This window comes from Pantoea sp. EKM10T, assembly GCF_011800685.1.
GTDB classification, from domain to species: Bacteria; Pseudomonadota; Gammaproteobacteria; order Enterobacterales; family Enterobacteriaceae; genus Pantoea; species Pantoea agglomerans.
The window spans coordinates 343,533-400,204 of record NZ_JAALEU010000003.1 but is presented as its reverse complement, the minus strand read 5'-3'; the positions used below and the strand labels follow the sequence as shown (position 1 = coordinate 400,204).

56 protein-coding genes and 2 pseudogenes (2 of these 58 cut by a window edge) are annotated in these 56,672 nt (G+C 51.7%); 31 read left to right on the top strand and 27 right to left on the bottom strand.

The annotated features are described in order from the left end of the window. The 3 genes from HFD95_RS08360 to HFD95_RS08350 form a co-directional block, all read right to left on the bottom strand. Positions 1 to 457, bottom strand: partial view of a hypothetical protein gene (locus HFD95_RS08360; RefSeq protein WP_167430101.1) — the 5' portion only. Its footprint begins 233 nt before the window's first position; 457 of the gene's 690 nt are visible here — the first part of the coding sequence; its start codon is at positions 455 to 457; its stop codon lies beyond the left edge, outside the window. Positions 458 to 550: 93 nt separating this feature from the next. Next, on the bottom strand, positions 551 to 712 hold the full coding sequence (locus HFD95_RS08355; RefSeq protein WP_236571063.1) for a hypothetical protein: 162 nt from the start codon (positions 710 to 712) through the stop codon (positions 551 to 553). An 83-nt stretch (positions 713 to 795) separates the two neighbouring features. Continuing rightward, positions 796 to 1,020: a hypothetical protein gene (locus HFD95_RS08350; RefSeq protein ID WP_010670434.1), complete on the bottom strand. Its 225-nt coding sequence runs from the start codon at positions 1,018 to 1,020 to the stop codon at positions 796 to 798. Between the two features lie 230 nt (positions 1,021 to 1,250). Between HFD95_RS08350 and HFD95_RS08345 the strand changes: the two genes are divergently transcribed. Beyond that, a complete protein-coding gene (locus HFD95_RS08345) occupies positions 1,251 to 1,559 on the top strand; it encodes a hypothetical protein (RefSeq protein WP_010247001.1) in 309 nt (102 codons plus the stop codon). A gap of 202 nt (positions 1,560 to 1,761) precedes the next feature. Next, positions 1,762 to 2,856 (top strand): diguanylate cyclase, encoded by a 1,095-nt coding sequence (locus HFD95_RS08340; RefSeq protein ID WP_022624410.1) that lies wholly within the window; start codon positions 1,762 to 1,764, stop codon positions 2,854 to 2,856. A gap of 36 nt (positions 2,857 to 2,892) precedes the next feature. Here HFD95_RS08340 and map read toward each other — a convergent pair whose 3' ends face one another. Both map and HFD95_RS08330 read right to left on the bottom strand, forming a co-directional pair. Then, entirely contained in the window at positions 2,893 to 3,678 is a 786-nt protein-coding gene (map, locus tag HFD95_RS08335) for a type I methionyl aminopeptidase (RefSeq protein WP_010247003.1), read from the bottom strand. Further along, positions 3,675 to 3,920 carry a ParD-like family protein gene (locus tag HFD95_RS08330; RefSeq protein WP_010247005.1) on the bottom strand — a complete coding sequence of 82 codons (246 nt, stop codon included), beginning with the start codon at positions 3,918 to 3,920 and terminating at the stop codon, positions 3,675 to 3,677. Before HFD95_RS08330 ends, map begins: the two co-directional genes overlap by 4 nt. Before the next feature lie 337 nt (positions 3,921 to 4,257). Between HFD95_RS08330 and HFD95_RS08325 the strand changes: the two genes are divergently transcribed. After that, positions 4,258 to 4,674: a cell envelope integrity TolA C-terminal domain-containing protein gene (locus HFD95_RS08325; protein ID WP_033743904.1), complete on the top strand. Its 417-nt coding sequence runs from the start codon at positions 4,258 to 4,260 to the stop codon at positions 4,672 to 4,674. A 525-nt stretch (positions 4,675 to 5,199) separates the two neighbouring features. On the opposite strand, the gene HFD95_RS08320 is transcribed toward HFD95_RS08325, so the two are convergent. Then, on the bottom strand, positions 5,200 to 5,634 hold the full coding sequence (locus tag HFD95_RS08320; RefSeq protein ID WP_122459766.1) for a hypothetical protein: 435 nt from the start codon (positions 5,632 to 5,634) through the stop codon (positions 5,200 to 5,202). Between the two features lie 133 nt (positions 5,635 to 5,767). Here HFD95_RS08320 and HFD95_RS08315 point away from each other — a divergent pair, with 133 nt between their 5' ends. After that, a complete protein-coding gene (locus tag HFD95_RS08315; RefSeq protein WP_010247008.1) occupies positions 5,768 to 6,442 on the top strand; it encodes an SOS response-associated peptidase family protein in 675 nt (224 codons plus the stop codon). Between the two features lie 109 nt (positions 6,443 to 6,551). Beyond that, positions 6,552 to 7,073: a GNAT family N-acetyltransferase gene (locus HFD95_RS08310; RefSeq protein ID WP_033780317.1), complete on the top strand. Its 522-nt coding sequence runs from the start codon at positions 6,552 to 6,554 to the stop codon at positions 7,071 to 7,073. 28 nt (positions 7,074 to 7,101) lie between these two features. Here the strand turns inward: HFD95_RS08310 and HFD95_RS08305 are convergent. Beyond that, positions 7,102 to 7,380, bottom strand: a pseudogene (locus tag HFD95_RS08305) (GrpB family protein); the annotation flags it as partial. 299 nt (positions 7,381 to 7,679) lie between these two features. Here HFD95_RS08305 and HFD95_RS08300 point away from each other — a divergent pair. From HFD95_RS08300 to HFD95_RS08275, 6 genes are all read left to right on the top strand, one after another. Further along, a complete protein-coding gene (locus tag HFD95_RS08300; RefSeq protein WP_167430098.1) occupies positions 7,680 to 9,254 on the top strand; it encodes a methyl-accepting chemotaxis protein in 1,575 nt (524 codons plus the stop codon). 330 nt (positions 9,255 to 9,584) lie between these two features. After that, positions 9,585 to 10,145: a fasciclin domain-containing protein gene (locus HFD95_RS08295; RefSeq protein ID WP_060679269.1), complete on the top strand. Its 561-nt coding sequence runs from the start codon at positions 9,585 to 9,587 to the stop codon at positions 10,143 to 10,145. A 61-nt stretch (positions 10,146 to 10,206) separates the two neighbouring features. Then, a complete protein-coding gene (locus HFD95_RS08290) occupies positions 10,207 to 10,755 on the top strand; it encodes a sigma-70 family RNA polymerase sigma factor (RefSeq protein WP_167430097.1) in 549 nt (182 codons plus the stop codon). Next, positions 10,752 to 11,429 carry an anti-sigma factor domain-containing protein gene (locus HFD95_RS08285; protein WP_167430096.1) on the top strand — a complete coding sequence of 226 codons (678 nt, stop codon included), beginning with the start codon at positions 10,752 to 10,754 and terminating at the stop codon, positions 11,427 to 11,429. Before HFD95_RS08290 ends, HFD95_RS08285 begins: the two co-directional genes overlap by 4 nt. A gap of 46 nt (positions 11,430 to 11,475) precedes the next feature. Continuing rightward, on the top strand, positions 11,476 to 11,985 hold the full coding sequence (locus HFD95_RS08280) for a GNAT family N-acetyltransferase (protein WP_243208625.1): 510 nt from the start codon (positions 11,476 to 11,478) through the stop codon (positions 11,983 to 11,985). 453 nt (positions 11,986 to 12,438) lie between these two features. Further along, the gene (locus tag HFD95_RS08275; RefSeq protein ID WP_167430095.1) at positions 12,439 to 13,863 is read left to right on the top strand and encodes a trehalose-6-phosphate synthase; all 1,425 of its coding nucleotides are present in this window, start codon (positions 12,439 to 12,441) and stop codon (positions 13,861 to 13,863) included. A 197-nt stretch (positions 13,864 to 14,060) separates the two neighbouring features. Here the strand turns inward: HFD95_RS08275 and HFD95_RS08270 are convergent, their stop codons facing one another. Then, positions 14,061 to 14,987: a LysR family transcriptional regulator gene (locus HFD95_RS08270; RefSeq protein WP_060679400.1), complete on the bottom strand. Its 927-nt coding sequence runs from the start codon at positions 14,985 to 14,987 to the stop codon at positions 14,061 to 14,063. 81 nt (positions 14,988 to 15,068) lie between these two features. Between HFD95_RS08270 and HFD95_RS08265 the strand changes: the two genes are divergently transcribed. The 3 genes from HFD95_RS08265 (at position 15,069) to HFD95_RS08255 (ending at position 17,647) form a co-directional block, all read left to right on the top strand. Continuing rightward, positions 15,069 to 16,022 carry an MBL fold metallo-hydrolase gene (locus HFD95_RS08265; protein WP_167430094.1) on the top strand — a complete coding sequence of 318 codons (954 nt, stop codon included), beginning with the start codon at positions 15,069 to 15,071 and terminating at the stop codon, positions 16,020 to 16,022. 187 nt (positions 16,023 to 16,209) lie between these two features. Beyond that, on the top strand, positions 16,210 to 16,674 hold the full coding sequence (locus HFD95_RS08260) for a cytochrome P450 (protein WP_229518700.1): 465 nt from the start codon (positions 16,210 to 16,212) through the stop codon (positions 16,672 to 16,674). Then, positions 16,655 to 17,647, top strand: coding sequence for an MFS transporter (locus HFD95_RS08255; protein WP_167430093.1), 993 nt, complete (start codon positions 16,655 to 16,657; stop codon positions 17,645 to 17,647). The genes HFD95_RS08260 and HFD95_RS08255 overlap by 20 nt, the downstream gene beginning before the upstream one ends. 106 nt (positions 17,648 to 17,753) lie before the next feature. Here the strand turns inward: HFD95_RS08255 and HFD95_RS08250 are convergent, their stop codons facing one another. Next, entirely contained in the window at positions 17,754 to 18,962 is a 1,209-nt protein-coding gene (locus HFD95_RS08250; protein ID WP_052271364.1) for an MFS transporter, read from the bottom strand. A 173-nt stretch (positions 18,963 to 19,135) separates the two neighbouring features. Here HFD95_RS08250 and HFD95_RS08245 point away from each other — a divergent pair, with 173 nt between their 5' ends. Together HFD95_RS08245 and HFD95_RS22100 are read left to right on the top strand one after the other, a co-directional pair. Further along, positions 19,136 to 19,756: a TetR/AcrR family transcriptional regulator gene (locus tag HFD95_RS08245; RefSeq protein ID WP_052271365.1), complete on the top strand. Its 621-nt coding sequence runs from the start codon at positions 19,136 to 19,138 to the stop codon at positions 19,754 to 19,756. 223 nt (positions 19,757 to 19,979) lie between these two features. Beyond that, complete coding sequence (locus HFD95_RS22100) at positions 19,980 to 20,132, top strand: DUF1232 domain-containing protein (RefSeq protein ID WP_306278135.1); 153 nt, start codon at positions 19,980 to 19,982, stop codon at positions 20,130 to 20,132. Between the two features lie 161 nt (positions 20,133 to 20,293). Here HFD95_RS22100 and HFD95_RS08235 read toward each other — a convergent pair whose 3' ends face one another. Then, the gene (locus HFD95_RS08235) at positions 20,294 to 21,220 is read right to left on the bottom strand and encodes a LysR family transcriptional regulator (protein WP_129063333.1); all 927 of its coding nucleotides are present in this window, start codon (positions 21,218 to 21,220) and stop codon (positions 20,294 to 20,296) included. A gap of 192 nt (positions 21,221 to 21,412) precedes the next feature. Between HFD95_RS08235 and HFD95_RS08230 the strand changes: the two genes are divergently transcribed. After that, entirely contained in the window at positions 21,413 to 22,576 is a 1,164-nt protein-coding gene (locus HFD95_RS08230; protein ID WP_039389824.1) for a mandelate racemase/muconate lactonizing enzyme family protein, read from the top strand. Between the two features lie 483 nt (positions 22,577 to 23,059). Continuing rightward, positions 23,060 to 24,403: an MFS transporter gene (locus tag HFD95_RS08225; protein WP_039389826.1), complete on the top strand. Its 1,344-nt coding sequence runs from the start codon at positions 23,060 to 23,062 to the stop codon at positions 24,401 to 24,403. A 162-nt stretch (positions 24,404 to 24,565) separates the two neighbouring features. Here HFD95_RS08225 and HFD95_RS08220 read toward each other — a convergent pair whose 3' ends face one another. After that, positions 24,566 to 24,913 (bottom strand): hypothetical protein, encoded by a 348-nt coding sequence (locus HFD95_RS08220; protein ID WP_031591685.1) that lies wholly within the window; start codon positions 24,911 to 24,913, stop codon positions 24,566 to 24,568. A 441-nt stretch (positions 24,914 to 25,354) separates the two neighbouring features. On the opposite strand from HFD95_RS08220, the pseudogene HFD95_RS22095 reads away from it, so the two are divergent. Beyond that, positions 25,355 to 25,543: pseudogene (locus HFD95_RS22095) on the top strand (LysR substrate-binding domain-containing protein); the annotation flags it as partial. A 288-nt stretch (positions 25,544 to 25,831) separates the two neighbouring features. Here the strand turns inward: HFD95_RS22095 and HFD95_RS08215 are convergent. After that, positions 25,832 to 26,434, bottom strand: a complete 603-nt coding sequence (locus HFD95_RS08215) for a glutathione S-transferase (protein WP_167430092.1) — start codon at positions 26,432 to 26,434, stop codon at positions 25,832 to 25,834. Between the two features lie 4 nt (positions 26,435 to 26,438). Continuing rightward, positions 26,439 to 27,290, bottom strand: coding sequence for an alpha/beta fold hydrolase (locus HFD95_RS08210; RefSeq protein WP_181955258.1), 852 nt, complete (start codon positions 27,288 to 27,290; stop codon positions 26,439 to 26,441). A gap of 101 nt (positions 27,291 to 27,391) precedes the next feature. On the opposite strand from HFD95_RS08210, the gene HFD95_RS08205 reads away from it, so the two are divergent. After that, positions 27,392 to 28,255, top strand: a complete 864-nt coding sequence (locus HFD95_RS08205; RefSeq protein ID WP_033760582.1) for a LysR family transcriptional regulator — start codon at positions 27,392 to 27,394, stop codon at positions 28,253 to 28,255. 167 nt (positions 28,256 to 28,422) lie between these two features. Here HFD95_RS08205 and HFD95_RS08200 read toward each other — a convergent pair whose 3' ends face one another. Next, entirely contained in the window at positions 28,423 to 29,595 is a 1,173-nt protein-coding gene (locus HFD95_RS08200) for an EAL domain-containing protein (RefSeq protein ID WP_167430091.1), read from the bottom strand. 814 nt (positions 29,596 to 30,409) lie between these two features. Between HFD95_RS08200 and HFD95_RS22270 the strand changes: the two genes are divergently transcribed. Beyond that, positions 30,410 to 31,588 carry a PAS domain-containing protein gene (locus HFD95_RS22270; protein WP_167430090.1) on the top strand — a complete coding sequence of 393 codons (1,179 nt, stop codon included), beginning with the start codon at positions 30,410 to 30,412 and terminating at the stop codon, positions 31,586 to 31,588. Positions 31,589 to 32,089: 501 nt separating this feature from the next. Here the strand turns inward: HFD95_RS22270 and HFD95_RS08190 are convergent. Beyond that, the gene (locus tag HFD95_RS08190; RefSeq protein ID WP_022624377.1) at positions 32,090 to 32,689 is read right to left on the bottom strand and encodes a hypothetical protein; all 600 of its coding nucleotides are present in this window, start codon (positions 32,687 to 32,689) and stop codon (positions 32,090 to 32,092) included. Between the two features lie 304 nt (positions 32,690 to 32,993). On the opposite strand from HFD95_RS08190, the gene HFD95_RS08185 reads away from it, so the two are divergent. From HFD95_RS08185 to fetB, 4 genes are all read left to right on the top strand, one after another. Next, complete coding sequence (locus HFD95_RS08185; protein ID WP_167430089.1) at positions 32,994 to 34,352, top strand: esterase-like activity of phytase family protein; 1,359 nt, start codon at positions 32,994 to 32,996, stop codon at positions 34,350 to 34,352. A 430-nt stretch (positions 34,353 to 34,782) separates the two neighbouring features. Next, a complete protein-coding gene (locus HFD95_RS08180; RefSeq protein WP_167430088.1) occupies positions 34,783 to 35,271 on the top strand; it encodes a hypothetical protein in 489 nt (162 codons plus the stop codon). A 303-nt stretch (positions 35,272 to 35,574) separates the two neighbouring features. Continuing rightward, the gene (fetA, locus tag HFD95_RS08175) at positions 35,575 to 36,243 is read left to right on the top strand and encodes an iron ABC transporter ATP-binding protein FetA (RefSeq protein WP_167430087.1); all 669 of its coding nucleotides are present in this window, start codon (positions 35,575 to 35,577) and stop codon (positions 36,241 to 36,243) included. Further along, positions 36,230 to 37,009: an iron export ABC transporter permease subunit FetB gene (fetB, locus tag HFD95_RS08170; RefSeq protein WP_010247036.1), complete on the top strand. Its 780-nt coding sequence runs from the start codon at positions 36,230 to 36,232 to the stop codon at positions 37,007 to 37,009. Before fetA ends, fetB begins: the two co-directional genes overlap by 14 nt. A 207-nt stretch (positions 37,010 to 37,216) precedes the next feature. Here the strand turns inward: fetB and HFD95_RS08165 are convergent, their stop codons facing one another. Further along, the gene (locus tag HFD95_RS08165) at positions 37,217 to 37,618 is read right to left on the bottom strand and encodes a VOC family protein (protein WP_010247037.1); all 402 of its coding nucleotides are present in this window, start codon (positions 37,616 to 37,618) and stop codon (positions 37,217 to 37,219) included. A gap of 175 nt (positions 37,619 to 37,793) precedes the next feature. On the opposite strand from HFD95_RS08165, the gene HFD95_RS08160 reads away from it, so the two are divergent. The 4 genes from HFD95_RS08160 to HFD95_RS08145 all read left to right on the top strand — a co-directional run bounded on the left by HFD95_RS08160 (position 37,794) and on the right by HFD95_RS08145 (position 40,072). Continuing rightward, on the top strand, positions 37,794 to 38,660 hold the full coding sequence (locus HFD95_RS08160; RefSeq protein WP_167430086.1) for an alpha/beta fold hydrolase: 867 nt from the start codon (positions 37,794 to 37,796) through the stop codon (positions 38,658 to 38,660). Between the two features lie 111 nt (positions 38,661 to 38,771). Then, positions 38,772 to 39,083, top strand: coding sequence for an antibiotic biosynthesis monooxygenase (locus tag HFD95_RS08155; RefSeq protein ID WP_052270719.1), 312 nt, complete (start codon positions 38,772 to 38,774; stop codon positions 39,081 to 39,083). Positions 39,084 to 39,254: 171 nt separating this feature from the next. Continuing rightward, the gene (locus HFD95_RS08150) at positions 39,255 to 39,893 is read left to right on the top strand and encodes a TetR/AcrR family transcriptional regulator (protein ID WP_163763424.1); all 639 of its coding nucleotides are present in this window, start codon (positions 39,255 to 39,257) and stop codon (positions 39,891 to 39,893) included. Then, a complete protein-coding gene (locus HFD95_RS08145; protein WP_122889400.1) occupies positions 39,890 to 40,072 on the top strand; it encodes a hypothetical protein in 183 nt (60 codons plus the stop codon). Before HFD95_RS08150 ends, HFD95_RS08145 begins: the two co-directional genes overlap by 4 nt. 175 nt (positions 40,073 to 40,247) lie before the next feature. Here the strand turns inward: HFD95_RS08145 and HFD95_RS08140 are convergent, their stop codons facing one another. Both HFD95_RS08140 and HFD95_RS08135 read right to left on the bottom strand, forming a co-directional pair. Next, the gene (locus HFD95_RS08140; RefSeq protein ID WP_010247042.1) at positions 40,248 to 40,469 is read right to left on the bottom strand and encodes a hypothetical protein; all 222 of its coding nucleotides are present in this window, start codon (positions 40,467 to 40,469) and stop codon (positions 40,248 to 40,250) included. A 294-nt stretch (positions 40,470 to 40,763) separates the two neighbouring features. Next, the gene (locus HFD95_RS08135) at positions 40,764 to 42,938 is read right to left on the bottom strand and encodes a TonB-dependent siderophore receptor (protein ID WP_163763507.1); all 2,175 of its coding nucleotides are present in this window, start codon (positions 42,936 to 42,938) and stop codon (positions 40,764 to 40,766) included. Between the two features lie 306 nt (positions 42,939 to 43,244). On the opposite strand from HFD95_RS08135, the gene HFD95_RS08130 reads away from it, so the two are divergent. Continuing rightward, on the top strand, positions 43,245 to 44,351 hold the full coding sequence (locus tag HFD95_RS08130; RefSeq protein WP_163763423.1) for a site-specific integrase: 1,107 nt from the start codon (positions 43,245 to 43,247) through the stop codon (positions 44,349 to 44,351). A gap of 18 nt (positions 44,352 to 44,369) precedes the next feature. On the opposite strand, the gene pagP is transcribed toward HFD95_RS08130, so the two are convergent. Next, complete coding sequence (gene pagP / locus HFD95_RS08125) at positions 44,370 to 44,939, bottom strand: lipid IV(A) palmitoyltransferase PagP (protein WP_033768928.1); 570 nt, start codon at positions 44,937 to 44,939, stop codon at positions 44,370 to 44,372. A 444-nt stretch (positions 44,940 to 45,383) separates the two neighbouring features. Between pagP and fhuE the strand changes: the two genes are divergently transcribed. Further along, positions 45,384 to 47,606 (top strand): ferric-rhodotorulic acid/ferric-coprogen receptor FhuE, encoded by a 2,223-nt coding sequence (gene fhuE / locus HFD95_RS08120; protein WP_163763421.1) that lies wholly within the window; start codon positions 45,384 to 45,386, stop codon positions 47,604 to 47,606. Between the two features lie 70 nt (positions 47,607 to 47,676). On the opposite strand, the gene HFD95_RS08115 is transcribed toward fhuE, so the two are convergent. The 8 genes in view from HFD95_RS08115 to HFD95_RS08080 are tightly spaced (at most 20 nt apart) and all read right to left on the bottom strand, a layout consistent with a single transcriptional unit that may run on beyond the window. Next, positions 47,677 to 48,522, bottom strand: a complete 846-nt coding sequence (locus tag HFD95_RS08115) for a VOC family protein (protein ID WP_167430085.1) — start codon at positions 48,520 to 48,522, stop codon at positions 47,677 to 47,679. Positions 48,523 to 48,542: 20 nt separating this feature from the next. Further along, positions 48,543 to 49,682, bottom strand: a complete 1,140-nt coding sequence (locus HFD95_RS08110) for an amidohydrolase (RefSeq protein ID WP_022624362.1) — start codon at positions 49,680 to 49,682, stop codon at positions 48,543 to 48,545. A gap of 2 nt (positions 49,683 to 49,684) precedes the next feature. Continuing rightward, positions 49,685 to 50,785 carry an alkylhydroperoxidase domain protein gene (locus tag HFD95_RS08105; protein ID WP_167430084.1) on the bottom strand — a complete coding sequence of 367 codons (1,101 nt, stop codon included), beginning with the start codon at positions 50,783 to 50,785 and terminating at the stop codon, positions 49,685 to 49,687. Beyond that, positions 50,782 to 51,789 carry a putative FMN-dependent luciferase-like monooxygenase gene (locus tag HFD95_RS08100; RefSeq protein WP_167430083.1) on the bottom strand — a complete coding sequence of 336 codons (1,008 nt, stop codon included), beginning with the start codon at positions 51,787 to 51,789 and terminating at the stop codon, positions 50,782 to 50,784. Before HFD95_RS08100 ends, HFD95_RS08105 begins: the two co-directional genes overlap by 4 nt. After that, complete coding sequence (locus tag HFD95_RS08095) at positions 51,786 to 53,405, bottom strand: ABC transporter ATP-binding protein (protein WP_167430082.1); 1,620 nt, start codon at positions 53,403 to 53,405, stop codon at positions 51,786 to 51,788. Before HFD95_RS08095 ends, HFD95_RS08100 begins: the two co-directional genes overlap by 4 nt. After that, a complete protein-coding gene (locus tag HFD95_RS08090) occupies positions 53,402 to 54,253 on the bottom strand; it encodes an ABC transporter permease (protein WP_167430081.1) in 852 nt (283 codons plus the stop codon). Before HFD95_RS08090 ends, HFD95_RS08095 begins: the two co-directional genes overlap by 4 nt. Next, positions 54,250 to 55,191 carry an ABC transporter permease gene (locus HFD95_RS08085; protein ID WP_167430080.1) on the bottom strand — a complete coding sequence of 314 codons (942 nt, stop codon included), beginning with the start codon at positions 55,189 to 55,191 and terminating at the stop codon, positions 54,250 to 54,252. Before HFD95_RS08085 ends, HFD95_RS08090 begins: the two co-directional genes overlap by 4 nt. Positions 55,192 to 55,203: 12 nt before the next feature. Next, positions 55,204 to 56,672: the 3' portion of a TIGR04028 family ABC transporter substrate-binding protein gene (locus tag HFD95_RS08080; protein WP_167430079.1), read on the bottom strand. It continues 166 nt past the right edge of the window; 1,469 of the gene's 1,635 nt are visible here — the last part of the coding sequence; the start codon falls outside the window, past its right edge; its stop codon occupies positions 55,204 to 55,206.

Here is a 56,672-nt window from a genome sequence, read left to right as displayed (position 1 = left end):
TGCTGGTACCTCCGCCCTGGGTATGCGTCGCTTTAAACAGATTTCCGATGGAGTATTTCTCCAGCACCAGAATAGTCCTTTCCCAGTTACGCTGTTTACGCGCGCTGGCGCGGGTCAGGAACAGATAGAGAATAGAGATGAAGAAGCCGGAGAAAGCAATCAGCACCGGAATCGCTTCCAGCGCATATTCAATACTCTTATGAGGCGTGCCAGTGGTGATGTTGAGATCAAGCGTCAGCGAGGCACCCAGCGCAGCATATAAAAAGAGAAACAGAATCAGAAAAGTCAGGCTACGTTTCCAGTCGCCATCAGCCTCTGCACCTTTTTGCTGGATGGCCAGCTGAAGCGATTGCTGAATCTGTTGTGCCTGTGGTGAGTCTGTTTCAACGGTGTGGCATGGCGCAGCAAAGAAGTTGTGCATAAACAGCTCATCTTCTTTATGAATGGTGATTTTCATCAGAAACCTGTATTCGGGAAATTTTCTTTATTCTAATCAGCACAGCATGAATTAACAGTAACTTTGGCTTTATACCTTCAGCCCCGCACTGACTCAGCGGGATATCAGGTTTATCAGACTACTTAAAACTGAATCGGTTGCGAAATTCTGCGCAGCATTATCCTCTTCGTGACGCAGTTGCTGATAGCGCAGCAGCGCGGCATCGGCATTATCGGCATGCACCACGTCCCACACCATCTTATAGCCATCAGCCATTAACGCGTCCTGCTGATCTTGCCGCTCAGTGTTCACGGCTCTGACTGTTTGCTCTTTCTGAAACAGACGATAGTCTGGCATGGCTATTTCTCCCCAGGCTGGTCCAGCGCTTTAAACTGCTTAATGGCTTCATTGATATTGTTGGTATCGACGGTTGCAATACAGCGATCGCCATTGAACACCTCATAGCGGGCGTTGTGCAGCTGAAACAGCAAATCCCTGCCACGAAAGTGTATACGTTTCTGTTTAACGCCAATCCCATGCCGCCGTAATAGTGCCTGTGACAGGCGATCGGTCTCTTTTATCATTCCTTCAGCTCCTCGGCAGTACGTGGTCACTGCCAGTAAACCTGATGAACATTAGTTTTATATTAAGAGATAACCCTATTTTTTACAGGGCTAAGCGCAGGTTTCAGAGAAATTACCGGGCTGCGTGTGCTGACGGAATCAGCAGCTCACCGGATTAATGCCATTCCCTGCGTTAACGGACCGCAAATGCGGTACACTTGCCGGAATAACTCGCCACAGGACACGCCGCTATGAACGATAAAAAGATGATTTCCATTGATCAGTTCAACGCTGATGAACGACTGGCCGTCGAGCAAACCTATAAGGGCCTGGCCGAGAAGTACCGTCAACGAACCGGTAAAGAGCCTGATAGCAAAAAAGAGAAAGAATTCAATAGTGAAGCTCGTCAGATCATCATGACCAGCAAACTGGAGAAGGAAAGGGCGCAGGCTGAGAAGGAGAAGAAAAAACCGCTGCGTAAGAAAAAACCTTCTTCAATGACCGCCAGCGAAGTCAGCGATTTCAACTGGTCTGCCTCAGTGGTTAAAGGCCGCCGATAAAAAGCCTCCGCGCGTATTCATGGCGCGCGGTATCTTCTCACATTACTGCTAATGTCCCCTGACTGCCATCGTCCCCTGCACACAAGTCACAGCCTGCTGATATGCCTTTCTCGACCCGCAATAAGAATATTCTGTAAATAGTTTACCTTAATTCAATAATTGCCGATAAACTGCCATAACCTGTTGCTGCTTCAGTCTGCATATGAATTACTACACTCCTGACGATATTCAGCTGAAGCGCCGATCGACGCGATTTGTGCGCCGCATGTTCATGATGCGCCAGCTCGGCACCTTTCTCTGTTTCCTGCCCATTCTGTCAGTATTGATGGAGATGGGAAAAAGCCTGGAACTCTGCGCACTGCTATTTACTAATGCGTTTGTCTGGCCCTATGCCGCTTTCAGACTGGCATTGCGATCGCGCGATCCCACGGGTTTTGAACGTAAGAATCTGACGCTGGATGCTGCATTCGGCGGCTTCTGGGTGGCAACCATGGCGCTGAGTCCGCTTCCCTCGATTATTATCATGGCGGTACTGATCTCTGATCGTTACTCGGCGGGCGGTTGGGTTCAGCTGAAGTCTGCTCTGCAGGCCTTTCTGTTGACCTTTTTACTGGCCTGGTTAGCCGAAAAAGCGCCTTTGCAGCTGACTTTCTCTACCCGCACCGTCTGGCTGACTCTGCCGCTCGCCAGCGGCTATCTGCTGGCGCTCAGCGTGGTTTCACACAATCTGACCCTGAGTCTGCGAAAGAAGAATCAGGAGCTGGAACGCATTGCGCTGATGGATCCTGGTCTGAAAATACCTAACCGACGTCTCTTTGAGCGGCGGCTTGAAAGCGAGTTTTTACGTACACAGCGAGGTGAGGGTAAAGCCTGGCTGATGCTGCTGGATGTCGATCACTTCAAACAGGTTAACGACACCTTCGGGCATGAAGCCGGCGACTTCCTGCTGGCAGAAATCTCGGCACTACTGCGTGACAGCGTCGGCCTGAAAGATATACCTGCCCGCTTTGGCGGCGATGAGCTGTGTGTGATTGTGCGGGATGCGGATGAAACCAGTATCATGTTGCTGGCAGAGCAGATCAGACAGGGGATTGCCCTGCTGCGGCTGCCGGCGTCATCCACCTTTCAGTGCTCGGTGAGTATCGGGATTGCACCGGCATGCGATGCGGCGACAATTCATGAATGGCTGAGATGTGCCGATGAGGCGCTGTATCAGGTCAAGCGCGCCGGACGTAACGATGTGCAGGTGTGGCATTCCGGCACGCTGGAAACGCTGAGTGAAGTCAGGGGCAGTTAACAATGCAGCCTGAGACCCCTGTCTCAGGCTGAGAGATTAAATCGCCGGGTAGTCGCCGGTGCCTTCAGGCCAGGGCGTGAGCAGATCAAAACCCTCATCGGTGACGGCGACGGTATGTTCCCATTGCGCCGAGAGCGAGCGATCTTTGGTGACCACCGTCCAGCCATCTGACAGCACGCTGGTTCCGGCTTTACCGGCATTAATCATCGGTTCGATAGTGAAAATCATGCCTGCTTTCAGTGGCATCCCTTCGCCCGGCGTGCCGTAGTGCAGCACCTGTGGATCGGTGTGGTAAATTTCACCAACGCCGTGACCGCAATATTCACGCACCACCGAGAAGCCAGCCGATTCAGCGACACGCTGGATAGCCGCGCCCACATCGCCCAGCGTCGCGCCAGGACGGACGGTTTTGATACCGGCGACCATCGACTGATAGGTGATCTCCACCAGACGTTTGGCACGGACTGACGGTGTGCCGACAAAGTACATCCGGCTGGTATCGCCATACCAGCCATCTTTGATGATCGCTACATCGATATTAACGATATCGCCATCCTTGAGTTTTTTGCTGGCCGGGATGCCGTGGCAGACCACATGATTGACCGACGTGCAGGTGGTACGGGTATAACCGTGATAACCGATGTTTGCTGGCGTCACTTTAAGCTCATTCACAATAAAATCGTGACAGATATCATCCAGCTCTTCCGTGGTGATGCCGGGACGGACGTGAGGTGTAATCATCGCCAGCACCTGAGCCGCAGCCTGTCCGGCTGCCCGTGCCATTTCGATTTCCGCTGCGGTATGAATTTTAACGCTGTTCATGACACGTCTCCTTGTGTGGTGAGGCTCTCTTTAGGGAGCATATTGCGTATATCAGCGCTGCCTTCCAGTTCAAGCCGGATTAGCATCTGCGCCAGTTGATGTTGGGTCTGCTGTGGATAGAGTTCTGCCAGCATACCGAGTTTTAGCCAGTGTTCTGCCTGTGCATTAATTGAGCGGCTCATCGCCTGACTGGCGATGCGCAGATTCTCATGCATCAGGTCGGAGATTTTTACGATACCCATGCAAGCCTTATATGAAACGTATATGTTTCGTATAGCTTAACGTTATCGGCGTGGTTTGAAAAGAGGGGTGAGATTGTTGCGCGTCTGAAGCAGGGTACAGAATGATGACCAACGGCCACGCATTCCATCGGAACAGAAAAATTTATAGATAATAGAGAGGTGTGTATTGCCAGGTAACAGTAGGGCAGCCCCGCCGAAAAAGCGCCGAAACACTGTCTTTTTTTGAAAACGTAGCTGATGACTGAGCAGATGAAGTACTGGGTTGTTCTGGTGGTTGTGGATATTAAGTCAGTAGAATTAATGGTATAAAATATGGGCAAAGATCAGGGATGAAATCATGAAAAGAATAATTGCTTTGACTGCCGCATTGGCAGTTTCAGGATGCCATATGAGCACAAATCACATCCGACAAAAGGGAATTAAGACTCCCGACGCGTCAGAGATTAAAAGTCAGTGTGAATCTCAGACACCACAGCAAACTCAAGAGCGTGAAACTCAGCTTTGGCTCTGCCAGGCTGTTACAGCAATACAATATCGGTTTTTCGATGCAGATAATTATCGCGGTAAAACATGTGATGTAAGGATCAGGCAGCCGGAAGGCGAGCCTCCGGTAAGCATCAACGTTCAGGGCGGAGATCCAGCTCTGTGCGCTGCTGCAATTAAAGCAATCAAACAAGCTGCAGATGCCCACACTTTTCCAATGAGACCCGCCTTTATGAAGGATGAAATCCCGATACATTTTGCTCCGCAATAAGATTACATAGCTAAGGAAAGTGTTAAGCGTTGCACTTAAATGTCTAAACTCACAATCCCATAAGGCACCGTGCTGCTCTGAAGCTATGCCGTTAGATACCGGCTGCTAAAACTGTGCACCGCGATGCAGTTATCCGTTGTCAGCAACAGACAGCAAACTCTTACTCCGGTACAAGCTCCATTCAGCCCAGCAACTTTCAGGGTTGATATCGAAGTAACCGCGGCATTCAGCCATGGCGAGAGCAACATCACGCGGCACTTCGATAGTTGTGGCATTATCACGGATGCTACTGACTTCCTGCTCAGTAAGCGGGCTTCCTTTCTCATTCTCAATTCTCATCAGTAATGGGATGAGGGCAGGTATAAAAACTATGGTCATGAGTTATATCTCATATTATTAAAGGTTCGTGTCCCTACGAAGTCACTAAAATATGACCTCTCCGGGGTGCGGTAAGTGGCATTCTGTAAAATGTGTCTTCCTGAAAAATATCAATTCATCGTCGTTTCATCGCTACAAGGCTTGAAATCAATTAACACTGCCCAGGCATACAGGCAGGTTTGTATAGCCCGGCTGGCTTACCATAGATAAGGGTGAACATGTCGGTGCCATATTCTGGCTAACTGGCTGAGCCTGGGGCTGATTTGGATACTGGTTGTCATAGCTGTTCGTTGAGGGTTTTCTTGCGGCCTGACGGCCCTTCTCACGCACGTAGGATGACGTGTAGTTATGGGCCTGGTATGCGCCATAACCCGCCACGCCCGCAGTAGCATATCTGGCCGTTCGCTTGCTGCTGGAATATCTCTTCTTGATTCTGGGTGTCGTTGTTTGTGATGAGTAAGCTGAACTAAAACTATGGCTGTAGCTTCTATGCCCACCCCCACCACGATGGCCGCGCGCATCAGCTGTAAACGAGGCAGCCATCAGTGATGCCATAGCCAGACTTAAAATAATTCCCTTCATTACTGCTCCAGTTTATTCATATTCATTAATTATGTTCTCGTCAAAAATCACGATATCTTCAGCCAGAAGAACAATTTTTTTAGATTTATTTAACTCGTTCAACGCTGCGCTATCCTTATGGGAGGAGGTCCCCATGTGTGGACGGTTTGCGCAGTACAGCAGCAGAGACGATTACTTTGCATCCCTGGGGCTGAAGCCCGATGAAATTATTTATGATCCGGAGCCGATAGGCCGCTTTAACGTTGCTCCAGGCACCAAAGTGCTCTTGCTCAATGAGCGGGATAATGAACTGCACTTTGATCCGGTTTACTGGGGTTACGGTCCGGAGTGGTGGGACAAACAACCGCTTATCAATGCGCGTGGTGAAACCGCTGCGACGGGACGCATGTTCAAACCGCTGTGGGAGCATGGTCGCGCCATTGTTCCTGCCAATGGCTGGTATGAATGGAAGCGAGAGGGCGACAAAAAACAGCCTTACTTTATCTACCACAAAGAGAAAGAACCGCTGTTCTTCGCCGCTATCGGCAAAGCTCCTTATGGTAAGGATCATGGGCATGAGGGTTTTGTTATCGTAACGGCAGCGAGCAATAAAGGCATGGTTGATATCCATGACCGACGCCCGCTGGTTTTAAGTGCGGATGCTGTACGCGAATGGCTCAGTGCCGAAACCACGTCAGAACGTGCTCAGGAAATTGCACATGAAGCCGCATTGCCGGAAAAGGACTTTACCTGGCATCCTGTTACAGCCAAAGTCGGCAACATCCACAATCAGGGTGAAGCGCTTATTAAAGAGATCAAGCCTGACTGAACAGACCGATGAGGTGAGAGATTTACCTAGTTTCCCGCACCGTTTCCCGTTATAAAAACAGGATCACTCGTTTCTTAATCTGAGAGCGTTTATTTTGCAGGCAGACACTATGCGGTTGTTTCTTCGGCCAGTCACCCCATCAGATGCCGATGATCTTTTCAGGATCTACGGCGACCCTGCGACGAATACGTTTAATCCCGCGGGCCCACATCCGGATATCCATCATTCACGGGAAGTGCTATCGCGCTCTATCCGTCACTGGGAATTGAATGGCTTCGGCAGTTGGGCTATCTCGCTTCAGGATAATCCAGAAAGAATCATCGGTTTTGGGGGATTGAGCATCAGAAGCTTTGCCGATATCACGATCAATAATCTGGGATATCGTTTCTCTCCGGAAGCCTGGGGGAAAGGACTGGCGACGGAATTTGCCAACTATGCAGTTAGTTATGGGTTCGAAGAGATAAAACTGGCTGAAATTTCTGCAGTCGTAAGAGCGAATCATCTGGCTTCACAAAAGGTTCTGATTAACGCCGGCCTCCGGCATACCCGGGATATTTATGATGTGGAAAATGCGCCCGCAAGCATGCTGTTTACCCTGAGTCAGGATGAATGGAATCAAAAACGGGGGTGAGGAGGATATATCCTGTCCTGCTCAGTACCTATCGTTTCAGGTCAATCAGTGCGAGCTGTAGATGATGCGCTATAAAGTTCGCTTTGAGCGCGCTGTAGCGTTGAGCATCGTTGTTACAGAGTGATGCTGCTTCACGCTTTATCTCAGCATAGGTTGCTGCGATATCTCTGTTTTCTCTGAGGTAATCACGGAAAGCAAGGTGCCTTATTATCTGTTCGTCTCCAGCTGCAAACGCATGCACCTGATGGCTACGCCTTTCTCCACCCTTAATAAAATATCTGCGGCCTGAGATTCCGTTCTCACCACGAGGACACTTCTATTGTCAGTCATCTCAAATGACGCTGAAGAGTCTGTTAAATCCGTGGTGCCACAAGCGAAGCTGGAATAGTTTTATCCGCATTCAGGCGACAAGTTACGAGAATAACACTCACTGCCTTAATGGCATCCGTCAGGGATTTACCCTTTTACTCAGCCCAGGAATCATCGCTTCTTACCCCTTTCATTACTGTAATTTTTTTCCCCGCTGCCGATAACAGATCCAGTACCAGCGAGCCATAGAAGCGGAACGTCGGTGATAACCTATTTATTCAAACATCGGGGTCTCCTATGTATCGGAACAAAAAAATAAAATTAAGCGTCATGCTCACTGCGGCATTCCTCACAGTCATCTTAACGGGCGTTTTTGTGACAGGATTTGCCGGGTTTAAACTCAATACGGCCAGCGATCAGCAGGAATTGACGCGCGCGCGGCTGGGCGATCTCCAGGCCCTGCAGACGCTAAAAGATAATTTAACTCAGCAAACTGTCCTTTTACTGTCCGTGGCTTCAGACACTCAGCCTCAGGCAGAGGCCACTATAAAAACCCAGTTCTCTGCGTTGCAGACCAACAGTGATAATACCACCGCGCATTTTCGCGAACTGATCAACGGTGCCAAAAGCATTCCGGGGATCAATCTTGCTGAAGTAGAAGAGGCTTCCACGCAATTAAATAAAATTGAAGTGGCAGCGGGTCCGCTTCATCAGGCAGAGCAAAACCTGTTTATGCAGAACGCCACTCCGTTCCCGGAAAAACTCCGTGGTGAACTGATCCCTGCGCTTTCGCACTACCGCAGTGCGGTAGATGGGATGGTTGATTATCAGGCGCGGGTAACGAGTAAAACGGCGGAAACGTCGACTCAGGCGCTCTCCGGTGTTTATATGACGCTGGCAGGCCTGACCACCCTGTTTGTTGTGATGGGATTTGTGATGAGTGGGCTGATCACCCGCTGGATCAAGACTCAGCTGGGTGGAGAACCTTCGCATGCGCAGGGCCTGGCCGCTGCGATTGCGGCGGGCGATCTGACGACAAAAGTGACCCTGCGTCAGGGGGATACCGTCAGCATGATGGCTTCTCTGGATAGCATGCAGAGCAATCTGCGCGACCTGGTCTCGCAGATTAAAGACTCCTCCACTTCGGTAGCACTGGCAGCTGATGAAATTTCCCAGGGCAATACCGAACTCTCTTCCCGTACAGAGCAGCAGGCCGCCGCTTTGCAGGAAACCGCAGCCAGTATTGAACAGCTCACGGTTACAGTGAAAAGCAATGCAGCGGGCGCGCAGCAGACTGCGGATTCGGCGCGCGAAACCGCTGCGTTGGCGCGTTTGGGTGAACACGATATGCAGCGCATGTCAGAGACGATGAATGATATTTCAAAAAGCGCGGTGAAAGTCCGGGATATTACCTCCGTTATCGAAGGGATTGCATTTCAGACCAATATTCTGGCGCTTAATGCGGCAGTCGAAGCAGCGCGAGCGGGCGAACAGGGCCGGGGTTTCGCCGTCGTCGCGGGTGAAGTCAGGACGCTGGCGCAGCGCAGTGCAACGGCAGCCAGAGATATTAAACATCTGATTGAAGAGGCTGTGGCGCAGGTCGAAAGTGGTGTTGTCGTGGCAACCGGCACCGGCAAGAGCATTCTTGATATCAATGCGATGGTTGGAAAACTCGCCGTCGCGATGGATAACATCTCACTCGCCTCAGCTGAACAGATGCAGGGCATTTCACAGGTCAGCATCGCAGTGAACGAGATGGACGGCGTCACGCAGAATAACGCCGCGCTGGTTGAGGAGTCCTCTTCGGCATCGCAGTCGCTTTCAGCCCAGGCACACGCTTTACGTGAAGCCGTGAATGCTTTTCGCATTTAAGTTCATGCGCATAACTCACGGCGAAAGACGTGGGTTGAGAGCATCTGAGCTGTCCGGGGCAATGCCTTTTTTACATTGCTGATTTGTATGACCGGGAGCTATTTCTTGCCAGTAATGACGGCTGTCTGCTGTGCGTGAAAAGCAGACGTTGACGCAGTATGGACTCGTTATGATAAGCCCACCTCTGGTGGGCTTATTGCATATCGCATCAGCCTGAACCCCCCCAGCTAAAAAAAATTTAAATTTTTTTGCATCCGTTTTCCTCCCTCATTCGTATTAACAGATAAGGGCGCTCTCGCCCTGTCCGTTAACTCAATGAGGGAAGTGAAAATGAAACCATTCCTGCCAACTCTGATTTTTTCTGCATTAGTCTTCAGTGGCGCCACTTACGCGGCGAGCATGGACAGCGACACGGTGATGGTCGGCGGTGCCGCCATGTACCCATCGAAAAATATTGTTGAGAATGCTGTTAACTCGAAAGACCACACCACGCTGGTCGCGGCTGTTAAAGCCGCCGGTCTGGTCCAGACACTTGAAGGAAAGGGGCCATTTACCGTTTTCGCGCCCACCAATGCCGCCTTTGATAAATTGCCTAAGGGCACCGTCGACTCCCTGCTTAAGCCAGAGAACAAACAAAAACTCACCAGTGTCCTGACCTATCACGTTGTCGCAGGAAAACTGGACATGAAAGCGCTGGAGAAAAAAATCAAAGCGGGTGGCGGTAAAGCCGAGCTGAAAACGGTCAATGGCGAATCATTGTGGGTAATGGCAAACGGCCCACACAACATTCAGCTTAAAGATGCTCAGGGCAATATTGCCAGTATCACCACGTATGATGTGAACCAGAGTAACGGTGTGATTGACGTTATTGATACCGTGCTGATGCCGTAAAGCGTTACCTATACTGTGTGTAGCCACTTATCGCGTGGCTACATCTTTCACAGGGAAGCCGATGACAAAAAATGTGCCCCATATTCAGGCCGGTTTAATGAACCAGATAGCCGTCGGTGATAAAGCTGCTCTTGAGCAGCTTTACCGCGTTCTGTCGCCCCGACTCTATGGGATCATCCTGCGGATGGTGAGACGCCGGGACTGGGCAGAAGAGATCCTGCACGATACGTTTATTCAAATCTGGCAGTCGGCTAACTATTACGACGATAAGCGCAGTGAGCCGCATATCTGGCTCAGCCACATTGCCAGAAATCGGGCGATTGATTTCCTCCGTAAACATGAAAACAGAAGCTGTTCCGTGGAGGAGGTCAGCGAAGCGGAAGCGGGTTTCCAGACGCCACTTCCTGCCGATGCGAGTCATGCGGAAGCGCGTCGCCTTCAGCACTGTATGGCGCACTTACCTTCCGAACAGCGACAAAGTATTTCGCTCGCCTATTATCGTGGCCTGTCACAGAGTGAGATTGCGCTCTCCATGAGTCAGCCGGAAGGGACGGTGAAAAGCTGGATCCGTCGCGCGTTAACCCATCTTCGGGAGTGCATAGGCTTATGACTGGTCAGGAACAACATGATCTCACTGCGGCCGAATATGTGCTTGGTCTTACCGACGATGTGACCCGTCATCGGCTGGATAAACGCCTCAATGACGATTCAGTATTCGCCGCGGATGTGCTGAACTGGCAGAAAGCGTTCAGCGGCATTGATCTGCTCACACACGACGTTATCCCGTCTTCTGCGGTCTGGCAGCAGATTGAGCAGGATCTTGGCCCGAACACTGGCGTCTCTGGCACGACATCAATCCGCAGGCATCCTGGCTTCTGGTTCGGCTGGGGCCTGGCGGCGGCAATGGCTGGCATCCTCATTTTCACCCATTTAAGCAAGCCTGATGCCCCACAATCCCTGCAGCCGATTGCGGTACTCAGCGGCGCACAGCCCGATGCACAGTTTGTGGTGAATCTGGATAAGTCAGCTTCACTCCTTCAGGTTTCGGCGCTGAACATCACGCTGCCAGAGAATAAAAACCTGCAGCTCTGGCTGATCAGGGGCAGTGCTGCGCCACAATCTCTGGGGCTGATCAATCACCGCGACAGTAATGTTTTCCGGTTACCGCCTGGCGAGTTAGATAATCAGACGGTACTGGCGGTAAGTCTGGAGCCGGTGGGGGGATCTAAGCTCAGCGGGCCGTCCGGTCCGGTGATTTTCCAGGGCAAAGTCACGGTGCTTTAATCATCAGGACGCGGGTCCACGGACCGGGATTCAGCGGAAAAGGGGAGTGGATGGCTTTTCAAATGGCAAACCTCATCCCCTTGCCTTAACCAAATCAGGGGGGAATTACAAAAGAATGGAAATCAGAACGGCGTTGGAGTCTGATGCGGCAGGCATCAGTGAGCTGATACATATTGTGTCGATGCAATGTAATTTTTCAGAGACGGAACCCTGTCCGCAATGGTTTATCGACAGCATAAAACCCGATGCGCTTAAACCGTTGATTGTTTCAGATGACTATCTCTGGCTGATTGCCGTGGAAAGAGGTGAGGTGACAGGCGTACTCACCCTTTTCGAAGGCAATTTAGTTAAATACCTTTTTGTACATCCGAAATTTCAGCGAAAAGGGGTAGCGAGGGCACTCTGGCAGCGGGCGATTCCCGAACTGCGTTCAGAAATCAGCGTACGGTCTTCACTCCTTGCCGTCCCTTTTTATGAGAAAAGGGGATTTAAAAAAGTCGGGGAGGTCAAATTTTTTAACGGCGTATCATTCCAGACAATGATCGCTCAGCTCTGAATTAACAAAGAGATTTTTAAGTTCTCTGTTTCCGAAATAAAACGGCCCGGCCACGCATTTATCAAACCAGCTTTGAGGGTGAGCGGAACCGGGCCAACCCGCCTTATTTATACCCGCGTATATTCACTGTCTTCAACTCACTGACTTTTTGCGCCATGCTGCCCGCTAATGCTATATCGGGCGCGTGATTTGCAGCGTTTTTACACTTCATCAGACTCTTTTTACGCCTTTTTTACAGGCCGTTCGGTTTAATTAACGGCACCGGGCATTTACGTGACAACGTTACACGATGGCGGTCACAACCCGATTTTGCAAAAAGCGTCTGCAGGCATTAAGTGGACAGGGTGCACATTCATGAGTGGTTTTCTCCAGTTTATTCTCCGACCTCCTATTAATAGCGGCTCGCTGCCAGGCACTGGTGCCTCTCCGCAGCGGGTTCTTAAGGAATACAGCATGTCAGGCCTTATTCTTGTTTCGCATAATCAATGTCAACGTTCGACGCTTACTGCAATTTATGACGGCATACTTTCCCGCCAGGGAGGCGTCTGGATTAGCTGGGATGGTGAAAGCAGGGTGATGTCTCCGGATGCGTCAAGACCCTACGCCGTGCAGCAGATGGGTCAGTATGAAACCGTGACCTTCCCGTATACGCCTGGCGAGCTTAATGAGGGGTACCACAATTATATTCATAAAGGGCTCTGGCCTGTTTTTCATCAGCGTCCGGACATGGCCCGTTTTTCCGCCAGCGGCTATCAGGAATATAAAAACATCAATAAAGCCTATGCGCGCGCCATCTGCGAAAACGCCGCACCCGACGATGTTATCTGGATTCAGGATTATCATCTGCTTGGCAGTGCCACCTATATCCGTGAAGAAGGGCTGACCAACTTAGTGGGTATTTTTCTGCATCAACCTTTCCCGGCTGGCAGAATGTTTGAAACCATACCCGAATGGCGCTGGTTCACTGACTCTCTGTTATGTTGTGATCTGATTGGCTTTCAGACCGTGCAGGATATGAATAACTTCCTGGTCTGGCTGGAGAGCGAATTCCGTATTGAACGGCTGGAGGCGCAAAGCTTTCGTGTTCATGGCCGGATTATCAGGGTGGGTGTGTTTCCTGTCGGAATTGACCTTGACGATGTCCAGTCTCTGCGTGATAGCAACAGCTGTGCTTACATGGAGATGCAGTGCCGCGAAAGCCTGCCCGAAAATACCGTGCTAAGCGGCGGCCATCTTGATGAGAGCTCAGGGCTGCCCTACCGAATTAGCACCCTGGAAGTGCTGCTGCGAAAACATGATTGCTACCAGAAAAATATCACGCTGTTGCAGCTGGCGCCTCCGGCAGCCGGACACGCACATGATGCGTCAGAACTCGGTCACGCTCTGGAAGCACTGTGCGGGGAACTTAACGGCGTGCATGGCACAATGAACTGGTATCCGGTGAACTATCTGACTCATGGTTACAGCCGGGAAGAGCAGGCCGGTATCTATCGTGCCTCACGCGTTGCGCTGGTGACGCCGTTGATGGCAGGCATGAGCCTGATGGCCAAAATGTATATCGCCTTACAGGACCCGAAAAATCCCGGGGTGCTTATCCTCTCGCAGTTTGCCGGTGCAGCCGGGCAGATGGAGGGTGCCATCATCGTCAATCCTTATGATCCTGATGCAATGGCCAGTGCGGTACATCGTGCATTGCAGATGCCGTTACACGAACGGCGGTCTCTGCATGCCCGTCTGATGAAGGGACTGCATATGCACAACAGCCATCACTGGGCTGAGTCATTTTTGCGCATGCTGAACGCTGAGCCAACTGCCCCGGAAGCCTTGCCGTCGCCTGCCTTTTTTCCGCACCTGAGCAGTAGCCGGGCGAGGTACTGAGTTTTATAGGTTAAAACGGCGATTTAAAAGGGATGGTGTAGACGTCAAACAGCATCACGCGGATAGAGAGCAGAGCAGGTAAAATTTTTACCTGCTTATTCATGTCCTCTTTGAATTTGCACTCAATAACATGAGGTTAAGGTCCTCATCGAACGAAGGTGTCACTACAGGTCTTAGCTTCACATGAGAGCAGCTATTCAGGTTCGTTCTGTCATCACGCTACGCAGTTCCTCCCTGAGCCAGCGCAGTGACAAATCGTTATCAAGCCGTTTATGCCAGAGCAGTGACAGGGCTATTTCCGGTGTTTCAATGGGTACCGGGCTACAGCATAAGCCGTAATGCGTCACCCACTCAACCGACAGCCCGGCGGGAACGGTGGCTAACGCGGGTGCGCACGCCAGCAGCGGAGGCAGGGATGAAAAATGCGGCGTCACGTAGCGAATCGAACGTGCCTTTCCTGATGCCGCAAGCTGGTCATCGATGGCGCTCCAGTTCGCCCCGCGATAGGAAACCAGCAGATGGTCATGCGCCACATAATCCTCCAGCGTCAACGGTGCACGCAACGAAAGCTGTTCCGGGTGCCACAACGTACAAAAGTTGTGTGACACAATTTTCTCGCGCTGGAGCGTGGCGGGTGTGCTCTCGCCAACCGAAATGGCAAGATCGATCTCTCCGCGCGCGACCAGCTCCGCATCCCGGAAGGGATCGCTGGCCGTAACCTGAAGAGTCACGCCGGGAGCGGTGCGTGTGATGCGCGCATATAGTCCCGGCATCAGCCAGCGTTCAACCCAGTCGCTCATCCCCAGCCGAAAAACATGTGTCGCCTCAGAAGGCGTGAAGGATGCTGGCTGAAACAATACGTTCTGCATCTGTGCCATTAACGGGCCCAGCTCAGCGATCAGCGCTTCAGCACGCGGGGTAGGCTCCATGCCTTTCGCCGTGCGCACAAACAGTGGATCGCTGAACATTAGCCGCAATCGGGCCAGTGCATTACTGACTGCTGGCTGACCCAGATGCAGCTTTTCTGCCGCACGCGACACGCTGCCTTCCCGCTTCAGAACCAACAACACCGTCAGTAAATTCAGGTCGATTCGATGAAAATCATTTTCTCTGATAGTGAGCATCAGTTTAATCAATTTGAGTGATGCAGGTTGCGTAATGATACTGCCCACCACGTTGTGATGAAACTTTCTGGAGAGATATTTATGAAAATTTTACTGATGCTGGTGGCTTCTCTTATCGCGTTCAGTCCGGTCTATGCGGCCGAACAGACCTCTGCGGGGGATCAGCAAGCTCCGGGTTATTACCGGATGACATTGGGTAAATTACGCATTACCGCGGTTTCCGACGGCACGGTGACCGTTCCCCTGAATAAATTACTGACTAACATTTCGCCTGAAAAACTAAACCAGGAAATGGCCAGAGATTCGATGACGCCGCAGGCCGAAACATCAATCAATGCCTTCGTTATCGATGATGGTAAAAAGCGCATTTTAGTCGATACCGGGGCCGGTGAGCTTTTTGGACACAATGGCGGACATCTGCTGACTAATCTGGCCGCCGCTGGCTATCCGGCAGAGTCGATCGATGCCGTACTTTTAACCCATATTCATGCCGATCATTCAGGCGGTGTCGCGCGCGCGGGCAAGCCTGCTTTTCCAAAGGCCGAAGTGTTCGTGGATAAACGGGATGTCGATTTCTGGCTTAATCCGGCTAACGTCAGCAGGGTAGAGGCGAGTCAGGCTCATACCTTTACAGAATCTGAACGGACTCTTCGCCCAGTCATCAATGCTGGCCTGCTTAAAACGTTTATGGCACCAGCCACATTAACGGGGGGAATCCGTGCAGAGTCGACAGCTGGGCACACGCCGGGTAGCGTACTTTATCGCGTAGAGAGTGAAGGTCAGACCCTGGTGCTGTGGGGAGATATCATCCATGCCAAAGCGGTGCAATTGCCCGATCCTGAAGTGGCCATCCATTTTGATGTCGATCAGAAACAGGCTATCACTACACGTGAAAGGGTACTGAAACAGGCTGCAGATCAGGGCTACTGGGTGGCTGCGGCGCATATCGCCTTCCCTGGCCTGGGCCATGTTCAGCATGAAGGTAACGCTTATCGCTGGGTGCCCGCTAATTACACCACGCAGCTCGGGCAGTAGGTTGTTAACTAAAAAATGTAATAATATCAGGGAGAAAAATTTTGATGTAAGTTAACAGGCGGCGCTTCAATATTAACAAATTGAATAATGTCTTTTAGTTTAGAGGCTTCTCTGTAAGAGGGGCCAGAGCGTTGCCGTACAGATTAGTAATCAATGAGGTTATGGGGCTGATAAAGTCGACAGCGTTATGCCACTCATTGTCGCTGCGCTCTGGGCCATTTCTCACTTCAACCTGAAGGTGAATACAGTCAATGTTCGGGATATCGTTGTAGAAGCTTCTCGCTTATACAGTCCCGTTCTTTCTGTAGGTAGAGTAATAGCGCAGGACCTGATTTTCCGAGGCCAGAACCTTAAAGAAGGTGACAGGGTCATGTTTTACACGGCGCTGGCTAACTTCGATGAAAAAGTTTTCGATAACCCATTCCGTTTTATTGCGGGGCGAAAAGAAAAGCCACTATCATTCGGCACGGGCATGCATATGTGTATTGGTATGGGCATAGCACTCAGCTTTGCTTCGTCGTTTATTGGCCACATAAACTCACATTACATGCTCAGGGACGTTAGCATAATCGAATTTGCAGAGGGTGTGTCTGCGCCAGGTGCTTCAGATTTTAATATTGGAATAGACTTCAATGAACTGGCTGAAAATTAAAGATTTCCGCACGTTACTCGCTTCTCTTTTCATCTCGAAGTTGGGCGATTATGTATATGAGGTCGTTTTTGTGTTTATTGTGCTCGAGAACACGCATAATAATTATCTTCTTGCCGGCTGCGTCTATTTTTTTCGTTTTATTCCTTTTCTATTTTTCGGCCCCGCTGGTGGCTGGATGGCAGACAATTGGCGCATCAAATGTTCAGTTATACTCTCATTGGCAGACAAGCCCTGGGTGCTGATGTTCAATACATTAACGTATGCAATTTCAATTGTTATACTTTGTACGTTTTCAGAAAATTCACAGAATAAAACGTCGGCGTTCAGATTGAAACAAGTATATCAGGAGAATCTATCCTGCATTAAAAGTTTATTTCAGGAAGCTCCTGGCTTTTTTATTGCTATTTTTGGTTCATCTGTTTGCATTCTCTTTACCGGATCATTACTTCGTTTTATTATCCCCGCTGTAGCTGTCAGTCAGGGGAATGGGGAGATATTTACCAGCTGGATATTTTCTCTAATGGCTGCAGGCACAATTACCGGGGGTCTCATTTACGGACGGTTTGCCATAAATATTTCACCATTGAATGTTATGCGCAATTGGTTCTTTTACGGAATTTTACTGGTTTTAATGTCATTTATTGCCCTCTATTCGCTCGAGGCTCTGCTGCCGGTAGCATTCGTCCTTGGTATGAGTGGTGCATTCGTTGATATTTTTCTGGTGACACTCATACAGTCATGGTCTTTTGCAGAGAACACAGGCAAGACATTCGGCACGTTTTCTACCCTGGCTAATACTGCTGAAGCACTTTCTGGTCTCCTTTCCGGACTGGCCGCCGCTGCGAGTCTGATGGTTGTTTTTGCAGGCATGAGTTCTCTCATCGTACTCACTGGCATTATCTCAATGGCTTGTCTTCCAGACAAAAAACAAAAGAATATTTCGGGAAGCAACGAATCCGATAGTTCTATTTAAAGAGTGCCCAAATGGACGACTTAAATAACTGAGGTCTCTTTTAGATATTCAAAGCAGGCGGTTGGTGCCAAAACAGGGCGTCCGTTCCGGACGTCCCTGGAAGTCACTATTTTACTAAAGGTTCTCTTGCACCGGGCCTGAAAGCATGCTTTTTCGCGCACCAGGCGATAATCAACGCAACAGCCATAAAGATCAGTAGCGCCCATGGGAAAGATACCGCACCGGCATTATTGAGAAGCAGACCACCAATGACGCCGCCGCTTGCGATAGCCAGATTCCAGGCAGTTGTAACCATTGCCTGAACGACATCGACATGATTGCCTGCCGCATCAGCGGCAGCCGTCTGCATCTGAGTTGACGCGCCGCCAAACGACCATCCCCATACGATGACGGCCAGAAAGACCACAATCTGTTCCCGCATGCCTGCGGCGAGTGCCACAGAAACCGCTGCCAGTGCCGCCAGACTGAGCAGAACCAGATTGCGCAGATGGCGATCCACCAGCATCCCGGTTATCCAGATGCCAATAAGTGCCGCAATGCCAAAAATCAGCAGGATAAGCCCGACATTTCCGGTCAGCCCCGACAACTGCAGGAACGGTCCGATGAATGTATAAAGAATATTGTGTGCCGTCATCCATAGAAAGATAACCGCCAGAACAGGTCTGACTCCGGGCATCTGGAAAACTTGCCATACCGGTAGTCGGCGGTCGGCCTGCTGTCCCGGCAGGTCAGGAACCGCCACCCATGTCCAGATGAACAGAATGACTGCCAATGCTGCCATGATACCAAAGGGGACTCTCCATCCCATCGTGCTGCCAAGCCATGCGCCAGCCGGGGTTCCAAGGGACAGGGCAACCGGTATTCCAACCATAGCAATAGCGAGAGCGCGGCCCTGCATTTCAGCAGGAACGAGGCGGCGGGCATAGCCCGCCAGAATTCCCCATGCAAGTCCTGCAGCCACACCCGACATGAATCGGGCTGCCATCGTCAGCCAGTAACTGAACGAAAGGGTGGTAATAGTGTTGAAAATCAGGAAGGTACCTACGGCGAGTAATAGTACCTTTTTACGACGCCAGCCACTGGTCAGAACCGTCAGAGGGATTGCCGCGAGTAGCGAACCCAGCGCATAAATGCTGACCAGCTGACCCGCCATCACCTGAGATACGTCAAGACCCATTCCAATTTCCGGAAGTAAACCCGCCGGAAGGGTCTCGGTCAGGATGGCAATAAAGCCTGTCATGGCAAATGCCAGCAGGGAAGCCAGTGGCAGACCCCGTTGTGTTGTGGTCTCACTGAATACTGTATTGGCGTGCACGTTGGCCCCTTTTTTAGTTTGTAACGACTAAAAATTGCGAAACCCTCCGGATAACGGGTTTTACAATATATATACCGATCGGTATATATCAGAAAGTATAGGGCACACTGAGGCTTGTCAAGTATATATGTATCGATTAGTATTTATATACGATAAGCGAAAAAGGAGCGGATATGGCTCAGATGGGACGCCCACGGACATTTGACCGGGAAGAGGCAATTCGTCAGGCGATGACCCTTTTCTGGCAGCATGGTTACGAGTCCACTTCGCTTGCCATGCTCAAGTCAAACCTCGGCAACGGCATCACCGCCCCAAGTTTCTACGCCGCGTTTGGTTCAAAAGAAGCGCTGTTTGAGGAGGTTGTCGATTGTTATATGACGACTTTTGGTCAGGTTAACGATTGCCTATGGGATGACACGCTTGAACCCCGTGACGCTATTGAACTGGCGTTGCGTCGTTCTGCAAAAATGCAGACAGAACAGGGGCATCCCAGTGGTTGCCTGATTGCGCTATCCGTTAATACCTGTTCGCCAGCGAACGAGCACATTCGTGAGATTCTGGCAGCGCAGCGCGATCGGACCAGGGCGGGATTTTTGCGATGTGTCACAAGAGCGAAAGAGGCGGGACTCCTGGCTTCCGATACCGACGTGCGCGCGCTGGCCACGACCCTTCACAGTTTTGAGATCGGCCTGTCGACTGAAGCCCGTGATGGCGCAACCGGCAATGAACTCGATTCGGCGGTATCAACCGCGATGAAAGCCTGGGATGCTAATGCACTGAACGTTGTTGAGTGACAGAGAACGGCGCTTAGTTTCAGCACGAAGCTTGTGCCTGTCAGAGAGCAACTATGCGGAAGCGTAAAGTAAGCACGTCTCAATAAGTTAATGCCTGTTAGTGACTATCAAACTTATTGCTGACACCAGACAATGGGTGTGAAACATCAAACGGGACTGCACGCGGTATGGCTTGCCGCCCGCGATCTCCGCACGCCGATGCTCGCTAAAGTGCTGGCGTTGACTGTCGCAGCCTATACTGTTTAACCCACTTGATTTAATACCCGATTTCATTCCCATCATCGGTTATCCCGATTACCTGCTTATAGTGCCTGGGGCGTCTTACCCAGTCGATGTCATGCGTGAAAACCGGGAAACCGCAGCGCAAGCTAGTTAATCTCCGGTCGGTCGCATGAAGGCAAGCGGTGTTTATATTGACATGGGTAGTTTGTGCAACTCTGCTTGTCAGGGAACTTAGAGCGTCAGCTTGTGGTTCTGATGTGTTCTCGCTTTATTCATTTCAGATGCCGTCGCGATCAGCGCAAAATGGTTTTCCGCTCAGATTTGACCATCTAAGAAAATTTCCCACAACGCTTCTACCGCCCGGGACATCCTCGCTGCGGGTCTGAACAGCCGGATCTCTATGGGTATCCAGAGTGCGCTCTCCTTATTAGCTGCTACGGCAATCGAGCCAGCATCAACATCCGGCGCTGCCAGTGTTTCCGGCAGCCATGCGATGCCGTCTCCGGCTTTGACCATGGCGAGTAAGGTGGCAGCAAGATCAGCCGTGAAAGCAATATCCATTCCGCGTCTGGCCCGGTTAACCTGTGAGGTATTAGACAGGATGCGGCCCAGGCCGGATTCAGCAGAATAGGAGAGGAAAGGAAACTTCTTACCGCCTGACGCATGGAATAGAGGCTCACGCGTTGTCGGATCGCATCGTGAATACGGCTGTAAAACTTCCCGTCCAAGCCGGACGCTGAGATATTTCGACTGATCGAGATGAATGTGCATATGAGGATGGTAATAAGAAAGCAGAAATTGCGCGTCACCTTTCTCAATCATGCGTTCGCAGGCACTTAATGAGTCTGATAACAGTCGAAAAGATCCGAAGCGGGCAATTTTTTCGTTGTTACGCATGAGTGCCGGGAAAAAAGAAAATGACAGGGCATGCGTGGCGGAAAAAATAACATCCGGCCGGGCCTCTCCTGCGGCCTCGATAGATTCACTCCTCAGGGTATAAAGCGCACGAATAAGTTCCGGCACCTGCCTGACGAAAACCTCTCCGGCGCGGGTCAGGCTGACGCCCCGACGATTTCTTTCAAAAATTGGCGTGCCAAGCCACTCTTCTAGCGAGACGATTCTGCGGCTGAATGCAGGCTGTGTCACATATCGTGAAGCTGCCGCACGGGAAAAATTGAGTGATTGCGCCAGCGCAATACAGTCTTCAAGCCAGGTTAACTCCAGGTGATGCCGATTTTGCATTACAGGCTGCCTCTTTGGCATTAGAACGGAACCCACGTACTGCTTAGGATAATAGCAGACAGAACAATCAGGTCCTTTAACACTACGCTACTTCATTGTGCCGATGAATGCCGATAAACAGATGGCATGACATAACTGATTGCGTAGGTATTTTAGTAAAACAGTCTTTGACTGAGAACTACCGGAGAGATCATGCGCATCCTTGATGTTGTAGAAATTACCAAACCCATTGCTTCCCCTATTCGTAACGCGTACATCGATTTCAGCAAGATGACGACAAGCCTGGTCGCCGTTGTGACAGATGTTGAAGTCGACGGGCGCCGTGTAGTGGGATACGGCTTTAACTCTAACGGCCGTTATGGCCAGGGTGGCCTGATCCGGGAACGCTTCCGCGATCGCATTCTTGAAGCCGATCCCGAAAGCCTGCTGAATGCCAAAGGTAACAATCTGGATCCGCACAAAGTCTGGGCCGTGATGATGAGCAACGAAAAACCTGGCGGTCATGGCGAGCGTTCAGTTGCAGTGGGAACCCTGGACATGGCCATCTGGGATGCAACGGCAAAAATTGCAAACAAGCCGCTGTTCCGCCTGCTGGCCGAAATGAAGGGCGTTGAGGCTAATCCGCGCGTCTTCGTCTATGCGGCTGGGGGTTATTACTATCCAGGTAAAGACCTTGGCGCACTGCGACAGGAAATGCGCGGCTACCTGAACCGCGGCTATAACGTTGTGAAAATGAAAATCGGTGGTGCCTCTCTGGACGAAGACCGCCGCCGTATTGAGGCCGTACTGGAGGAAATCGGCAGCGAAGCGCGCCTCGCCGTTGATGCTAATGGTCGCTTTGATCTGGAAACCGGTATTGCCTACGCAAAAATGCTGCGTGAATTCCCGCTCTTTTGGTACGAAGAGGTTGGCGATCCGCTCGATTATTCTCTGCAGGCAGCCCTGTCGGAGTTCTATCCAGGCGCAATGGCAACGGGCGAAAACCTCTTTTCTCATCAGGACGCGCGAAACCTGCTGCGATATGGCGGTATGCGTCCGGATCGCGACTATCTGCAATTTGACTGCGCGCTCTCCTATGGGCTGGTTGAGTATCTGCGCACACTGGATGTGCTGGAGCAGTTTGGCTGGTCACCGTCACGCTGCATACCTCATGGCGGCCATCAGATGTCCCTGAATATCGCCGCAGGCCTCGGTCTGGGTGGTAACGAAAGCTATCCTGATCTGTTCCAGCCTTACGGCGGTTTCCCGGACTCGGTAAAAGTTGAAGATGGCCATATTATTATGCCGGAACTGCCGGGTATCGGTTTCGAAGGCAAATCAGACCTCATTAAAGAAATGCGGGCGCTGGCTGAGTAGGTTTCCGCGTACATCACGGCATGTTTAATGTCACTGCGCCCCTCGTTAAGTTGAGGGGCTGCGGGAAAATATCAATCTATTAATTAACCTGACGCCTCAGGCACAATAAATTTATCTGAATCTGAGAGGAGAGGGCGTTATTGAACTGACAAACGGTAGCATTGTTAATAATTTCTGGTTGAAGGGCTGACTTTGATTTAAGCATAAACTCTGTCTGGGGGTATATCAGCCATCCGTTGAATTGTCGACATTCAGATAGTCTTGCTGGATTAAATATGCCCTGGAAGTTTTTATAAATATCAGGCATTTAGAGCCAATCATGAATTCTGACGCCTTGCCTGTTTATCCGCGCCTTTTGCTCTCAGGCTGCTCATTTCTCCGTAACATCCTTCGGGTAATGAATAAAAAATTTTGACTAATATTTAAAAGAATCTGAAATCAGCATTTCCTCCCCCTGCAACAGTGTTAAATGAGGAAGTTATCATGAGTGAGAAAACTCTCAAGGGTCATGCGCTTATCGGAAATAAACGCTGGACAATTATATTACCTGCTGTATTCATCATGTATACCATTTCATTTTTTGATCGGGTGAATATAGGTATGGCGCTGCCCCATATAACAGCTGAAATGGGCCTGAGTCCTGTTGAAGCCGGCTGGCTTGGCGGTGCCTTTGCCTGGGGTTACGTCGCCACGCAATTTACCGCAGGATGGCTGGCTCTCCGTTTTGGATCACGGAAAATAATAGGCATCAGCCTGTTTCTGTTTGGGGCCTGCGCAATGCTTACCGGCCTGACGCGTAACTTCGGTGAACTGGTAGCGATCCGTTTCTTACTGGGCATCGCTGAAGGTCCAATTCAGGCCGCCACGGCCATGTTCCTGGCCCAGTGGTTTATGAAGCCTGAACGGGGGCGGGCATTCGGAATCTGGAATCTTAGCCTGGGTGCGGGCGCGTTTCTGGCCGGTCCGATATCTGGCTGGATCCTTGCACATCATAACTGGCGCATGATGATGGTGATTGAAGGTGCACCGGCCTGGCTGTTCTGCATCATCTGGTTTTATCTGGTACCTAAAAGTATTCAGGCCGCTGGCTGGCTGAGTGCCGAAGATCGGGATTATATCCAGAAAGACCTGGCGGCTGAGCAGTCAAACTACAGGAATGAGAAATCCGATCCCTGGTGGACCATTCTCAAAATACCGGCCCTCTGGCTGATGCTGATCGGCTACTCCCTGCATAGCATGCTCGCTTACGGTTTTACGCTCTGGCTGCCGACAGCTCTCAAAGGGTATGGCACGCTCAGTGAATTTATGGTTGGTCTCATCAGCGGGATGCCTTTCCTGATGACGATGCTGGGCATCTGGTATATCACCCGGCGTTCAGATAAATACAACCAGGAGCGACGACTGCATGCCGCTATTCCCACCGTCCTCTGTGGTGTGGCATTACTGGCTGCCGCTTTTGTGCCGCTGTCATATTACTGGGCTCAGATAGGTTTGTTCATGTTTGTCGGCCTGACAATGAAGATGCTGGTGCCGCTGGTTTACGTCAGGCTGACTGAAATTCTCCCGACAAAGAAAGCAGTCCCTGCGGTGGCTTTTGTCGGCGCATGCAGCAACTTCATTGGACAGTTTGGCGGCCCCCTTGTTGCCGGATACCTCAAGCATCTGGGTGGCGGCACTGATATGACGCTGGCATGGGGTGTTCTGGGGCTGTTCTCAATTGTGGGTGGCGTGCTGTTTGCCCTTGCCGTGGGCCGGGAGGAACGCATCCGGGACTTCAGCAAGGCATTCTCTGTGTCTTCACACAGAGCAGTATCAACACGTCAATAATAAAGCGGAATCTTCCACTGCCATCAGACGCCCGATCAGGCAGGATGCGCGGATCAGCATTAAGTACTCTTGTGCACCTGTGGAATTATCATGCTCATCCCCCGCGTTTATCTCTCTCAACACCTGACAGTTACAGCCCGTTCTTCACGGGCTTCAGAATGCCTACAATCCCACCAGCGTGATATGTTTCTTTGTTGTCAGCGCTTTATACAACGCTTTTGCCAGAGTGCCTGGTTCCACACCTGATTGAGCGCCCTCGGAATCGGTCCAGAACGATTTGATGCGCAGTATAGTGTTGATACTCGTTACGCGTTCCATTTCCAGCACGGCCAGCACAGGATGGCGCATTTCGCCATGTTCCTCTGTCGCATCCGCCTGGATCACTGCGGCGCGGGATGCCTGACTGTCAAAGATAACGTGGCAGCGTACGCCGTTCAGGTTGAGTATGCCGATGACTTCATAAAGGCACTCAACAGCCTCTGCACTGTAGGATGCGGGCACAACAAACATAACAGATCCTTCTGAAGTGAAATTTAATGAGCAGCCAGCATAGGCGAACTGTAATCAGAGGAGAAGTTACTGTTTTTGAATGAAAAATGTAGAGTTCTAAGGTTACGATAACGCGCGTTATTTTCACTCCAGTTTTCGCTGGTACTATCAATAACTGACGTGTAACCCGATCATGGCGGTGGGGTGCGGATTTGACTTAAGGAAAGGCCAGCAGGTGGCAGGTTAATCGTTCCAGTGGGGAATGTATTTATCTATATGCGCAACGCGTTAGCTGTGTGTTTCAGCCACTTAACAGGATGAACATCAGATTAAGTTTAAGATTTTTCGCGCTCTTCAATCGCTCATTTCTCAATCCGGCCGTCACGTTTAACCGGAGGCCGTCAGTATGACATCAGGTGCTGACTCATATATTGTTGTTATCCGTGTAGCAGACCAGTCAGTATGGGTATCAGCTATGTGCCCGATTTTGTCGTACGTGAATCTTAGGATTCGGGGCAACTGAAAGAGGTATTGCCCGGTTACTGTACCAGGCAGGGGTATTTCTCGGCACTCTGGCCGGCCAGCCGATATCTCTCATCGAGAATACGCTGCTTTATCGTTTTTATTGCTGAGTCAGGCCTGTCTCTGTAATCCGTATCGGGAAGTTAATGCTTTCTGAAATCGTATGCACTTTTATGCTTAATTCAAAATAATAAACGTCCGTTTCTGGCATAGAGCAGAGCATTGCCCGTTATATGCAAAAAGCGGATGTTACGTTTATTTGCCTTTATTAGATTATTAAGAGTTATTTATATTGTATGAAGATATTCAATTGGTGCTCATTGAGTCACCTTTTGCTATCGACTAATTCTAAAGCTATAAGTTCTTTATACATTAGGTAAGGCATCATTGGGCTCTTATATACAAAACCCATCCTCATTAAATCAAAGGCGTTGCCAGAAATTCCGGTCGCTGTTCGGCTAGCAATGTAAACCCGGCCAATTCCGGGTACAGCGCACGGCTGACGGTATCCGGCAGCATCAATTCTGTAAAACTCCAGGCCACTGCGATGCTGATACCGGCCACGGACAGCATGTCAGGATGACTTTCCCGCAGCCCGTTCTCCAGCGTCTGCCAGGCACCATGCAGTTGTTGAGTTACGCGATCCACCCAGGGCTGATGCTGTTTTTCTTCCGGCCTGAGCCGCTGTTCGTACACAATCTGCACCGCTTTTTCGCAGGCTGCCAGGGCGAAGCCGGTAAGATGCAGATCCCGGAACTCTTCCACGCCGGACGCTGATGTAGGTGCAGGCGAATGACCGCAATATTTCTCAAGGTAATGAATGATTAGTGTGGAATCGATCAGCACCTGATTATCATGTGTGATAAGCGTTGGAACTTTAACGGCCGGGTTAATTTTCGTTAAGGCATCAAAATCGCCGAATACCGAAAGCGGGCGATGCTCGAATTGAATACCCAATACTTTCATGTAAATAGCAACCCGTCTGACATAGGGTGAATCCAGCATTCCGATAAGGATCATGGCTCTACCTCATATTATGTTGATTAACAAAATCAATTACCTGTGCGGCGACTGGCAAGGGGGCATCTTCCATTAAAAAGTGTCCGGCCTGTTCAAAGATATGCAGCGTGGAAGAGACGATGTCGCGCTGCAAACGCCTTGCATACTCAACGGGTTGCCATTCATCTTCGGCGCCCCATAAAATCTGTACTGGCAGCCGGAGTTGCGGCAATTTTTCTGCAAAGTCACTGGTGTAACACTCATTATAGTGCGCAACCTGATGCTGATAAAATGAAGGCTGCCCTACCACACCACAAAGCGGTGCAAGATAACTATCCAGCCGCTGCTCTGTCATACGATCCTTATTAAAAACAGCCATCTTTAACTGGCGACACATCGCGCGGTAATGCTCAGTGGCGGGGATCAGCGCATAATCCGCATAGTGATCCCGCATATCTTTCCATGTGGGCGAAGGCCAGAAATCGTAGCTCGGAATATCCGCAATCGTAAGCGTCTTCAGAAGGGATGGGTTGTCGAACGCCAGTCTGAGTGAAATGGCCCCGCCTATATCGTGACCAAAAAGATCTGTTTTTTTGAGCTGCCAGTGTTCAAGCAGTTTCAGCAGAAAACCGACTTGAGCGGCAACCGAGGTATCAGCCGTCAAAGGGCGCTCTGACGCGCCAAACCCAGCCAGGTCATACAGATGAACGTGGAAACGCGCATCGACAAATACCGGCACCAGTGACTGCCAGATTATGGAGTGTGCGGGCGTGCCATGAACCAGCACCAGAGGTCTTCCTGAACCATGGACTCCGGTCGCAATACGACAACCATTTATCAGAACGTCGTCATTCAGTAATGGGTTATTAGCGGGCATCTGCTTTCTCGGTTGTGTTTGTTTCAGTCAGGCTATCCGTTGACTGAATATGACACCAGTGACATTATTTTCCGCTGTAATCCTACTTTTGTCATATAAAAATGAATAAACGACTCTCCGTTGACTCACTCAGAGTGTTCCGGACCGTACTGCAAACGGGCAATATGAGTAAGGCCGCATTACTCCTCAACCTGAGCCAGTCCGCTGTAAGCTGGAAGCTCAGACGGCTTGAGGATCAACTTCAATGCCAGCTACTAACGCGCATCGCCGGAAAAGCCGTTCCGACAGAAAAGGGCAGCGTTCTGCTGCAACATGCGGAAAAAATACTCACTGAACACGATCAAGCCGTAGCCTATTTTTCGCCTTCGGCGCTGCGTGGCAAGCTGCGAATCGGGGTCACTGAACACATCTCAATGACTGAAATATGCGGGGTGATTTCAACCTTCACTCACCACCATCCAGAGGTGGATATACAACTGGTGGTGGAGCAAAGTCATCTCCTGCGTCAGCATTTTTCTGAAGGAAGTCTGGAGATTATTTTACATCAGGATTTCACGGGCACGGCATCGATGGAAGATAAGGTATTGTGGAGTGAAAATTTATACTGGTACGCAACGCCTGCCTGGCGACATGACTCGGATAAGAGCCTGAAGCTTATTACCTGGGGACCGGATTGCTATTACCGTAACCTGGCTGAGGAGAAACTTCGCCAGGCAAACATTCCATTTGCTGTGATGCTGGAGTGTCCTTCAGTAGCAGGTATGCTTGCGGCGATAACCACGGGGCTGGGGGTGGGAATACTCAATCAATACAGCGTTGATAAAGCGATTTGTAGCGTGTCTGAACTTGAGAAATTGATGCCTCTGCCGTCGGTCGATTGCCTGCTACGCCTGAATAAACACCGCGTTAATCCAGCAAGCGAAGCCTTCTGCGAGATGCTGACCCGGCTGATGCATAAAGATTGAAAGTGAAGTGGCTGCAATTAGTTGATGAAAAGAGGCGTTGTTAATAATGTCCGCTTCCGACCAGGCGGACATTTTCCCCATCTTCAGCTAACAACCTGAAACTGAAGCCTGCACCGTTAAGGTTATTTTAGCGACAGGGAAGTATCATCTGATGTCGTAAACTGGCACTAAGGCTGAACAAGGCTGTTCTGACGGTCAATGTTAAAGCCAAACACACAAAACCCCAGTAAATCTTTTGCCTCATCCTCCACCCGCGTAATCATAACCAAATCGGTGCTACCGCCGGGCAGCTTTACTTCAAACGGAGGGTAAGGAAGACCTTTTATCCTGAAATCCTGCAACCAAAGCAACTTCTCGGCTTGAGACGGTATCACTTCAAAAATATGGCGATGGGTAATGTCCTGCATTGGCCAGCCAACCCGCGCTGCAAAGGTATCACTTGCGTCAACAATCATCAGTTCAGGGCTAAGAAAGCAGATAGAGGTGTCAGGCGCAGCAAACATCGATGAAATTTGATGCGCACGCTGCTCAAGAGACATTCGTGCCACACGACTATGAAATTTACGGCCAGAGCCAGCGGTGAGAAAATTATGTGTTTCTTCAGCCGGGATCGGCCTGCTGAATAAGTAGCCTTGTGCATAAGCGCAGCCGATACCCCGCAACATCTCAGCTTGTTCCTCTGTTTCAACACCCTCAGCAATGACGTCCATATCCAGGCTGCGGCCCAAACCGACTACGCTGGAGATAATTTTCCGGCTATCCTTTTTCTGAAGCATTGAACGAATAAAACTGCCATCAATCTTAATCGTGCTGGCGGGAAGCTGGATAAGCCAGGCAAGGCTTGAATAGCCGGTGCCAAAGTCATCCATAGCAATCATACAACCCATTTCAGACAATGCTTCGAGTTCTGCATGAGCCGTCTCAATATCATCGATCAATGCTGTCTCGGTGATTTCTATCCTGAGCCGCGAAAGGCTGAACTGATAACGTTCAGCCAGTTTTCTTAAAATTTCGGGAAGGTGCTTACCGTTCAGTTGTGAAGGAGAAACGTTTAAAGACAGAAACTGGTGTTCTGGCCAGGTGCTCGCTGTCATGAATCCCTGAGCGGCCAGACTTGTCATCAGCTCATTGAGTAACCCATGATGTTCCATAGCCGGAATGAACTCAGCCGGAGATACGATAAGCCCTTCGGGCAAAATACGCCGTGCCAGCAATTCAAAACCTACTACGCGCTGATCCTCAAGTGAGACTATCGGCTGAAAAAAAGGTTTAAACTCGCCCGATTTAATTAGCTGCTGATAAGTTGCACGAGCATCAGCATCTTTCAATTTTTCATTCATTTAAATATCCTGAAACGTATTTCTGTAAGGCATTGATGACCTGAGCGGGAATGGAATAGAAAACCTTTTTTAAAACCCTGTTTTGTTTGCGGCGGGAAATTAATCTTTTGCAAACGTCGTTTTTCCGGAGGCCTTAAATTGTCTACGGTTATTAAGTACGAGATACATAGCTATGATGTCAGTGAGCGGGCAAGTTTCATGAACATAAAATGCCATATTTATTTAACTCACGGGTCTGCATGAGGCTGATGGTATCTGGTATGGTAAACCAGAAACAAATTGAAACCAATCCCATAAAAATATCGCTTAAGTTAAATATTAAACCCTGTTAATGCATTTAATATGATCAGCAGCCAGGCTCTCTTATGCGTTGACGAATTATACTTATGGATATCAATAAGTCATGTCCGGACTTTTGTCTGCAGGCAGAGGTGGCAGCTCAAAGCTAAGCCACTCATTTAATACCTGCGATAGCCGGAAAATATAAACTCACAACCGTATGTCAAAACTCAGCATAACAATTCACTGTGAATCTTCATGGGGGATCGGAGCGTCGGGATTATAAGGCCTGAAATTTTTCAGATATCCTAGACCAAAGATAATTTTTTGCCACATGATTTCAAAAAAATACATTTAGCACGCTGGTGGTGATGCTCATCCATCATCTCTGTTCCGGTAGCTATAGCTGGCGATCTATAGCATCTTGTTACAGTATTAATTCAAACCGGCGACCTTTAACTGAATATCCAGAAAGTTCTGCCGATAACCCTTTCAGGCATATTTTTATGCCTGTATATGCTCACCAGGAGAAATAATGCTGAATTTATTCCGGAAACAGTCCGCCAAAGAGCCGACAACGATGGATATCGCTGAGAAATTTATCGATGAAACGATGGATGTGGATCATAGTGATGCCACGCTGCTGAAATGTATTATGAACCTCAGCCAGAAAGGCTACTGGTATGTTGAGACGACCGATCTTAAAAGTGACGCGCCTGCATTTGTTTCACCTGAAGCACGCCAGCTTATGGGATTGCCTCTGCAGAAGGAGGTCGGGCTCTCTTCGCTGATCCAGATGATCCATGCGGATTTCCGGGAAGCGTTCAAAGGTTTGATAAGTCATACACTCAAACATAGCGGTGATGAAAAGATGTTACGCTGTCTGATAAAAACTGGCGCAAATACCTTTCAGTGGTTTTGCATCCGTGCATCATACAGTCGTGAATTTACGCCGCCGCGCCTGGTTGCCGTTATAGAGAATACAGAAGAAGAAACGTCACAGTCCCGCAAGTTTGATATTGTCTCCACCCGTTTTGACCTGTCGCGCGAAATGCTTAATGACGGCCTCTGGGATCTGGATATTATTGGCGGAAATCCCCTGAATCCCGACAACGTATTCTGGTGGTCACCGCAGTTCAGGAAGCTGCTGGGTTTTGAAACCATTGAAGAGTTCCCTGATGTGATGGACAGCTGGGCATCACGCCTTCACCCGGATGACAAACAGAATGCGCTCGATGCTTTCGTCAGCCACCTGATGGACTTCAGTGGTAAAACCGGTTTTGATATTGAATATCGTCTTAAACTGCGAAGTGGTGAATACCGGTGGTTTCAGGCCCGCGGGCAGACTAAACGTGCACCTGATGGTACCCCTTTGCGTGCCGTCGGCGCGCTTATTGATATTCAGGGCCGTAAAGACCGTGGCCGACATGAGGAAAGCGAAGTCAGGCGAAACATTCAGACCGCCGAAACCGCAAAAGAAATTGCCGAACTCGTCTCTGAAAACGGGATTATTGCTGCGCAGATCAAACTCATTTCACTGAACGCCAGTATCGAAGCCGCGAGAGCAGGTGTACATGGCCGTGGGTTTTCTGTCATCGCCAGTGCTATCCGGGGATTAGCAGAAAGAACTGCAGATATCACCGGGCACATTTCTCGTCTTCAGATGCGAATAAGTAATTCTGCTAGCGGCATAGAAAAATCGCCTGAACAATAAACATCACACATTGATGAACACTTACCACAGGTAAATACAGGGATGTACAGCCTGTCTTTGATTTACTGTAACCAGAACATCAGTTCAGTTCGCAGTTTCAACCTATGAAAATTCTTCCGGAGCGAGTACACATTTCCGTATGCAAACTGGCTCTGGGAGTTACTCACCACCTCATTGCAGAGAGTATGGCCTTGTCATCTTTTATCAGCCTGGACTTTAAGAAATCATGTGTCTGATAGAGGTTTGTTATGGGCGTTGAGTCAGATTAAAGTCATTAGGAAATGCCAGCCTGCTGGTGGCTGAGGCTCTGTGTATGTTTTATAAAAATTTTCAATAAGGACTGAAAGCTTATCTGAGCTGGCTTTGTGCAGATCTGTCCCGCATCACGTTTGATAATCATCTCGCCTGAATATTACCTGCTGCTCTTCAGCCTTTGTCATAAAACCATGATCAGCGTCTGGCACTTAGCCGCCAGAAGATCATCTGGCGGCATCAGTCACTTTAGAAACCAGGTGTGCGGGTTTGTTTACTGTCCATCAGTTTAATACGGGCATTTGTCCACGATGGGTCATTCATCTCCAGGGATGTGCCTGATAATTTCAGTACCGGCTGCTCAGGATCCGGGCCGCATGCCATGGTTGCCATTTTTCCGGGCGCTTTACACCAAACCATTGGTGTATAAGGTGCATTTGACTGGACACCATATTTTTCAACGGCGGCTTTGGCCATGGCATTTTTATTCTCAGTGGAGTATGGGAGCTCGTAAGAAATCTGAGACACAGCCAGCGCATGTTTCGGATCTGCAGGAACACGGCCTTCAAAATGTACAAGCAGTTTGACGCCGTTTTTTTCGTAAGCAATATACTGTGGCTGCTTATCTCCTGTTACCACATTTAGAGCCGGGTATTTATCAACGTCTAACGATGATGCTGGCACATGAAAGTGCTCAGTCATGGCTTTTACGGCCTCATCATAATCCATACCGGTTTTTACCCCGGCAACATCAAAGGTGATTACATCGGCAGCCCGCAGGTTAGCAGCCTGGGCCTGGGATATAGCCATCATTGACATTAAAAACAGAGAAGCACGGCGCATAAACATATCAAATCCTTTTTTTGAAAAGTGAGTAGCCCGCAAGCTTTCTCAACTGTGGTTCACATCCGGAAGTACATAACGATAGCAATATGGTGATGAATAACAATCATTTTTCTGCCAATGTCAGCTCCTGGCACTGAGCAGACAGCGTTGCGCACAAGGCAACGTTCACTCTACGTTCACCACCTCACCAGCCGGCGCCTTAACGGTGGCAAAATCAACCTGTTAGCTGTCCGTTTTTATCGCAAATATCATTTTCCTGTCATTTATGTTCTTTACGCTGTCAGCTTTCTCTCATGGATTTAATATTATGAAAATAAAAACGATTTCTTTGGTTATCAGTTGTGCGCTCTCGTTTTCTGGTCTTGCGGCGCAACCTCAGGCTGAGCACTATATCGTCAGTTTTCCGGAAGGTACGCGAGTTAGCTACAGCGGCGCGTTCGCCAGTGCGTTTCCGGATGGTTTGCCGGTGGGAATCGGCTCCGGTTTGCTGTTTACCGGTAAGCAGGGGGATGCGCTCACCTTCGCGACCGTCACCGATCGTGGGCCGAATGCCGACTCACCCGATGTGGACAAACATGAGTCAAAAATTTTCGTCACGCCAGACTTCGCTCCGCTGCTGATGAATATTCGGGTGCAGAACGGCAAAGCAGAAGCCACGGATGCCCGACCGCTGCATGACGACAAGGGCAATATCAACGGATTGCCGCTACAGGATGGTGTCATCGGCTCAACCAATGAAGTCGCGTTAAGCGACACACTGAAAGTGCTGAAGGGCGATAACCGTGGTCTGGATACGGAAGGCATTACGCCGGACGGGAAGGGCGGGTACTGGTTGTGCGACGAATATGGCCCGTTTCTGATTAACGTTGATCAACGCGGAAAGATTCTGGCGATTCACGGGCCGCAGGCCATGGCAGGGGAAAAATCCATTGCGGGCGGACTGCCTAATATTCTTAAGTGGCGTCAGCCTAATCGTGGTTTTGAAGGGCTTACCCGTATGCCGGACGGGCGCATCATCGCCGCGGTGCAGAGTACGCTGGATATCGACGGTAAAAGTAAAAAGCAGGCGCGCTTTACCCGGCTGGTGAGCTTCGATCCGGCGACCGGGAAAACCGCGATGTATGGATACCCTATCGACAGCGAGGCTTATAGTAAAAACAGCGACGCCAAAATTGGCGATATCGTGGCGCTCAATAATCAGCATATTCTCTTGATTGAACAAGGCAGCGATAAAAACGACGCGATGCGCAACCTTATCTATAAGGTGGACCTCAGTGCGGCTACCGATCTTGCCGCATTCGACAAGCCTGGTGAGTATCCGGAGTCGGACGATGAGAAAGCGCTGGCGCAGCGAGGCATTAAGCTCGCAGCTAAAACGCTGGTGGTCGATTTACGTCAACTCGGCTGGCAGCAGGAGAAGGCCGAAGGACTGGCGCTGATCGACAGTAAAACTCTGGCAGTCACCAATGACAATGACTTCGGCGTGAAAACGGTCATGCAAAATCCGGTGGAAGGTAAGAAGCGCAAGGATTATCGGCTGAACGAAAAGGGGGAACTTACTGTAGAGGGTAAGCCGGTTGCAACGACGATCGGCGTGAAGCCGCTGAAGAAACCGGAGTCGGACAGCGAGTTGTGGATCGTAACGCTGCCGGAACCGCTGAAATAAACGTTCCCCTTGCCCTGGGCTGTCTGCGCTTAGTGCCTGATTTTCTGTAAAAGAGCAGGATACAGCCCGGATTTACCCGCGAAAGATCGGTCTGCGCCGTTTTGTTATAGCGGCCGGCAGCAGACCGATATTCGTTTAAGCAGTTAAACAGCTTTCCACCGCGTTGCGGCATTAAGCGTCACTGGCGAACTTTAAACGTCAGCCTGGCGTTTATTTTTTATTTTCAATGCGATAACCGCTTCCTTCTGCATCCGAGCGCTTTCGATATCGGGCAACCCGGTCAACTACGGCTCAAGTCGCCAGGTTACAGGGCGTGATTATAACATTGTGTAATAATGTGTTATCTGCCTCTTCAACAGATACTCACCACCGTGTAAGTTCTGGGGTCTTATACGCTTGTTGTCCCCGTAATCCGCTGAGGAGAAAGAGAGTGAAAGCAACCGCAATGGCCGCTACAAGTCTGTTAATGCTGATGAGCAGTGTTCACGCTGAAGGTCTGACGACGTCGGCAGATGGTAAAAACCTCACCGTCAGCTTCGGACAGCCCACCATCAAACAGGTGCTGCACTACCGAAAAATGTATGACAAAAAGCCGTTTCCGGATGCTGAGATTTATTATTACGACAACGGTACCTATAAAATCATTTCTCAGGGCGAAAACCACTACGGTGTTTACGTTATGCAGGGCAAGTTTGATGATGAAACTTTCACGGTGCGTTTTATCTCTCTGCCTTCTGCTGACTGGGGCAATAAAACCGCTTTTCATCAGTTAACCTTTGTCAGGGGTGACGGGCAGAACGTCTTTATTCAGAATGCCATTGTGGATACGGGTGAAGCCATTGCGCAGCAGAACGGCACCTATACTCAGGAAAAAAACACCGTAACCAACCCGGTTTCTACCAGCTGGGAAAACAAATAATTGTCGGGTGGCAGCGGGTCTGCCACTCTGATCCAAACCCGGTACCTGCCACGTTCCTCGCGCAGGATCGTATTAAGTTTTGGCTGGCGCACACCTTCACACATTTATTTTTTTACTCAGAAAACGCATAGCCGCAATTAAATGCCTTATATTTCATAGCCTGATGTACATTTGCCTTGCCGCGCCCACGCCAGCAGTGTGAGTGCGCTGCAACATGCAGTACCGGTAATTTGCCTATGAAGGGTAACTCCTGCTTTTTTTGATACTGCCAACACTCAATTTGTCAGGTCCTGAGGCGCAAATATGGACAGAGTTTCACTCCTGCTGGATGTGCAGGATGTCGCTTTTTCAGTCGGGGATAGGCAGCTACTGAAACCGGTCTCCCTGCAGTTATATCAGGGTGATTGCGTCTTGCTGACCGGCCCATCCGGAAGCGGAAAAAGTACCTTCCTCAAAATCCTTGCTTCGCTGATTACCCCCACCTCCGGGCAACTTTTCTTCAGGAACAGTGTTATCACCACGCTGAGAGCAGAGGCCTATCGCCAGCAGGTCTCGTACTGTTTTCAGACGCCGCAACTGTTTGGTCAGACGGTATATGACAACCTGGCGCTGCCATGGCAGATTCGCCGTCAGAAACCTCAGCGGGACAAACTTGTTGCTGCGCTGGAAAGCGTAAATCTCTCTCCGGATATGCTGAATAAACCTGTTGAACAACTTTCAGGCGGAGAAAAACAGCGTGTCGGACTACTGCGCAATCTGCAGTTTATGCCTGAGGTGCTGTTGCTGGATGAAGTCACCAGCGCCCTTGATGAAGAGAACAGACTATCAGTACTTTCACTGATTAACCGGATCGCAGCTGAAGAAAAGGTAGCCGTGGTGCGGATTAGCCATGACGTTAACGATATCCAGCAGGCTGAGCAGGTGCTTCGGCTTGAGCCGCCAGAAAAGGAGAATAAGCGTGAATCAGCATAATATCAGTGACACCTCGCTGTTACTGTCACTGACGCTGGTGGCTATAGCGCTGCTTATCAGCCAGAAAGAAAAGCTCGGCATGAGCAAAGATATTCTCTGGAGTGTATCCCGGGCGATAATTCAGCTGGTCATTGTCGGCTTTGTATTAAAGTCGATCTTCGATGTTAATAACAGCTGGCTGACGGTATTGATGGTGCTGTTTATCTGCGTTAATGCCGCGATCAACGCCCGTAAACGCGGACGAAATATTGATAACGCCTTTACGATATCGTTTGTCGCTATTTTTAGTGGCACCGTTATCACGCTAACGATTCTGGTGCTGAGCGGAGCGATAGCGTTTGTTCCGATGCAGGTCATCCCCATCACGGGCATGATCGCCGGTAATGCCATGGTCGCAGTAGGGCTCTGTTACAGCAACCTGAACCAGCGCTTCAGCGACAACCAGCAGAAAATTATGGAGATGCTGAGCCTTGGCGCATCGGTGAAGCTGGCATCGGGCCGCATCATTGCCGACAGCATTCGTACAGCTATGATGCCGACGGTGGACGCTGCCAAAACCGTCGGACTGGTCAGCCTGCCAGGGATGATGTCCGGACTGATTTTCGCCGGAATAGATCCGCTCAAGGCGATTAAGTATCAGATTATGGTTACGTTTATGCTGATAGGAACTGCCAGTCTGTCAACGATCATTGCTGTCTATTTATCCTATCGTCGTTTTTATAATGCCAGGGCGCAGCTAAAAATATCGGATAGATCGCTGGATTAGCGAAACTGATTGGCGGATCTGAAGGTTATAGCTGGTGAGGAAAGTAAGTCTGCTATCACACGGCGCTCTGTTGCTCGCGAGCGCTTAATTGATAGCAGAGTGCTCAGGGGATGCTTCAAAAACACTCCCCGCTGATCTGAAGTATCCCGGCAGGGTTCGTACTTTTATTGTTCATCTGGATGCCTGATACACAACTGGCTTTGGTTTTTAATTCTGCCTGTTCTGATAAAGGTCCCAGCGGTTGCCGTACAGATCTTCAAAAACCACCACGGTTCCGTACTCCTCTTCACGAGGCTCCTGGGAGAATGTAACGCCTTTCGATTTCATGGCTTTATAGTCTCGCCAGAAGTCATCCGTCTGCAGAAAAAGGAATACTCTTCCGCCGCACTGATTGCCGATAAAACCTTCCTGTCTGTCATTTGAAGCGCGAGCCAGAAGAAGATTGCAATCGCTTTCAGGGTCAGGTGTAACTACAACCCAGCGTTTACCTGGCTGCGGTGTATCCTCAACAAGGGTAAAACCCAGCTTTTCGGTGTAATACTCAATTGCCCGATCATAGTCATCAACCACGATGGCCACATAACCCATACATCGCTTTTGCGTTCTCATTTCTGCTCCGTCATGTTTCAGGCCTGGTTGCCTTGAAACATTGTTTTAACACAAACGAGTATTCCGGAGTTGGGTGAATTGATTCAGTCTTCACAGTATTAAGCCGTTGTAATAAAGATACATCAGCTGACTTAAGCCTATAATTTTTATAAATCCATGGCGCGGGTATCAAAAAATGTTTGAGGGATATACTCATACACAAATCAGACTTTCTGAAGCAGTGCTAAATGTTCGCTATGGAGGTAATGGTCCTCCGGTTTTGCTGTTGCATGGACACCCCCGCACCCACGTAACCTGGTCAAAGGTGGCCCCGCAACTTGCCGAATCTTTTACCGTTGTTTGTCCCGATTTAAGAGGATTTGGCCGCTCATCTAAACCTGCTGATGAGCCCAATCATGCTGGTTCTTCTAAGCGAGCTAAAGCGAAAGATTGTATTGAGTTGATGAGCCAGTTAGGTTTTGATCAATTCGCGCTGGTGGGACATGACAGAGGTAGCTATACAGCATATAGGGCCGCACTTGATTACCCTGAGCGAATTACACGACTTGCTGTACTGGATTGTATACCCATACTTGAAGCGCTCAACCGATGTAACGAGAAGTTTGCCCGACAGTGGTATCACTGGTTCTTCTTCGCTCAGCCTGAAAAACCCGAAATGGCAATTTTAGCCGATCCGGACAAGTGGTATGGAGGCCAGCCCGAAACAATGGGGAATGATGAATACATTGAATTCAGACGAGCTATACACGATCCGGAGACTGTACATGGGATGATCGAGGATTATCGTGCCGGTCTTACTATAGACAAAGAGCATGAGCTTTATGATCGTCAGAATGGGCGATTGATTGAATGCCCGACGCTCTGTTTATGGTCAAAATATGATGATCTGGAAGATATTTACGGCGACCTATTGGGCATCTGGAAATCCTGGGCACCGCATGTTCGGGGTAAAGCGATAGCCAGCGGTCACCATATGGCTGAAGAAGCACCAGAAGAAGTTACCACTGAGCTCCGGCATTTTTTGTTGCATGAGAATCCTTAACTGGCCGGTGCGCAGTAACATAACATCCCATTCTCCACCACAGAGAACGAATCGTTGTTCCTGCATTGTCATGTTATGGTTAAAACTCTTCAACAACATGAGGATAGCAACATGATTGTCAGAACATGGCACGGATGCGTACCGGTCAGGCACGCCGAAGGTTTTGCAACTCACTTGCAGAAGACTGGTGTTGAACATTCAGAAGCGACGCCAGGGAATCTGGGAGCCTATGTACGCAGAGAAACGCAGGGCGAATGGGAACATTTCTTCCTTGCGACGTACTGGGAAGATTTAGAAGCCATCAAAGCCTTTGCAGGCGACCAGTATAAGATTGCCGTTACCTATCCGGATGATGAACAATATGAGTTGTTATCAGATCCCTACGTTTTTCAGCATCAGGTCCAGACTGTAATCCCATTATAAGTATTTGCCTGCCGCCGCCAGAAGGCGGCCAATCTCTCACCTGTGTTAGTCCGCTGACTCAGCATTAAATTTTACCAGGCGAAAAGCATGACTTTTAACACAAGGTTTAGATAAAGCCTTTTAATTGTAGATTGATCGATCTACAATCAATCGTCAGCACAGGAGAACCTTATGAAAGCATCAGCAGGCAGACCCAGAGAATTCGATCCAGAGGCGTTCCTCAACACCGCACTTGAATGCTTCTGGCAGACGGGATATCAGGCAACATCTATGGCTGACCTAATGAAAGCATCAGGTCTTGCAAGTGCCAGCATCTATAAACTTTATCCCGATAAGCGCGCTATCTACCTGGCTGCTTTGCAGCGATATATGGATGAAGGCATTTCAAGGACAGTGAAACGAAATGAAGAAATGTCGCCAGAAGCTGCATTGCGAGAAACGCTCGAATTTGTGGCTCAGTTATCATCTGCTCCTGCCGGAGAGAAAGGGTGCTTTACTATTGCGGCAGCCAGTGAACTTTTACCCGGAGACGAAGAGGTTAAAGGGAAAGTTTCCTTTAAATTTAACCATTTAATTAACGAGATAGAGAACATCTTAAAAAGAGGCCAGGATCAGCGGGTATTTCGCCAGGATGAAGATGCGCGAGTCATGGCTCAAAGCATTTTCATGATGCTGGAAGGTATGCGGATATATGGAAAACTCCAGCCAGCGATTGGAGATCTGAGAAAAAGTAATGACTTCATTGTCAGAACGATACTTTCAGATACCCATGACGTAACCGGCAATAGTGCGGTTAAGGCATCCGCATGATTGAAGTGGGCACCATTGTTCGGCGAAAAAAAAGAAGAAGAATAATGGTGGTAATTGAATATTCAGATGGCATGGCATTGTGCGGCTGGGTCGATAAAGGACGTTTTTTCAAAAGAAGTTTTCCACTGTCTGAATTAAAAATAGGCGTGCCTTATTCAAATTTCTGGTCACTCACCTAAATCACTGCACCTTTAAAGACATCGGGTTCAAATAAATATAATTAGCATAACCGGCTGCCCTTAATTCGCCGTGCTTTTGTGAGTCAACAGACTCAGGATGGTTATCACTCAGCGATCACCGGACATCATCATTGCCCGGTAATCGGCTGATTTACATCGGTGCTACAAACTCAGTTTATTTTTGAGACTGCTGATTTTGCTCAGCCTCTTTCTGTTTTTTCTTCGCCATATGATGACCGACTGCGCAGCCCGCTGCGGCACCGGCCACACCATGATGAGCAACATGACCTGCGACACCGCCTACTGCGGCTCCCTTAAGACAGCCCTGGGCATTAGCCTGTAAATTCACCGACAAAAACAGTCCGGTAGCAATAACGATAACTGATAATTTTTTCATCACTTAATATCCTGATAGTTAGTTATAGTTGCAGGTTGAACCCGACAGAGCATAGCCGCACTCTGGGGTGTTTCGCTGGCCGGGATACAGGAAACACGACATTAGTTACCTGTCGTTACGCTTTCCAGAGGGAATGTAAGTATTTAATGCCATACCCGTGAGCCAGATACTTTCCGGCTCGTTAAGCGGCAGCCAGAGATTAGCACTGAGAAGATAAATCGGGGGGAGTGTAAACAGGAGGTTTTTTGACGAAGACGAAAAAACAGCGCTTCCATCGGGAAGCGCTGCTGCAGATCAGAAGGACATTGTCAGCCCGGCATAATATGCGCGTCCCGGTTCGTTATAGGTTGATGCACCATCAGCTTCGCGATATAGCTGTTTATCCAGCAGGTTATTAATACCCGCATTGGCACGCAGATTTTTGGTGATATCATAATTAAAATTGACCCCAAATACTGAATAAGCGCCGACTTCGCGATTCGACATTGAATTGCTTTCTGTGCGGGATTCCGCATACCGGCGTGGTTTCTGGCGGCCATACATCGTCCAGTTCAGATTAGTGGAAAAATCCTGCGTCACCTGCCAGTCCAGCATCGTATTGATCGTGTATTCAGGAATGATCGACAGCGGATTACCGGTCTTTTTATCCTTCGACTCGATCATGTAAGTCGCGTTAGTCCGCCACTCCAGCTCGTCACTGACCAGCGGGATAGTGAAATTGCCTTCCAGACCTTCCACTACCGCTTTGCCGCCGTTACTCCATTGTAGGATATTGTTACCATTAGAGGCGTAACCCAATACTTCCGTCCCTGAGACGATTTTGTTTTTATAGTCATTGCGGAACCAGGTGATACCCGCAATATAGCCATCCTGACTGAACTCGATACCCAGCTCTTTATTTACGCTGACTTCAGGATCGAGATTTTCATTACCCAGCAAATAACAACTGCCACGGGTAACGTTGATCGGACAGCCATTTCCCCGCGTCGCCAGTAAATAGCCTTCGCTGGACTGATAAAGGTTAGGGGCTTTAAACGCACGGGCGATACCCGCTTTCAGGGTAAAACTTTCTCCCAGAGCCTGAGAAATATTGAGCGACGGACTCCAGTTCGCACCAAAGGTGTCGTGATAATCAAAACGCAGACCGGGGATCACTTCAGTGCTATCGGTCGCAGCAATATTATCTTCAAAATAGAGTGAGCTCAGCGTTGCGCTGTTTTTACTGTTGCGGCTGCCCGCATCACCACTGACACCGTCGATGGATACGCCAGGCGCACTGGTGCCGTTCATTGAATTAGGATCGTTCAGCTCATCTCGGTTCCACTCGGCTCCCAGCGTAACGGTCTGTTCACGCAGCAGTTCCAGCGGGAAGCTGACTTCGCCTCCTGCCCGGTAACTTTCAAAGCGACTGGTTGAGAACGTGTTGCTGTTGATCCGGCCTTCACCCGCACCCGCCGTGCCTTCATTCAGGCGGGTGTTATTGGTTTTTTCATAGTTAAAGGTGAGCTTAGATTGTCCCCAGTCCCAGATGCCATTATGCGCAAGGCCCCAGGTCTGACGATACAGACGGTTGGTTTCTGAACCATCGAGAGATTCGATCAAGGCATTACCGGCACCGTTGCTGTACTGGGTATCCCCGGTGTAAATGTTGCCCTGACGGCTGTATCCGTAGCTGAAATCCAGCACCTGTAATGGCGTGATCTTCCACGACAGCACGCTATTGATGTCTTTGTTGCGGACGCCTTCACGACCGGCGGCGCCGGAGCCATTGTGCGACTGGTTAATGTCGAAAGCATCGCTGTCGGTTTTGTTGATGTTGCCATAGAGCCGCATGGTCAGGGCATCGCCCGCCAGCGGACCACTCAGGTTAAAGTTAGCGCGGCGGGTTGCGCCTTCTTTATCATCTTCCGGCTGGTTAGTGTAGAGCGACAGCGATCCGCTCCAGTCATTGGTCGGGCGTTTGGTAATGATATTAACTACGCCACCGGCCGCGCCGGAACCGTAACGCGCTGCCGCCGGTCCACGAATCACTTCAATCCGTTCAACCATCTCTGGTGGTACCCAGTTTGAGTCACCGCGGGAATCGCGCTCGCCGCGCCAGCTATAACGCACCGAATTGCGCGAGGTGGTCGGCACACCATCGATCAGAATCAGCGTATTTTCCGGCCCCATGCCGCGAATATCGATCTGACGATTGTTGCCGCGTACGCCGTTGGCGCTGTTGCCGGTAAGGTTAACGCCTGGCATTTTACGGATAATGTCGGAAAGGTCGTTGACCGGCGGGTTTTTCTCAATGTCCTGCGAGGTGATCACCGAAACGCCAGGCTGCTGTTTCAGCTCCTGTTCAGCGGTGACCAGCATCGTCTCATCATCAGCCAGCTTTTCTGTCTCTTCCTGATTAGCGCCGTTAGCAGAGGTACTCAATAAACCGGCCAGCAGTAGCGCAACAGGGCGCTTATGGACACGCATGGTTACATTCACTTAGAAAATCTCCCTGAAGTATTAAGGCATGTAATCAAATGCGTATGATAATGATAATAGTTATCATTGTATATCGCGGTAAGCCACCTTTACATTCCATAACAATGGGCTATTTATTCGCCATAACCGTGACCAGAAGGGAGAAGTGACGTTAGTTTTACTTGTTGGTCATCACCCGAAAACTTCCTCAGATTTCATCAGAACGCGTCTTTGTGACTCCAGACTTATTAGGTCTGGAGTCATAGATAAACAATGGATAGAATGGCCCGCTCTTCATGTCTAACAGGTATAAATGTGACCCCAGATCTGACACAGATCCCTGCGCGTTCAGCCCACGTAGGCCGCCATGTATTGCTCTGGCTGGAGCAGGTTAAAAAGGCTTCACTTAGCGAGCTGGATAATTTCGGCGATGAAGGCACGGTGGAGCAGGTGATGAAGGTCTGGGTAAAACTCTCGCTGCTGATCAGCCGGCGTCGTCCTGAGATCGCCATCTCCTCATTGCTGAAACATGTCCTGCCGAACATCGGTTCGCAGCCACTCAAAACGCTGAACCGCTTACGCCTTAACCGGCTCTATAACATTCTGATCGCCGACGGTAAAAAAGAGGAGGCGCGGCGGGTGTTCGCGCTGACCAAACAATTTCTTGCCTGGGCCGAGATGCAGGGCTATCTCGATCATTCACCCATCGCTTCAATGAAAAAGCGTGATGTCGCGGGTCGCGCTACGCCGCCGCGCAGTCGGCAACTTACCGATGCAGAAATCTGGGTGTTCTGGCACGGGCTGGATAACTGGGCACTCTCGGAACAGGCGCGCTGGGCGCTGCGTTTATGCCTGGTCAGCGCCCGGCGGCCGGATGAAATTGTGCAGGCGCAGAAAGCGGAGTTCGATCTGCAATTAGGATTGTGGATGCAGGGTACGCGCAATAAATCGCAGCGGGAGCATGTGCTGCCCATTTCACCGCTGATGCGTCAATGCATCGAAGCATTGCTGCGCGCCGCCGAACCAGCCTCACCCTGGCTGGTGCCCGCGCCACGCGATCCGCAACAGCCGCTGTCAAAAGGCGCGCTGAATCAGGCACTTCGCCGGATAATCCGCGCTCCCCGTGGGCTGGGCCTGGAGGCGTTTACCCCGCGCGATCTGCGCAGGACTGCGCGTTCAAAACTCTCAGCGCTCGACACGCCCAATGACGTCGCCCGAAAAATCATGAACCATGCGCTGGAAGGCATCGATCGGGTCTATGACACCCATGACTATCTGAGCCAGATGCGCAGCGCCATGACTATCTTTTCGGACGCGGTAGAGCAGATTATTGAATGCGAAAGCTACCATCTGCTGCGTCATCGCTATGATGGCGAAACCCTCACGCTGGACGATCTCTCGCTCATGGCGATGTCACGCTAACGCTTATATCGGCAACTGTCAGAAGTGGTAGCGCAGCCAGGCAAAATAGACGTTACCGTTGTTATGGGTGCCGGGAATATAGGTCATCTGGAAATCGAGATCGCCATAGCCGACAGAGGCCAGCGGCAATAGCGCTGGCACCGGAATATAATCCCAGTTGTGCCGTGCGGTAAAGCCCGCCGTGTAACCCGCGCCCCAGTGAAAATTCTGGTCGGCCAGCGGACGCCAGGTTGCCACCCAGCCATAGCCACCAAAGGGTTCCCATTTATTAAAGGAGTCCTTAAACGCCATTAAGTAGATGCCGTTCCAGTTCCCTTTTTCATCGTAGCGGGAGATACCTCCGCCCGCGCCCCAGGGTCTTTCATTATATTTATTGATATGTTCACGATCGTAAGTGGCCCGATTGTGCCAGGTAATCGCGGGCAGATAAAAGTCGTAACCTTCTGGCTGCTGCCAGGTTGTGGCGACTTTATCACTGAAATTATCCCAGCCCGCACTCACGGTCTCCACAAGTGTGGCGGAGTGGGCTGAAAAAACACTGAAAACGGTGGTCGTTATCAGCGCTTTAAGCATTGAAATTTTGCGCACGTACGAATTCCTGCAATATCTGGTGTTAAATAAGGTGATAAAAGATTTAAGACGGATATTGTGGCATCAGGAGTGACAACTACAGTTCAATGAACGGCCATTACAGGATTTTATCTTTAACAAATAATGATGCAGCAGCCCTGTTGCTCTGACAAGTCAGCAGGCGTGCTCACCCTATAAACGCCTCCCTGTCTTTATCATCTTCCAGCCGTCTTTCACACGCAGACAATTCCCTGAAAAAATTCGTATTGTTTGCTAACAAAATCTTGCAATGATAATCGCAATGCGTATATTTCTCATTTGTTTTAGAAGTTCATCACACCCGCGCGCAGGCGCTCAGGGAAAGGTTTCTGGTTCCTCAAACCATAAGCAGGGCAGCGATGTCCGCAGGAAGCATGGTCGTGACAGTGGCAGCATAAAAACATAAAGATAATTGAGGAATTAATGAACGCTTTCGATCTTCAACACTCCAGGGCAACGGACACTTCTGCTCTGCAACGTCCATTCCGCTTCTCCTTGCTGGCTATCATCGTCGCCTCGTCGCTGGCGCATAACGCTGCTCATGCCGCAGAGACCGGCGCACCCGCTGCCAGCGATAACCAGACTATGACGGTCAGCGCGTCAGCCGATGATGCCGTAGCCGCTTCGCCCGCCACTGATTACAGCGTACCGGTTACCCGTGCGGGCACTAAAATGCTGGGCACCGTACGTGATGTCCCGCAGTCAGTCAGCATCGTCAGTAAGCAGCGTATGGCCGATCAGCAACTCCAGTCACTGAATGATGTGCTCGCAAATACCACCGGTATTCGCGGTATCAGTGGTGATATGGATCGCACCAACTACTATGCGCGCGGCTTTATGATCGACAACTACATGGTCGATGGTATCCCTACTGCCTTTGCCGCTCGCTGGAACCTGGGTGATGCGCAGACCGATATGGCGCTCTATGAGCGCGTTGAAGTGGTGCGCGGAGCGACCGGTCTGTTAACCGGACCGGGCAATCCATCAGCTGCCATCAATATGGTGCGCAAACACGCCGACAGCAAAGAGTTCGGCGGCACCGTCTCCGCCAGTTACGGCAGCTGGAATAAGCAGCGTTATGTGGCCGATCTCTCGGCTCCGCTCAGTGACTCCGGCAATGTTCGTGGCCGGCTGATCGCGGGATGGCAGGATAACAACAGCTTCATAGAGCGCTATGGCGCCAAAAAACAGTTCATCTATGGCGTGGTTGACGCTGACCTGACCGACTCGGCCACGCTTTCGATCGGCTATGAATTCAGCCAGGTCAATACGGACTCCACCATGTGGGGTGGCGCGCCGCGCTGGTACACAGACGGCACGCAGATACATACCCGACGCGGCTACAACACCGCACCTGACTGGGCCTACAACGATAAAGAGAACCGTAAAGTCTTTGTGAACCTGAAACAGGACTTCGATAACGGCTGGAACATCACGCTGAACGGCGCGCACAACGAGATGCGCCTGGACAGTAAGCAGATCTATCTTGATGGCTATTTCGATCGTAACACCGGGGCGGGCGTCTCTTCCTATGCCAACTATCCGGTGGTAGGCGGGACCGGTTACAACACCGGTAAACGCAAAGTGGATGCCGTTGATGCCTTCGCCAGCGGTCCTTATGAACTGCTGGGTCGTCAGCATGAGCTGATGGTGGGCGTCAATTACACTCGCCAGGATAACAAGTACTTCAGTACCTTTGAGAATATCTCATCGGAGTCGCTGGGCAACTACAACGAGTTTAATGGTCAGTATCCGGAATCGGCCTGGACGCCGCGTCTGCCTGCCAGCGATACCCAGCTGGTTCGCCAGAAATCGACTTATATGGCGACCCGTCTGTCGCTCGCCGATCCGCTGCACCTGATTATCGGTGCCCGTTACACCAACTGGAACCGTGAAACGCCTGGTGGTGAAATGGAAGAAAATAACACCACCCCTTACGGCGGATTGATTTATGACTTCGCTGAAAACTGGTCGGCTTACGCCAGCTATACCTCGGTATTCCAGCCTCAGGACTATCGCGATGCCAGCGGCGCTTTCCTGTCGCCCGTTATCGGCAAAAACTACGAGGCAGGCCTGAAATCTGACTGGATGGATAGTCGCTTCACCACCTCGATTTCGGTGTTCCGCACCGAGCTGAATAATGTCGGTGAAGCAACCACTCAGACGGTTCAGGGGTCAGGTGATGTCGCGTACATTGGCCGTAAAGGCGTGGTGAGTCGTGGCGTGGAGTTTGAAGTCAACGGCGCATTAACCGACAACTGGCAGATGACTCTGGGCGGCACGCGCTACATTGCGGAAAACCGCGATGGCAGCACCTTTAACCCGCAACTGCCGCAGACCAGCTTTAACCTGTTCAGCAGCTATCGCCTGCCGACGCTGCAGCAGCTGACGCTGGGTGGCGGCGTGAACTGGCAGACACATATCTGGAATGATGTCGGTGGCCCGGAAGGCAATGGCACCTGGCGTGCCCGTCAGGGCAGCTATGCGCTGGTTGATCTCTTCGCCCGTTATCAGGTGAACAAAAATCTGTCGCTGCAGGGCAACCTCAATAACCTCTTCGACAAAGAGTATGACACTAACGTGGCCAGCTCCGTAGTCTACGGCGAACCGCGTAATTTCTCAGTGACCGCCAGCTACACTTTCTGATTTGTGTCGTTGTAAAGCCAGTGAAAAACGCCTCAGTTGAGGCGTTTTTCATCACCTCCTGAATCTGCACTCAGGTAAAACGCAGTGCCAGGTTAAAACCTTCTGCCGACTCCACCACAATCGCCTCGGGCTGCTCCTGAAAAGCAATTTCACCCTTCACCAGCGCGCGTTTCACCAAGGCGAGATCCTCCGTCTCAAAACCCAGCGCGACCATGCGGGCGCTGCCATCATAGTCTTCCGGCAGCTGGCCAAATCGCTGCTGCGCATAGTCTGCCGAAGCAAAGCGTACCGTGGCGGCACCCGCGCGCAGGACAAAAGCGCCTTCGGGACAGGCGAGCACCTTAGCGGCCCCAAACAGGCGGCTATAGACCAGGGCTGAAAGCGCCGGATCCTGCGCGACAATCACAAACTCACTGATATTACGCACGCCATTGGGGTGACGCTGCCATGCGGGCTGCCATACCGCTTCGGGCATCAGTTGCTGGCAAAAAAAGCTGCGGCCATTGGGTACCAGCGAAGGGCGAATCCGTACGGTCCTAAAGTGCGCTTCACTCACCGAACCGTCGGGCAGGGTAACCGGACGATGAAAAGCCGCTGGCGGATCGCCATCCAGATCCTGCCGTTGCAGATGCTGAAACTCACTCTCTGCATCGCTGCTTTTCCACACCAGACCGCTCAATCCCAGCGGCGATTGCCAGAGATCGGCGCGCTGGCTCCCTTTGCCCGTCTCATAGCCCAGCAGTTCCAGGTAGTTCTCACCAAAAATAGCCAGGTGATTACTCGATCCCAGCGAGTGATGACCCCGTTCAGTGAGCTGAAAGCCGAGCCTTCGGAAGCGCGCGCTGGCGCTGTCGAGCTGGTCGGCCACGTTAATCACAGCATGATCAAGAATCGGTTGTGGAACCTGAACTGACATAGCAGCACTCCTTTTTTTCGTCATTGCGCCGCCACAATCTGCAACGCGCGCGGCACCAGCTGCGTGAAGTAGTCCACCGCCGGGCCAATCAACGCTTCATCAGGATCGAAGGCGGCGTGATGCAGACCAAATTCGCTGGCACTGCCGATGCTGACAAATGCCCCCGGCACCTGCTGCAGATAGAAGGCAAAATCTTCTCCGCCCATCTGCGGCGACTCAGCGTGCTCCGCGAGATAGCCACTCTGTTGGGCAACGTCCAGCGCAACATCCACCCAGCCTGGCGTGTTAATCAGGGCCGGCGGTCCTTCAGTCCACTCCAGTTCGGCGGTCGCACCAAACCCGGCGGCAATACCCTGAATCAGGGATCGCATGCGGTGCGGGATCTGCGCCCGGATTTCGCCGTTGTGGGTGCGCACGGTGCCCTCCAGCTCAACGCTTTGTGGCAGCACGTTCCAGGTATTACCGGCGGTAAAGCGCGTCACGCTCAGCACCACCGTTTCCAGCGAGCTGAACACCCGGCTCGGCAGGGTCTGCAGAGCCGTTACGATATGGCTGGCAATCACAATCGAATCGATGCCCTCCTGCGGTCGTGCGGCATGGGCGCCTTTGCCCTCAATGCGGATAACAAAGCGGTCTACGTTGGCATAAAACGCACCCGCCCGACTACGCAGCGTGCCCAGCGGCAGGTCGGGCGCGTTGTGCAGGCCGAATATCGCCTGAACGCCTTCCAGCGCACCGGCATCAATCAGCTGACGTGCGCCATTAAAGGTCTCTTCAGCGGGCTGAAACAGAATCCGTACCCGGCCTTGCAGCGTGTCTTCCTGCTGTTTCAGCTGCAACGCCACGCCGAGCATCACGGCGCTGTGAACGTCGTGACCACAGGCGTGCATCACGCCCGGCTGCTGTGATCGCCATGGGCGCTCGGTGGTTTCTTCAATCGGTAATGCATCGATATCCGCGCGCAGGGCGATCAGGGGTTCGCCATGACCGATTTCAGCCACGACGCCGGTTTTCAGCCCCAGCGGCAACAGCCGGATTCCGGCCTGCTCCAGCCAGCGGGTAATACGTTCCGTAGTGGCAAATTCATGATTCGAAAGTTCCGGATGCTGATGCAGTTCGCGACGCCACTGCACCAGTTGGTCGGTTAAAGGCAAAGTCATGATTATCCCTGTTGTTCCGGCAGAAAAGGTTCGCCCAGCGTCAGCATCAGGCGATTAGCCCAGGCAAAAAAGGCGGTTGATTGAATCAGGTCGAGCAGGGCGAGCGTATCCAGACCCTGTTCACGCAGTGCAGAGAGCTGCGACTGTGTCGGCTGGGCAGGGGTCAGCGACAGCGCTGCTGAGAATGCGATGATCGCCTGCCAGCGCGCGGTGTGTCCGTGAGATAACACCGCGCCGGGTGCAACATTCAGCAGCTTCTGTACCGCTTCATCCTGCTTTGAGAGCTGGCTGGCTTTACGCGCATGGACTGAGGCGCAGTAAATGCAGCCGTTGACCTTACTTACCACGGTGGCAGCCAGTTCGCGCTCGGCGCGTGGCAGCCCTCCTGCGGTATAAAAAATGCCTTTATCGGTCAGGGTGCGCTGCTCCAGCAACGGCAGATTGCGCGCCAGCAGGCGAAAATAGTCGGAGTCGGTGTGACCGAATTTTGCCAGTGTCGCCTGCTCTTCCTCGCTGAATTCCGACAGCGGTTTTGCCGGCAGCCAGGGCTCCCAGCCGAGTTCCTGTTGCGTAAACGCGGTCAGGGCAGTTTTGCCGCTGGCGGTATGTAAGGCCTCGTGCCAGTGACCGGCGACTACCGGGGCAACCTCACCCGATGCCTCATCGCCCTGTAAGCTGCGCAGACCCGCCAGCAACCGGCTCTGAAAACTGACAAACGCCACCAGCTGTGCCAGTGTGACAATGCCGCGCAGGCTCCAGCCCGCCTGTTTCAAAGCCTCCAGATGCGCGGGAGCAGCAGTAACCGGCTCAAAGGTCAGGCGATGGGCAAAAGCCTGTGCCGCGTTGATCCGAACACTCCCGGCCAGACTCTCCTGTGGCTGGTAGTGCGCCTGCAGGCCGGGTTGTGCATGCCAGCCTGCAACCTGAGCGGCCAGCAGACGGCGCTCCGCCAGCGGAAAATCTTCATCACCCTGGCTAAACAACAGGGTGTAGCTACCCTGAGCATGTTTTGTGGCGGCGTGACGTGTCTGGCGCGCATGGGCCAGTTCGGAATCGGGATCGATATCTGCCAGTGTGGCAATCAAATCGTCAGGTTGATTCATGAAATTCTCCTGTGAGGTTCGCCAGCGGCACGAAGCGTGGGCGCAAGATGTTGGGCAATCAGTTCAATCGAGCGCAGCGTGTCGGCATGCGAAGGCTCAACCGAATGCACCTGAAATGAGATGTCGGTGACGCGCGCCAGTGCGCTGTCCTGCGCCAGCGAGTGCTGCACCTGATCGATGCCGCCAACATGGGCATCAAACTGCGCCAGCAGGTCATCAAAGCGTTCACCGCGTAATTCGCCACGATACTGCGCAGCCTGCTGACGAATTCCCGGTTCAGCTACCTGACGGGCATAGCGGTCAGAATCGGCCACGAATGCGGTACGGGAGGCGAGGATGCGCGGAGGGGTTCCCGCAGGAAGTGCCGCAAGATAGGCATCGATCAGCGGATTCTGCAATGCATCCAGCGGCAGCTCAGGCTGGCCCGCCGGACGCGGCTGGGTGCGGGACAGCATCAGGCCATGGCCGCCCTGAGCGGCACGGATCGCGCCCTCAACCGAGAAGGTGGCGATCCACACCCGTCCGGCAAGCTGCGGCGCGGCGGGATAGAGATGATTATCAGGATGCCCCAGTGAATCCCCGCGCCAGGCACTGAGCAGCGTATGCAGATGGTCGGCAAAAGCGGCACCGCGCTCGGCAAAGGTCAGACCAAACGGCAAAAACGAATCCGGCGTGCCACCGGAGCCCAGCCCGATCTCCAGCCGCCCATCTGCCAGCAGATCCAGTACTGCGGCATCTTCAGCCACCCGCAGCGCATTTTCCATTGGCAGGGTGATGATGGCGGTGCCGAGCCGGATGGTGCGGGTCTGCGCGGCGACATGCGCCAGGAAGAGCAGCGGCGACGGCAGACCACCCTCATCCTGATGAAAATGGTGCTGAGCAATCCACGCATTATCAAATCCGCAGCGTTCGGCATGCTGAATCTGTTCGGTGGCCAGCTGATAGCGCTGTTTCGCCGGCACCTTATCCAGCAGTCGGGTAAAAAATCCGAGACGTCGGCTCATGCTGACTCCTTGTGGGTTAAGGGAATAAGCGGAGGAATGGCAGCCATTAATTCCCGGGTATAAGGATGCTGTGGCGCACTGAAAATAGTGACAACGTCACCTTGCTCTGCGACTTCGCCCGCTTTTAACACCGTGACGCTGTCGGCAATCTGCCGCACCGTCGCCAGGTCGTGCGTGATAAACAGATAGGTCAGACCCAGTTCGGCCTGGAGCTGCTGCAACAGGTCGAGGATTTGCGCCTGCACCGTGACATCCAGCGCCGAGGTCGCCTCATCCAGTACCAGAATCTCCGGCTTGCAGATCAGTGCCCGCGCAAGCGCCACACGCTGCCGCTGTCCGCCGGAAAGTTCGTGAGGATGACGTGACAGAAGAGAGAGCGGCAGCGCCACCCGCGTGGTCATCCCTTCTACGCGCTCACGGCGCTGACTGCGGCTCAGTCGCTCAAAATTACGCAGTGGCTCTTCAATAATTGCATATAGCGTCTGACGCGGATCGAGCGAGGCAAATGGGTTCTGATAGACAAACTGGATCTTCCGCCGCAGCTGACGCAGCGCCTCGCCGCGTAATCCGTTGACCACGATGCCATCCAGCGTAACCTCGCCGCTGTCGGCGGTTTCAAAACCCATAACGATGCGCGCCAGCGTGGTTTTGCCTGAGCCGGATTCGCCTACCAGTGCATGCGTAGTGCCGCGCGCCACCTGAAAGCTGACCTGGTTCAGCGCCTGCAAACGCTGCTGTTTGCCCAGCGAAAAGCTTTTCATCACGCCGGTTGCCCGGATTGCGGGGGCAGAAAAACGGGCGGTTGCAGATTTAACTCTGGCGGATCGCTGTGGTGCCGCATCATTCAGTAACTGACGGGTATAAGGATGAGCAGGCGCGCTGATAACCTGTTCAGTGCGGCCCGATTCCTGAATCTCGCCGTGACGAAACACGATAATACGATCTGCGCGTTGCGCCGCCAGCGCCAGGTCGTGGGTGACAAACAGCACGGCGGTGCGGGATTCCTGCCGCAGGTTGTCCAGCAGATCGAGAATGCGCTTTTGCACCGTGACATCCAGCGCGCTGGTCGGCTCATCCGCAATAATGATCTCCGGCTGCAGGGCGAGAGCAATGGCGATCAATACCCGCTGCTTCATGCCGCCCGACAGCTGATGCGGATACTGCTTAACCCGCTGTTCCGGATGGCTAAGGCCGACGCGAGTCAGCAGGTCAACCACCCGCTGCTGGCGCTGCGCTGACGGTAATTTCAGGTGCAGTCGCAGGATCTCTTCCACCTGTTCGCCGACCGTTTTCACCGGGTTCAGTGAATTACCGGGATCCTGCGGCACCAGACTGATGCGCGCCCCGCGCAGGGTATCGAAGCGCTTTTGCGACCACTGACTGATATCCACGCCGTTGAGCAGGATTTCGCCCCCTTCTCGGCGGCCATTTTCCGCCATCAGACCCATTATCGCCTGTGCGGTGGTGGTTTTACCGGAGCCGGACTCCCCGACCAGCGCCACCATCTCACCGGGCTGCAGCTCGAAGCTGACGCAATGTACCATCGGCTGCCAACGGTTGCCGCTGCGATAGCTTAGCGTCAGATTGTTGACCGCGAGTAACGGCTGAGCGCTCATTGGCGTCCTCCTGAAAGTTGCTGGCTGATGCGGTTGGCTGCGAGCACCACAGCGACCACCACCACACCAGGAAAAGTGGTCAGCCACCAGGCGGTAGCCAGATAATTACGCCCTTCAGCGATTAACAGACCCCATTCCGGCACCGGCGGTGGGGTGCCGTAGCCGAGGAAGCTCAAAGTCGACAGCGCCAGAATCGCCTGACCAAATTGCAGGGCGGCATAGGCGATCACCGGCGTCAGCGCATTGGGCAGAATGTGACGCCACAGCACGCTGAAAAAGCGGCCGCCACTGCCGTAAGCCGCTTCGACATACTCGCTGTGACGGATGCGCACCACTTCGGCGCGTGCCAGTCGGGCGAAGCTGGCGATGGAGGCGATGCCCACTGCTAATGCGGCATTCAGGGTGCCGAAGCCGAGTAAAATCAGCACGCTCAGAGAGAGCAGCAGCGCCGGAATCGCCAGCAGGACATCCACTGCGCGCATCACAATTGATTCAGTTTTGCCACCGATAGACCCTGCCACCAGACCCAGCGCGGTTCCTGCCAGCAGTCCGATCGCCACCGCCATGACGGCGGCGGAGAGCGAATGGGACGCGCCGTAAACGATGCGGGCAAAAAGATCGCGGCCGAGCTGATCGGTGCCGAGCCAGTGTCCGGCCTGCGGAGCGAGTCGCTGTGCACCCGCAATTCCTTCAATCGGGCTGGCCTGGGTAAAGATGGCCGGGAACAGGGCTGCCAGTACGGCCAGCAGCATGACTGAAACGGCGAGCCACAGGCCCGGCGAAAACTGTAAAGTGCGCCTCTTTGCCGCCACGGGTTGCCGCGCAGCAGCGTAATCAACCAGACTCATGTTGCACCTCGTAACAGCTGTAAGCGCGGGTCAAACAGCGGCATCAGCAGATCCACCAGCAGGTTGATCACCACAAAACCCAGCGCGGAGATCATCACCACCGCCTGCAATACCGCCACATCCTGATTGTTCACCGCCTGTTGCGTCAGCTGACCGAGACCGCCCAGGCCAAACACCGTTTCGGTAATCAGCGCACCGGCAATCAGTTCTCCCAGCAGCAGGCCCGCCACGGTGAGCACCGGCAGCATGGCGTTGCGCAGGATGTGCCGCCACAGCACATAGTGCTCGCTGGCCCCTTTGGCGCGCGCCACCGCCACAAAAGGCCGGGTTGAAACCTCATCGATGCTGCGCAACAGTATCTGAGCCAGCGGCGCTGAGATCGGCACGGCGACCGTAATAATGGGCAGAATCAGTCCCTGCCACGGTGAGGGATTGATTACCGGGATCCAGCGCAGCTGGAATGAGAAGAGCTGAATCAGGGCTATGCCGAGCCAGAAGGTCGGCACTGAGATAAACAGCGCGGGCAGTGACTGCAGCAGATTACGCAGGCCGCGCAGGGCAGGCAGCCGCGACAGTGTCGCCAGCACGAATGCCAGCAGTGTCGCCAGCAAAAAGCCGCACAGGGCCAGTCGCAGCGTGCCAGGCAGATTGCTGGTCAGCAGTTCACTGACCGGCACGCCCGCCTGCACCGAATAGCCGAAGTCGCCGTGCAGCATCGCCGCCAGCGTGTGCAGATATTGCTGCCACAGCGGGCTGTCCGCGCAATAGGCCTGACGCATCTCAGCAATCTGCTGCGGACTCAGGCCGAGATCCGGATTCTGAAACTTGATCAGGACCGCATCGCCTGGCAGCACCTGTAGCAGCACAAACGACAGGGTAAACGCGGCCCACAGGACCAATACACCCAGGCCAGCACGTTGCAGCAGATAATGACGCATCCTCACCTCCGGTTACTGTTTTTCCAGCCAGGCGCCATAGAGTGCCGGACGGCCTACCGCTTCAAAACTGACCCCTTTCAGCCAGGGCGCACCGGCATAGACCTGCGGCTCTTCGAAGATCGGAATCACATAGGCCTGGTCCAGCAGATACCGCTGAACGTCACCGGTCAGCTGTAATCGTTTTGCCGGGTCAACTTCAGCGGAGATGGCGACCAGCAGCTGGTTCAGCTTGTCATCACGGAAGTTTTTCACTTTGTCGCTGGAGCCGCCTTTCTGCAGCAGGTTGTCGCGGTTAGCCGGGTAGAAGCTGCTTTTGATCACGTCGGGATCGGCGCGGCCGACTTCGGTGACGTTCAGCGGGGTCTTAAGGGGGTCGAGATTATCCAGCGTTTTGCTGCCGGCATCGCCCGCTTTAACGCTGAGGGCGACGCCCGCCTGACGCCACTGCTGTGCCACCAGTTGCAGCACCTCTTTGTTTTGCGGCTGCGGCAGTGATTCATAGACGGTTAGCGCCAGTCGCTGGCCTGCTTTTTCACGGATGCCATCGGCACCCGGTTGCCAGCCCGCCTGGTCCAGCAATGCCTTCGCTTTTGTCAGATCAAAAGTGAGTTTGTCCGCCAGATTGACGTAGCCGGCGGCGGTGGTGGCCACGACCGAGGTTGCCTGCGGATAGTTCGGCGAGAAGAGCGTCTCAACCACCTGTTTGGCATTGGTGGCGTGCAGCAGCGCCTGACGCACCCGGATATCGCTGACCAGCGGATTATCCGGACGGAAGCTGAGGCTGTCGTTTACACCACGGGTCGGCGCGGCATAAACCGGGAAGTTCTGATCTTTAGCCTGCTTCTCGTCGTAGGCCTGCACCTGACGGATCAGGCCTGCCTGGCCCGCCAGCAGTGCACCGATGCGCACGCTGTCTTCCGGCGTCACGATCACTTTTATCGCATCCAGATTGGCCGGACCTTGCTGCTGAATGTTTTTCGGTCCCCACTGATAATCTTTACGCGCTACCAGATCCACCTCCCGACCGAGTTTCTCATCACTGACCACAAACGGGCCGGAGCCAATGATATGACGCGCATCGCCCAGCTGATCGAAACTGCGCGCCAGGGTACTCAGCGAGACCAGGCCAGCGCCAATGGTGGCGGTGCCCTGCAAAAATCCGGGTGAGGGCTTTTTAAAATAGAATTTCACCGTCAGCGGGTCGATCACTTCGCTGCGTTCATAGTTATTAATCACTTCCGATACCGGCAGGCGCAGCGCTTTATTTCCCAACCCGTAGGTATCAAAGTTTTTCGCCACCGCGTTCGCATCTAATGGTGTGCCATCGGAAAAAGTCACGCCAGGCCGTAATTTAAAGGTATATTCGGTTTTGTCGGCATTTGTGGTCCAGCTTTCCGCAATCCAGGGTTCAACCTGCAGCGTTTCGGGATTCTGCCAGGTTAATTTATCGGTAATCTGATTGAGAATGCCGCCATTAGGGT

Bases quoted from the DNA above. Each gene is read 5' to 3' on its own strand.
- HFD95_RS08165 (WP_010247037.1), bottom strand. From the start codon at position 37,618: ATGAGAACGCAAAAGCGATGTATGGGTTATGTGGCCATCGTGGTTGAT.
- HFD95_RS08340 (WP_022624410.1), top strand. From the start codon at position 1,762: ATGAATTACTACACTCCTGACGATATTCAGCTGAAGCGCCGATCGACG.
- HFD95_RS08265 (WP_167430094.1), top strand. From the start codon at position 15,069: ATGAAAATTTTACTGATGCTGGTGGCTTCTCTTATCGCGTTCAGTCCG.
- HFD95_RS08235 (WP_129063333.1), bottom strand. From the start codon at position 21,220: ATGCAAAATCGGCATCACCTGGAGTTAACCTGGCTTGAAGACTGTATT.
- HFD95_RS08350 (WP_010670434.1), bottom strand. From the start codon at position 1,020: ATGATAAAAGAGACCGATCGCCTGTCACAGGCACTATTACGGCGGCAT.
- HFD95_RS08210 (WP_181955258.1), bottom strand. From the start codon at position 27,290: ATGCCCGCTAATAACCCATTACTGAATGACGACGTTCTGATAAATGGT.
- HFD95_RS08320 (WP_122459766.1), bottom strand. From the start codon at position 5,634: ATGAAGGGAATTATTTTAAGTCTGGCTATGGCATCACTGATGGCTGCC.
- HFD95_RS08225 (WP_039389826.1), top strand. From the start codon at position 23,060: ATGAGTGAGAAAACTCTCAAGGGTCATGCGCTTATCGGAAATAAACGC.
- HFD95_RS08270 (WP_060679400.1), bottom strand. From the start codon at position 14,987: ATGCTCACTATCAGAGAAAATGATTTTCATCGAATCGACCTGAATTTA.
- HFD95_RS22270 (WP_167430090.1), top strand. From the start codon at position 30,410: ATGCTGAATTTATTCCGGAAACAGTCCGCCAAAGAGCCGACAACGATG.
- HFD95_RS08215 (WP_167430092.1), bottom strand. From the start codon at position 26,434: ATGATCCTTATCGGAATGCTGGATTCACCCTATGTCAGACGGGTTGCT.
- HFD95_RS08095 (WP_167430082.1), bottom strand. From the start codon at position 53,405: ATGAGCGCTCAGCCGTTACTCGCGGTCAACAATCTGACGCTAAGCTAT.
- HFD95_RS08260 (WP_229518700.1), top strand. From the start codon at position 16,210: ATGCCACTCATTGTCGCTGCGCTCTGGGCCATTTCTCACTTCAACCTG.
- HFD95_RS08090 (WP_167430081.1), bottom strand. From the start codon at position 54,253: ATGAGTCTGGTTGATTACGCTGCTGCGCGGCAACCCGTGGCGGCAAAG.
- HFD95_RS08315 (WP_010247008.1), top strand. From the start codon at position 5,768: ATGTGTGGACGGTTTGCGCAGTACAGCAGCAGAGACGATTACTTTGCA.
- HFD95_RS08255 (WP_167430093.1), top strand. From the start codon at position 16,655: ATGAACTGGCTGAAAATTAAAGATTTCCGCACGTTACTCGCTTCTCTT.
- HFD95_RS08325 (WP_033743904.1), top strand. From the start codon at position 4,258: ATGAAAAGAATAATTGCTTTGACTGCCGCATTGGCAGTTTCAGGATGC.
- HFD95_RS08290 (WP_167430097.1), top strand. From the start codon at position 10,207: ATGACAAAAAATGTGCCCCATATTCAGGCCGGTTTAATGAACCAGATA.
- HFD95_RS08155 (WP_052270719.1), top strand. From the start codon at position 38,772: ATGATTGTCAGAACATGGCACGGATGCGTACCGGTCAGGCACGCCGAA.
- HFD95_RS08295 (WP_060679269.1), top strand. From the start codon at position 9,585: ATGAAACCATTCCTGCCAACTCTGATTTTTTCTGCATTAGTCTTCAGT.
- map (WP_010247003.1), bottom strand. From the start codon at position 3,678: ATGAACAGCGTTAAAATTCATACCGCAGCGGAAATCGAAATGGCACGG.
- HFD95_RS08275 (WP_167430095.1), top strand. From the start codon at position 12,439: ATGTCAGGCCTTATTCTTGTTTCGCATAATCAATGTCAACGTTCGACG.
- HFD95_RS08330 (WP_010247005.1), bottom strand. From the start codon at position 3,920: ATGGGTATCGTAAAAATCTCCGACCTGATGCATGAGAATCTGCGCATC.
- HFD95_RS08110 (WP_022624362.1), bottom strand. From the start codon at position 49,682: ATGACTTTGCCTTTAACCGACCAACTGGTGCAGTGGCGTCGCGAACTG.
- HFD95_RS08135 (WP_163763507.1), bottom strand. From the start codon at position 42,938: ATGCGTGTCCATAAGCGCCCTGTTGCGCTACTGCTGGCCGGTTTATTG.
- HFD95_RS08300 (WP_167430098.1), top strand. From the start codon at position 7,680: ATGTATCGGAACAAAAAAATAAAATTAAGCGTCATGCTCACTGCGGCA.
- HFD95_RS08200 (WP_167430091.1), bottom strand. From the start codon at position 29,595: ATGAATGAAAAATTGAAAGATGCTGATGCTCGTGCAACTTATCAGCAG.
- HFD95_RS08345 (WP_010247001.1), top strand. From the start codon at position 1,251: ATGAACGATAAAAAGATGATTTCCATTGATCAGTTCAACGCTGATGAA.
- HFD95_RS08185 (WP_167430089.1), top strand. From the start codon at position 32,994: ATGAAAATAAAAACGATTTCTTTGGTTATCAGTTGTGCGCTCTCGTTT.
- HFD95_RS08115 (WP_167430085.1), bottom strand. From the start codon at position 48,522: ATGTCAGTTCAGGTTCCACAACCGATTCTTGATCATGCTGTGATTAAC.
- HFD95_RS08105 (WP_167430084.1), bottom strand. From the start codon at position 50,785: ATGAATCAACCTGACGATTTGATTGCCACACTGGCAGATATCGATCCC.
- HFD95_RS08205 (WP_033760582.1), top strand. From the start codon at position 27,392: ATGAATAAACGACTCTCCGTTGACTCACTCAGAGTGTTCCGGACCGTA.
- HFD95_RS08145 (WP_122889400.1), top strand. From the start codon at position 39,890: ATGATTGAAGTGGGCACCATTGTTCGGCGAAAAAAAAGAAGAAGAATA.
- HFD95_RS08245 (WP_052271365.1), top strand. From the start codon at position 19,136: ATGGCTCAGATGGGACGCCCACGGACATTTGACCGGGAAGAGGCAATT.
- HFD95_RS08140 (WP_010247042.1), bottom strand. From the start codon at position 40,469: ATGAAAAAATTATCAGTTATCGTTATTGCTACCGGACTGTTTTTGTCG.
- fhuE (WP_163763421.1), top strand. From the start codon at position 45,384: ATGAACGCTTTCGATCTTCAACACTCCAGGGCAACGGACACTTCTGCT.
- HFD95_RS08355 (WP_236571063.1), bottom strand. From the start codon at position 712: ATGGCTGATGGCTATAAGATGGTGTGGGACGTGGTGCATGCCGATAAT.
- HFD95_RS08190 (WP_022624377.1), bottom strand. From the start codon at position 32,689: ATGTTTATGCGCCGTGCTTCTCTGTTTTTAATGTCAATGATGGCTATA.
- HFD95_RS08230 (WP_039389824.1), top strand. From the start codon at position 21,413: ATGCGCATCCTTGATGTTGTAGAAATTACCAAACCCATTGCTTCCCCT.
- HFD95_RS08310 (WP_033780317.1), top strand. From the start codon at position 6,552: ATGCGGTTGTTTCTTCGGCCAGTCACCCCATCAGATGCCGATGATCTT.
- HFD95_RS08160 (WP_167430086.1), top strand. From the start codon at position 37,794: ATGTTTGAGGGATATACTCATACACAAATCAGACTTTCTGAAGCAGTG.
- HFD95_RS08220 (WP_031591685.1), bottom strand. From the start codon at position 24,913: ATGTTTGTTGTGCCCGCATCCTACAGTGCAGAGGCTGTTGAGTGCCTT.
- fetA (WP_167430087.1), top strand. From the start codon at position 35,575: ATGGACAGAGTTTCACTCCTGCTGGATGTGCAGGATGTCGCTTTTTCA.
- HFD95_RS08100 (WP_167430083.1), bottom strand. From the start codon at position 51,789: ATGAGCCGACGTCTCGGATTTTTTACCCGACTGCTGGATAAGGTGCCG.
- HFD95_RS08285 (WP_167430096.1), top strand. From the start codon at position 10,752: ATGACTGGTCAGGAACAACATGATCTCACTGCGGCCGAATATGTGCTT.
- HFD95_RS08150 (WP_163763424.1), top strand. From the start codon at position 39,255: ATGAAAGCATCAGCAGGCAGACCCAGAGAATTCGATCCAGAGGCGTTC.
- HFD95_RS08085 (WP_167430080.1), bottom strand. From the start codon at position 55,191: ATGCGTCATTATCTGCTGCAACGTGCTGGCCTGGGTGTATTGGTCCTG.